51 protein-coding genes and 2 tRNA genes (2 of these 53 only partly in view) are annotated in these 57,026 nt (G+C 61.8%); 34 read left to right on the forward strand and 19 right to left on the reverse strand.

Annotated features, from left to right (window positions below; all coding sequences use genetic code 11):
• Positions 1 to 1,339, reverse strand: the 5' portion of a protein-coding gene (locus tag U9R80_RS25625) for an OFA family MFS transporter (protein WP_301839772.1). Its footprint begins 314 nt before the window's first position; 1,339 of the gene's 1,653 nt are visible here — the first part of the coding sequence; it begins with the start codon at positions 1,337 to 1,339; its stop codon lies off the left edge, out of view.
• A gap of 213 nt (positions 1,340 to 1,552) precedes the next feature.
• Here U9R80_RS25625 and panM point away from each other — a divergent pair, with 213 nt between their 5' ends.
• The 9 genes from panM (at position 1,553) to U9R80_RS25670 (ending at position 10,346) form a co-directional block, all read left to right on the forward strand.
• Positions 1,553 to 1,957, forward strand: coding sequence for an aspartate 1-decarboxylase autocleavage activator PanM (gene panM / locus U9R80_RS25630; protein WP_301839773.1), 405 nt, complete (start codon positions 1,553 to 1,555; stop codon positions 1,955 to 1,957).
• Between the two features lie 97 nt (positions 1,958 to 2,054).
• Positions 2,055 to 4,301 carry an AsmA family protein gene (locus U9R80_RS25635; protein ID WP_301839775.1) on the forward strand — a complete coding sequence of 749 codons (2,247 nt, stop codon included), beginning with the start codon at positions 2,055 to 2,057 and terminating at the stop codon, positions 4,299 to 4,301.
• Positions 4,298 to 5,362 (forward strand): A/G-specific adenine glycosylase, encoded by a 1,065-nt coding sequence (gene mutY / locus U9R80_RS25640; RefSeq protein ID WP_301839776.1) that lies wholly within the window; start codon positions 4,298 to 4,300, stop codon positions 5,360 to 5,362. Before U9R80_RS25635 ends, mutY begins: the two co-directional genes overlap by 4 nt.
• A complete protein-coding gene (locus U9R80_RS25645; RefSeq protein WP_301839777.1) occupies positions 5,362 to 5,634 on the forward strand; it encodes an oxidative damage protection protein in 273 nt (90 codons plus the stop codon). Before mutY ends, U9R80_RS25645 begins: the two co-directional genes overlap by 1 nt.
• 91 nt (positions 5,635 to 5,725) lie before the next feature.
• A tRNA-Phe gene (locus tag U9R80_RS25650) sits at positions 5,726 to 5,801 on the forward strand.
• Between the two features lie 634 nt (positions 5,802 to 6,435).
• Positions 6,436 to 7,560 carry a DNA cytosine methyltransferase gene (locus U9R80_RS25655; protein ID WP_301839778.1) on the forward strand — a complete coding sequence of 375 codons (1,125 nt, stop codon included), beginning with the start codon at positions 6,436 to 6,438 and terminating at the stop codon, positions 7,558 to 7,560.
• Positions 7,557 to 8,624 carry a hypothetical protein gene (locus U9R80_RS25660; RefSeq protein WP_301839779.1) on the forward strand — a complete coding sequence of 356 codons (1,068 nt, stop codon included), beginning with the start codon at positions 7,557 to 7,559 and terminating at the stop codon, positions 8,622 to 8,624. The genes U9R80_RS25655 and U9R80_RS25660 overlap by 4 nt, the downstream gene beginning before the upstream one ends.
• A gap of 167 nt (positions 8,625 to 8,791) precedes the next feature.
• Positions 8,792 to 9,835 carry a polyphosphate kinase 2 gene (gene ppk2, locus U9R80_RS25665; RefSeq protein WP_301839780.1) on the forward strand — a complete coding sequence of 348 codons (1,044 nt, stop codon included), beginning with the start codon at positions 8,792 to 8,794 and terminating at the stop codon, positions 9,833 to 9,835.
• A gap of 70 nt (positions 9,836 to 9,905) precedes the next feature.
• Complete coding sequence (locus tag U9R80_RS25670; protein ID WP_301839782.1) at positions 9,906 to 10,346, forward strand: hypothetical protein; 441 nt, start codon at positions 9,906 to 9,908, stop codon at positions 10,344 to 10,346.
• Positions 10,347 to 10,412: 66 nt separating this feature from the next.
• Here U9R80_RS25670 and gabP read toward each other — a convergent pair whose 3' ends face one another.
• Positions 10,413 to 11,807: a GABA permease gene (gabP, locus tag U9R80_RS25675; protein ID WP_301839784.1), complete on the reverse strand. Its 1,395-nt coding sequence runs from the start codon at positions 11,805 to 11,807 to the stop codon at positions 10,413 to 10,415.
• Positions 11,808 to 12,418: 611 nt separating this feature from the next.
• On the opposite strand from gabP, the gene U9R80_RS25680 reads away from it, so the two are divergent.
• The 5 genes from U9R80_RS25680 to U9R80_RS25700 are packed head-to-tail and all read left to right on the forward strand — an operon-like array spanning position 12,419 to position 16,672.
• Positions 12,419 to 13,192, forward strand: coding sequence for an ABC transporter ATP-binding protein (locus tag U9R80_RS25680; protein WP_301839786.1), 774 nt, complete (start codon positions 12,419 to 12,421; stop codon positions 13,190 to 13,192).
• Positions 13,193 to 13,205: 13 nt separating this feature from the next.
• Positions 13,206 to 13,967 (forward strand): ABC transporter substrate-binding protein, encoded by a 762-nt coding sequence (locus U9R80_RS25685; protein WP_301839788.1) that lies wholly within the window; start codon positions 13,206 to 13,208, stop codon positions 13,965 to 13,967.
• A gap of 57 nt (positions 13,968 to 14,024) precedes the next feature.
• Positions 14,025 to 14,720, forward strand: a complete 696-nt coding sequence (locus U9R80_RS25690; protein WP_301839789.1) for an ABC transporter permease — start codon at positions 14,025 to 14,027, stop codon at positions 14,718 to 14,720.
• Positions 14,717 to 15,406, forward strand: coding sequence for an ABC transporter permease (locus U9R80_RS25695; RefSeq protein WP_301839791.1), 690 nt, complete (start codon positions 14,717 to 14,719; stop codon positions 15,404 to 15,406). The genes U9R80_RS25690 and U9R80_RS25695 overlap by 4 nt, the downstream gene beginning before the upstream one ends.
• Positions 15,407 to 15,451: 45 nt before the next feature.
• Positions 15,452 to 16,672 (forward strand): methyltransferase, encoded by a 1,221-nt coding sequence (locus U9R80_RS25700; RefSeq protein WP_301839792.1) that lies wholly within the window; start codon positions 15,452 to 15,454, stop codon positions 16,670 to 16,672.
• 240 nt (positions 16,673 to 16,912) lie between these two features.
• On the opposite strand, the gene mdtI is transcribed toward U9R80_RS25700, so the two are convergent.
• Positions 16,913 to 17,242: a multidrug/spermidine efflux SMR transporter subunit MdtI gene (gene mdtI / locus U9R80_RS25705; protein WP_301839794.1), complete on the reverse strand. Its 330-nt coding sequence runs from the start codon at positions 17,240 to 17,242 to the stop codon at positions 16,913 to 16,915.
• Positions 17,236 to 17,595, reverse strand: a complete 360-nt coding sequence (locus U9R80_RS25710; protein WP_028942277.1) for a multidrug/spermidine efflux SMR transporter subunit MdtJ — start codon at positions 17,593 to 17,595, stop codon at positions 17,236 to 17,238. The genes mdtI and U9R80_RS25710 overlap by 7 nt, the downstream gene beginning before the upstream one ends.
• Before the next feature lie 362 nt (positions 17,596 to 17,957).
• Between U9R80_RS25710 and U9R80_RS25715 the strand changes: the two genes are divergently transcribed.
• The 3 genes from U9R80_RS25715 to U9R80_RS25725 all read left to right on the forward strand — a co-directional run bounded on the left by U9R80_RS25715 (position 17,958) and on the right by U9R80_RS25725 (position 20,217).
• A complete protein-coding gene (locus tag U9R80_RS25715) occupies positions 17,958 to 18,182 on the forward strand; it encodes a hypothetical protein (protein WP_301839797.1) in 225 nt (74 codons plus the stop codon).
• Positions 18,183 to 18,279: 97 nt separating this feature from the next.
• Positions 18,280 to 18,355 (forward strand) — tRNA-Thr (locus tag U9R80_RS25720).
• Between the two features lie 482 nt (positions 18,356 to 18,837).
• Positions 18,838 to 20,217 carry an NAD(P)-binding domain-containing protein gene (locus U9R80_RS25725; RefSeq protein WP_301839798.1) on the forward strand — a complete coding sequence of 460 codons (1,380 nt, stop codon included), beginning with the start codon at positions 18,838 to 18,840 and terminating at the stop codon, positions 20,215 to 20,217.
• Here U9R80_RS25725 and rfaD read toward each other — a convergent pair.
• Complete coding sequence (gene rfaD, locus U9R80_RS25730; protein ID WP_301839799.1) at positions 20,214 to 21,245, reverse strand: ADP-glyceromanno-heptose 6-epimerase; 1,032 nt, start codon at positions 21,243 to 21,245, stop codon at positions 20,214 to 20,216. The genes U9R80_RS25725 and rfaD overlap by 4 nt on opposite strands.
• A 70-nt stretch (positions 21,246 to 21,315) precedes the next feature.
• On the reverse strand, positions 21,316 to 22,515 hold the full coding sequence (locus U9R80_RS25735) for an MFS transporter (protein ID WP_301839800.1): 1,200 nt from the start codon (positions 22,513 to 22,515) through the stop codon (positions 21,316 to 21,318).
• 217 nt (positions 22,516 to 22,732) lie between these two features.
• On the opposite strand from U9R80_RS25735, the gene U9R80_RS25740 reads away from it, so the two are divergent.
• Positions 22,733 to 24,391 carry an FMN-binding glutamate synthase family protein gene (locus U9R80_RS25740; protein ID WP_301839802.1) on the forward strand — a complete coding sequence of 553 codons (1,659 nt, stop codon included), beginning with the start codon at positions 22,733 to 22,735 and terminating at the stop codon, positions 24,389 to 24,391.
• A gap of 62 nt (positions 24,392 to 24,453) precedes the next feature.
• Here the strand turns inward: U9R80_RS25740 and U9R80_RS25745 are convergent, their stop codons facing one another.
• A complete protein-coding gene (locus U9R80_RS25745; protein ID WP_301839803.1) occupies positions 24,454 to 25,743 on the reverse strand; it encodes an OprD family porin in 1,290 nt (429 codons plus the stop codon).
• Between the two features lie 428 nt (positions 25,744 to 26,171).
• Between U9R80_RS25745 and U9R80_RS25750 the strand changes: the two genes are divergently transcribed.
• Entirely contained in the window at positions 26,172 to 28,274 is a 2,103-nt protein-coding gene (locus U9R80_RS25750) for a TonB-dependent receptor (protein ID WP_301839804.1), read from the forward strand.
• A 442-nt stretch (positions 28,275 to 28,716) separates the two neighbouring features.
• Here U9R80_RS25750 and aguA read toward each other — a convergent pair whose 3' ends face one another.
• From aguA to U9R80_RS25770, 3 genes are all read right to left on the reverse strand, one after another.
• Positions 28,717 to 29,823 (reverse strand): agmatine deiminase, encoded by a 1,107-nt coding sequence (gene aguA / locus U9R80_RS25760; RefSeq protein WP_301839806.1) that lies wholly within the window; start codon positions 29,821 to 29,823, stop codon positions 28,717 to 28,719.
• A gap of 59 nt (positions 29,824 to 29,882) precedes the next feature.
• On the reverse strand, positions 29,883 to 30,761 hold the full coding sequence (gene aguB, locus U9R80_RS25765; RefSeq protein WP_301839807.1) for an N-carbamoylputrescine amidase: 879 nt from the start codon (positions 30,759 to 30,761) through the stop codon (positions 29,883 to 29,885).
• A 184-nt stretch (positions 30,762 to 30,945) separates the two neighbouring features.
• Positions 30,946 to 33,855 (reverse strand): aminotransferase, encoded by a 2,910-nt coding sequence (locus tag U9R80_RS25770; RefSeq protein ID WP_301839810.1) that lies wholly within the window; start codon positions 33,853 to 33,855, stop codon positions 30,946 to 30,948.
• A gap of 258 nt (positions 33,856 to 34,113) precedes the next feature.
• Between U9R80_RS25770 and rfbB the strand changes: the two genes are divergently transcribed.
• From rfbB to U9R80_RS25805, 7 genes are read left to right on the forward strand one after another with little or no spacing between them, the layout of a single operon-like run.
• Positions 34,114 to 35,196: a dTDP-glucose 4,6-dehydratase gene (gene rfbB, locus U9R80_RS25775; protein WP_301839811.1), complete on the forward strand. Its 1,083-nt coding sequence runs from the start codon at positions 34,114 to 34,116 to the stop codon at positions 35,194 to 35,196.
• Complete coding sequence (gene rfbA, locus U9R80_RS25780) at positions 35,193 to 36,068, forward strand: glucose-1-phosphate thymidylyltransferase RfbA (RefSeq protein WP_301839812.1); 876 nt, start codon at positions 35,193 to 35,195, stop codon at positions 36,066 to 36,068. The genes rfbB and rfbA overlap by 4 nt, the downstream gene beginning before the upstream one ends.
• On the forward strand, positions 36,065 to 36,610 hold the full coding sequence (rfbC, locus tag U9R80_RS25785) for a dTDP-4-dehydrorhamnose 3,5-epimerase (RefSeq protein WP_301839813.1): 546 nt from the start codon (positions 36,065 to 36,067) through the stop codon (positions 36,608 to 36,610). The genes rfbA and rfbC overlap by 4 nt, the downstream gene beginning before the upstream one ends.
• A gap of 2 nt (positions 36,611 to 36,612) precedes the next feature.
• A complete protein-coding gene (gene rfbD / locus U9R80_RS25790; protein ID WP_301839859.1) occupies positions 36,613 to 37,473 on the forward strand; it encodes a dTDP-4-dehydrorhamnose reductase in 861 nt (286 codons plus the stop codon).
• A gap of 41 nt (positions 37,474 to 37,514) precedes the next feature.
• On the forward strand, positions 37,515 to 39,323 hold the full coding sequence (locus U9R80_RS25795) for a sensor histidine kinase (protein ID WP_301839814.1): 1,809 nt from the start codon (positions 37,515 to 37,517) through the stop codon (positions 39,321 to 39,323).
• Positions 39,320 to 40,732, forward strand: a complete 1,413-nt coding sequence (locus tag U9R80_RS25800) for a sigma-54-dependent transcriptional regulator (RefSeq protein ID WP_301839815.1) — start codon at positions 39,320 to 39,322, stop codon at positions 40,730 to 40,732. Before U9R80_RS25795 ends, U9R80_RS25800 begins: the two co-directional genes overlap by 4 nt.
• Positions 40,729 to 41,184 carry a YiiD C-terminal domain-containing protein gene (locus tag U9R80_RS25805; RefSeq protein WP_301839816.1) on the forward strand — a complete coding sequence of 152 codons (456 nt, stop codon included), beginning with the start codon at positions 40,729 to 40,731 and terminating at the stop codon, positions 41,182 to 41,184. The genes U9R80_RS25800 and U9R80_RS25805 overlap by 4 nt, the downstream gene beginning before the upstream one ends.
• Here the strand turns inward: U9R80_RS25805 and cysQ are convergent.
• Both cysQ and nudE read right to left on the reverse strand, forming a co-directional pair.
• Positions 41,173 to 42,000 carry a 3'(2'),5'-bisphosphate nucleotidase CysQ gene (cysQ, locus tag U9R80_RS25810; RefSeq protein WP_301839817.1) on the reverse strand — a complete coding sequence of 276 codons (828 nt, stop codon included), beginning with the start codon at positions 41,998 to 42,000 and terminating at the stop codon, positions 41,173 to 41,175. The two genes, U9R80_RS25805 and cysQ, sit on opposite strands and share 12 nt — an antisense overlap.
• Positions 41,997 to 42,563, reverse strand: a complete 567-nt coding sequence (gene nudE / locus U9R80_RS25815) for an ADP compounds hydrolase NudE (protein WP_301839818.1) — start codon at positions 42,561 to 42,563, stop codon at positions 41,997 to 41,999. The genes cysQ and nudE overlap by 4 nt, the downstream gene beginning before the upstream one ends.
• Before the next feature lie 80 nt (positions 42,564 to 42,643).
• Between nudE and yrfG the strand changes: the two genes are divergently transcribed.
• A complete protein-coding gene (gene yrfG / locus U9R80_RS25820; protein WP_301839819.1) occupies positions 42,644 to 43,306 on the forward strand; it encodes a GMP/IMP nucleotidase in 663 nt (220 codons plus the stop codon).
• 3 nt (positions 43,307 to 43,309) lie between these two features.
• Here the strand turns inward: yrfG and lysM are convergent, their stop codons facing one another.
• Positions 43,310 to 43,750: a peptidoglycan-binding protein LysM gene (gene lysM, locus U9R80_RS25825; protein ID WP_301839820.1), complete on the reverse strand. Its 441-nt coding sequence runs from the start codon at positions 43,748 to 43,750 to the stop codon at positions 43,310 to 43,312.
• Between the two features lie 84 nt (positions 43,751 to 43,834).
• Here lysM and U9R80_RS25830 point away from each other — a divergent pair, with 84 nt between their 5' ends.
• The 4 genes from U9R80_RS25830 (at position 43,835) to U9R80_RS25845 (ending at position 48,676) form a co-directional block, all read left to right on the forward strand.
• Complete coding sequence (locus U9R80_RS25830; RefSeq protein ID WP_301839821.1) at positions 43,835 to 44,722, forward strand: LysR family transcriptional regulator; 888 nt, start codon at positions 43,835 to 43,837, stop codon at positions 44,720 to 44,722.
• Between the two features lie 92 nt (positions 44,723 to 44,814).
• Complete coding sequence (gene fdhD, locus U9R80_RS25835; RefSeq protein WP_301839823.1) at positions 44,815 to 45,651, forward strand: formate dehydrogenase accessory sulfurtransferase FdhD; 837 nt, start codon at positions 44,815 to 44,817, stop codon at positions 45,649 to 45,651.
• Positions 45,648 to 47,984 carry an FdhF/YdeP family oxidoreductase gene (locus U9R80_RS25840; protein WP_301839826.1) on the forward strand — a complete coding sequence of 779 codons (2,337 nt, stop codon included), beginning with the start codon at positions 45,648 to 45,650 and terminating at the stop codon, positions 47,982 to 47,984. Before fdhD ends, U9R80_RS25840 begins: the two co-directional genes overlap by 4 nt.
• Positions 47,985 to 48,199: 215 nt before the next feature.
• Entirely contained in the window at positions 48,200 to 48,676 is a 477-nt protein-coding gene (locus U9R80_RS25845) for a glycine zipper domain-containing protein (RefSeq protein WP_301839827.1), read from the forward strand.
• Positions 48,677 to 48,701: 25 nt separating this feature from the next.
• Here the strand turns inward: U9R80_RS25845 and U9R80_RS25850 are convergent, their stop codons facing one another.
• The 4 genes from U9R80_RS25850 to U9R80_RS25865 form a co-directional block, all read right to left on the reverse strand.
• Positions 48,702 to 49,130 (reverse strand): acyl-CoA thioesterase, encoded by a 429-nt coding sequence (locus tag U9R80_RS25850; RefSeq protein WP_301839828.1) that lies wholly within the window; start codon positions 49,128 to 49,130, stop codon positions 48,702 to 48,704.
• A 142-nt stretch (positions 49,131 to 49,272) separates the two neighbouring features.
• Entirely contained in the window at positions 49,273 to 50,814 is a 1,542-nt protein-coding gene (locus tag U9R80_RS25855) for a phosphoenolpyruvate carboxykinase (RefSeq protein ID WP_301839829.1), read from the reverse strand.
• 179 nt (positions 50,815 to 50,993) lie between these two features.
• On the reverse strand, positions 50,994 to 51,887 hold the full coding sequence (hslO, locus tag U9R80_RS25860) for an Hsp33 family molecular chaperone HslO (protein ID WP_301839831.1): 894 nt from the start codon (positions 51,885 to 51,887) through the stop codon (positions 50,994 to 50,996).
• A 115-nt stretch (positions 51,888 to 52,002) separates the two neighbouring features.
• Positions 52,003 to 52,401: an RNA-binding S4 domain-containing protein gene (locus U9R80_RS25865; protein WP_301839832.1), complete on the reverse strand. Its 399-nt coding sequence runs from the start codon at positions 52,399 to 52,401 to the stop codon at positions 52,003 to 52,005.
• 141 nt (positions 52,402 to 52,542) lie between these two features.
• On the opposite strand from U9R80_RS25865, the gene rimB reads away from it, so the two are divergent.
• Positions 52,543 to 53,025: a retropepsin-like aspartic endopeptidase RimB gene (gene rimB / locus U9R80_RS25870; protein WP_301839834.1), complete on the forward strand. Its 483-nt coding sequence runs from the start codon at positions 52,543 to 52,545 to the stop codon at positions 53,023 to 53,025.
• Positions 53,022 to 53,927, forward strand: a complete 906-nt coding sequence (gene rimK / locus U9R80_RS25875) for a 30S ribosomal protein S6--L-glutamate ligase (RefSeq protein WP_301839835.1) — start codon at positions 53,022 to 53,024, stop codon at positions 53,925 to 53,927. The genes rimB and rimK overlap by 4 nt, the downstream gene beginning before the upstream one ends.
• Here rimK and U9R80_RS25880 read toward each other — a convergent pair.
• Together U9R80_RS25880 and ompR are read right to left on the reverse strand one after the other, a co-directional pair.
• Complete coding sequence (locus tag U9R80_RS25880) at positions 53,924 to 55,237, reverse strand: ATP-binding protein (protein WP_028942310.1); 1,314 nt, start codon at positions 55,235 to 55,237, stop codon at positions 53,924 to 53,926. The two genes, rimK and U9R80_RS25880, sit on opposite strands and share 4 nt — an antisense overlap.
• 127 nt (positions 55,238 to 55,364) lie before the next feature.
• Positions 55,365 to 56,105, reverse strand: coding sequence for an osmolarity response regulator transcription factor OmpR (ompR, locus tag U9R80_RS25885; RefSeq protein WP_028942311.1), 741 nt, complete (start codon positions 56,103 to 56,105; stop codon positions 55,365 to 55,367).
• A gap of 242 nt (positions 56,106 to 56,347) precedes the next feature.
• Here ompR and U9R80_RS25890 point away from each other — a divergent pair, with 242 nt between their 5' ends.
• A protein-coding gene (locus U9R80_RS25890; RefSeq protein WP_301839836.1) for a Tex family protein crosses the window boundary here: on the forward strand, positions 56,348 to 57,026 show its beginning. It continues 1,640 nt past the right edge of the window; only the first 679 of its 2,319 coding nucleotides appear in the window; its start codon is at positions 56,348 to 56,350; its stop codon lies off the right edge, out of view.

Consider the following 57,026-nt stretch of genomic DNA (forward strand, 5'->3'; position numbering starts at 1 on the left):
CGCGCAAATAGGTGATCAACACCGGACCAAGCACACCGGCGGCGGCCCAGGCGGTCAGCAGCCGACCGTGAATGGCCCCGACCATCTGCGTGCCGAACAGGTCGGCCAGGTAGGCCGGCACCGTGGCAAAGCCACCGCCATACATCGACAGGATGATGCAGAACGCCGCCACGAACAGGGCGATGTTGCCCACCTGCCCCATGTTCGGCACCAGTGCATACAGGGCGACGCCCAAGGCGAAGAAGGCAAAGTAGGTGTTCTTGCGCCCGATGTAGTCGGAGAACGACGCCCAGAAAAACCGCCCGCCAATGTTGAACAGGCTAAGCAGGCCGGTAAAGCCGGCGGCGATCGCGGCAATCTGCGCCTGTTGTGCGAGGTTGAGCTGGCTGAAGGTCAGGTCATTGCCCAACAATTTGCCGGCAAAAACCTCCTGCAGCAGTGGCGAGGCCATGCCCAAAATACCGATACCCGCCGACACGTTCAGGCACAGTACCAGCCAGATGAGCGCAAACTGCGGGGTTTTCCACGCCACACTGACATGTACATGGCGATGGGTGATCATCGCGTTGCTGGCTTTTTTCAGCGGCGCGGTCCAGCCCTCGGGCTTCCAGCCGGCGGGCGGCACGCGGTAGGCCAGGGCGCCACCGATCATGAAGATGAAGTAGATGATCGCCATGACCACGAAGCTCTGCCATACCCCGACACCTTCAGGGCTGGCGAAATGGTTCATCAAGGCCGCCGCCAGCGGTGCGCCCACCATTGCGCCCCCACCAAAGCCCATGATGGCCATGCCGGTGGCCATGCCGCGCTTGTCCGGGAACCATTTGATCAGCGTCGAAACCGGCGAGATGTACCCCAGGCCCAAGCCGATACCGCCGATCACCCCCGAACCCAGCCACATCAGCCAGAGCTGGTGGGTGTAGATGCCCAGCGCCGAGAGCAGCAACCCACCGCACCAGCAGAGTGCCGACACCACGCCGGCCTTGCGCGGCCCGGCATGCTCCAGCCATCCACCCCAGACCGCCGCCGAGCAGCCCAGGAACACGAAGAACAGGGTGTAGATCCAGCTCAGCATCGAGACCTGCCAGTCGCACTCGGCGCTGAACAGGCGGGCAAGGAAGCTCATGTCGGGTGCACAGGCTACCGGCGCGGTAATACCGATGGCCTGGGACAACGGCAGCCAGAACACCGAAAAGCCGTAGGCCATGCCGATACACAAGTGGATCGCCAGGGCGGCGGGCGGTACCAGCCAACGGTTGAAGCCGGGCGTGGCGGTAATCCGCTCCTTGGACAGGAAACCCGGGGGGCTGGCGTTTGCGCCTGCCGTGATGCTGTTCATTTGTTGTAATCCCTCGTGGAAATGGTCAGCTCACGGCTCACGACCTTGGCCGGCAGGCACTGGTCGTCTTTTTTGGCACAATCGCCCTGCAAACGCGACAAAACGCCACAGCAGGACCCGCGAGCGGCGAAAGAGTAGCATTAGCCGCCCGCACTGAAAGCAAGCTGATCCCGTCTTTTGCTCAACAACTGAACCCGTGTGCAAGGAACTGTCATGCCCATCGTTGTCGAAACCCTGACCAAGCCGAGCCAGCAAGACCTGCAGGACCTGGCCAGGCTCTATGCCGACGCTCCCAGCTGGATGCTCGCCGGCCCCGAACAGGCCCTGGCCCTGGTCAGCGCAGCACTTGAGGACGGCAGCCTGATTGCCGCGCGGTTCAATGATCGCCTGCTCGGCGCTGCCCGCTTGCAGCGTCAGGATGGCGCCTGGCAATTGAGCGACCTGTGCGTACGTTCATTGACCCGGCGCCGAGGCGTCGGCCTGCGCCTGGTCAACGAAGCGCAGCGGCTGGCACGCGAAGCAGGGGCTGGGTTGCGTCTGTTTTCAAAGCAGGACAGCGCTGAAATGCATGCGCTATTGGCACCACTGAACCTGACGCTGGATGTGGCACAGCTGTAGGAAAAATTCCTGGCAGCTCGGCATCAGCCCAGCGTAAATAACCGCAGCGCTATACTCTGCGGCTGAATTTTAGAAATCGGACTACAAGGACTCGCCCATGAAAGCGTTCGGCAAAATCCTGGGGCTGGTGCTTCTCGGGCTGTTGCTGATCATTGTGGCTCTGGGCTTCGCCCTGACCCACCTCTTCGATCCCAACGACTACAAAGACGAGATTCGCCAGCTGGCACGCGACAAGGCCCACATCGAGCTGACGCTCAATGGTGATATCGGCTGGAGCCTGTTCCCCTGGCTGGGGCTGGAGCTGCATGAAGCCAGCATCGCCACCCTGAACAATCCGAAAGTGCCCTTTGCCGATCTGCAGATGCTTGGCCTTTCCGTGCGCGTGCTGCCCCTGCTGCGCCGTGAAGTGCAAATGAGCGATGTACGTGTGGAAGGCCTGAACCTGACCCTGAGCCGCGACGAAAACGGCCACGGCAACTGGGAAGACATCGGCAAGCCGCTGCCGGCCGCTGCGCCGGCACCTGGCGAAGGCACCCCGCCTGCCGGTGATACCCCCGCCCAGGCCGAGAGCAAGAGCGACGCCAGCGACCGCCCTGTGAAACTGGACATCGACAGCCTGACCGTGAACAACGCCCGGGTGCAGTACACCGATGCCCGCAGCGGCCAGACCTTTGGCGCCGAAAGCATCCAGCTGAGCACCGGTGCGGTACACGAAGGCGTGAACATCCCGCTGAAACTGACCGCCTTCCTCAGTGCCGGCCAGCCAGTGATCAAGGCACGCACCGAGCTTAACGGCGAGCTGCGCTTTGACCGCCGCCTCAAGCGCTACCAGTTCGAGGACATGAAGCTCAGCGGTGAGGCTTCCGGCGAGCCGCTGCAGGGCAAGACCATGAGCTTCGCGGCCCAGGGCCAGTTGTTGGTCGATATGGCAGCGAACGTCGCCGAATGGAACGGCTTGAAGCTGTCAGCCAACCAACTGCGCGCCCTCGGCGAGTTGAACGTGCGCGACCTGGACAAGACCCCGCAGTTGACCGGTGGCCTGTCCATCGCCCAGCTCGACCTGCGCAAGTTCCTCGACAGCATCGGTCACCCGCTGCCGGCTTCGGCCGACGCCACCACCCTGAGCAAGTTCGAGATGGTCAGCCGCCTGCAAGGCAGCCCGACGAGCCTTGCCCTGGAAGACCTGGCGGTAAAACTCGACGACAGCACCTTCAGCGGCCGCCTGGCCGTCGAGGACTTCACCAAACAGGCCCTGCGCATCCAGCTCAAAGCCGACAAGTTCGACGCCGATCGCTACATGCCGGCCAAGAGCGAAGCGGCCGCCAGCGCTACGGCGGCGCGCCAGGCCGAGGTCAAGAGCAAGGAAGACAGCGCCCTGGCCACCGCCGGCAACACCCCCTTACCCGACGCCCCTACCCAGGTCGCCTGGAGCAACGACAAGCTGCTGCCAGTGGATCGCCTGCGTAAAGTCGATTTGCAGGCCGACCTGACCTTCGGCCTGCTGTCCCTGGAGAAGCTCCCGATCGAGAACGCCCACCTCAAGGCCCAGGGCCAGGGCGGCCTGATCACCCTCGAAACCCTGAGCGGCGGCCTCTACAACGGCGACTTCAGCACCAAGGGCACCCTCGATGTGCGCCCGGCGGTGCCGCAGATCGGCCTGAACACCAAGATCAACCGGGTACCGGTAGAGCACTTCATCAAGAGCCAGACCGAAACCCCGCCGGTCAAAGGCCTGCTGACCCTCACCAGCGACCTGACCGCCACGGGCAACAGCCAGAAGGCGCTGGTCGACACCCTCAACGGCAACGCCAGCTTTGTCATCAACGACGGCATCCTGGTCAACGCCAACCTTGAACAGCAACTGTGCCAGGCCATCGCCACCCTCAACCGCAAGGCCTTGAGCGGCGAGCCACGGGGCAAGGACACGCCGTTCCAGGAGCTCAAGGGCAGCCTGGTACTGCGCAACGGCGTAGCCAGCAACCCGGACCTCAAGGCGCGCATCCCGGGCCTGAGCGTCAACGGTCGCGGCGACCTGGACCTGCGCGTGCTGGGCATGGACTACCGCATCGGCGTGGTAGTCGAAGGCGACAAGCGCGACATGCCGGACCCTGCCTGCCAGGTGGGCGAGCGCTATGTTGGCCTTGAACTGCCACTGCAGTGCCGCGGCCCACTGGAGCTGGGCGCCAAGGCCTGCCGCCTGGACAAGGACGGCCTGGGCAAGGTTGCCGCCAAACTTGCTGGCGACCGCGTCAGCGAGAAACTGAGCGACAAGATCGATGAGAAACTCGGTGACAAGGTGAGCCCCGAACTCAAAGATGCACTCAAGGGGTTGTTCAAGCGATGAGTCCCGAGCAGTTTTCCAGCGCCGTGCTGGAGTGGTTCGACCGTAACGGCCGTCATGACCTGCCCTGGCAACAGGGCATCAACCCGTATCGGGTGTGGGTCTCGGAGATCATGCTGCAGCAGACCCAGGTCAGCACCGTGCTCAATTACTTCGGCCGCTTCATGGAGGCCCTGCCCACCGTGCAGGCTTTGGCTGAAGCACCTGAAGACGAAGTGCTGCACCTGTGGACGGGCCTGGGTTACTACACCCGGGCGCGTAACCTGCAGAAAACCGCGAAGATCGTCGTCGAGCAGTACGGCGGCGAATTTCCCCGCGATGTCGAGAAGCTCACCGACCTGCCCGGCATCGGCCTGTCTACCGCCGGCGCCATTGCCAGCATCAGCATGGGCCTGCGTGCGCCGATCCTCGACGGCAACGTCAAGCGCGTGCTGGCCCGCTACACCGCCCAGGAGGGCTACCCGGGCGAGCCCAAGGTGGCCAAGGCGCTGTGGGCCAACGCCGAGCGCTACACCCCGCACGCCAGGGTCAATCACTACACCCAGGCGATGATGGACCTGGGCGCCACCTTGTGTACCCGCAGCAAGCCCAGTTGCCTGCTGTGCCCGCTCAAGGTCGGCTGTGAAGCACACATGCTTGGCCGGGAGATCCGCTACCCGGTCCCCAAGCCGCGCAAGGAGCTGCCGCAGCGGCGCACCCTGATGCCGCTGCTGGCCAACGCCGAAGGCGCCATCCTGCTTTACCGGCGCCCCTCCAGCGGCCTGTGGGGCGGCTTGTGGAGCCTGCCGGAGCTCGACAACCTGGAGCAGCTCGACGACCTGGCCGACCAGCATGGCCTGAACCTTGCCGGCAGCCAGGCGCTGGACGGCCTGACCCACACCTTCAGCCACTTCCAGCTGGCCATCGAACCCTGGCTGGTCCGGGTCGATGACACTCGGGCCCACGTGGCCGAGGCCGACTGGCTCTGGTATAACCTCGCCACCCCGCCGCGCCTGGGCCTTGCCGCCCCGGTGAAAAAACTGCTTAAACGCGCGGCCGACGTTTTGATTGCAGGAGAGTCGTGATGACCCGCACCGTAATGTGCCGCAAGTACAAAGAAGAACTGCCAGGCCTCGAGCGCCCACCGTACCCCGGCGCCAAGGGCCAGGACATCTACGAGCACATCTCGCAGAAGGCCTGGGCCGACTGGCAGAAAGAACAGACCATGCTGATCAACGAGAAGCGCCTGAACATGATGAACGCCGAGGACCGCAAATTCCTCCAGGGCGAGATGGACAAGTTCTTCTCCGGCCAGGAATTCGAAAAGGCCGAAGGCTACGTTCCGCCTAGCGAATAACCCCCGAAAATCGTAAGCGACGGAATTAATTTAAAAAATTTTCAAAAAGTCGTTGACGTAAATCCGAAAAACCCTTTTAATGCGCCCCGTTGCCCAGATAGCTCAGTCGGTAGAGCAGGGGATTGAAAATCCCCGTGTCGGCGGTTCGATTCCGTCTCTGGGCACCACTCATTAATTTCGAGTGGTGTCTACACCACCCGAAAGCCTCAAAAAACCCGCCTAGTGCGGGTTTTTTGTTGCCTGTGTTTTTCTGAGGCACCCTGACATGCTCCCGCCCTCAGGACCATCGCTTCTATCCGCTCCCGCCTCAAGCCAGAGGCCGCCAGAAGCGTTCTGAGACGCATGAACGGGTAGTCGACGGAATCCGACCCGGACGCGGCATGAAAGCGACCAGGCAAGCGCAGAGGGCCAATAGCCTGATGAGGCATGAAGATCGTCAGCCGGAGCACTGCTCCCGTCGCTTGCTGCGCACGCCGGAAAATGATCCAGGCCTGCACCGATCCCATCAGCGCCCGATCACCACGCATCAGCCATAGCACCGAACCTCGCCAACGCCGACGCGGCGATACGGCACCGGGTCCACATCATTCCTTTTCTGTGTACGCCGATATCGCCACGCCGGAACAAAGCGCGGGCGAACACCTCGCCCAACACAACCTCAATACCGTAGAAATTCAGATGAGCAACATACAAGTACGGTGCTGATAGCATTGAAAACTGTTAAAGTAACGGCCAAATTTTAGGCACAGACAGTCCTCGTCGGCTGGTCTAGTTAGAGCGAACATCCAGGCCGAAAATATTATGAAAGCAATTGAGCTATTTGCAGGAATTGGTGGTTTCAGAGTCGCCTGTGACTCACTGGGAATTGAAACAGTATGGGCCAACGACATCAGCCCCTCTGCCGCAAAAGTCTATCAAGACAGATTTGGCGAAGAGCATTTCAACTTTGGTGACATAGCGACTTTTCTGGACCAGGTTCCTGATCATGATCTCCTGACAGGCGGATTTCCATGCCAGCCTTTCTCAAGTGCAGGTCGCAAACTTGGACTCGAGGACGCACGAGGAAGTCTGTTTGAAAAAATAGTTCATATCCTCGAGAAAAAGAAACCCAAGTATTTTGTACTGGAAAACGTCAAGCGCCTTCTGTCCATGGATAGCGGCAAGCATTTCGCGACCATCCTGGATGCCCTGTCCGAGATTGGCTACCTGGTTGAATGGCGGCTTCTAAACTCCGTCAACTTTGGCTTGCCTCAGCACCGCGAACGCATTGTCATTATCGGTCACAAAGACCATAACCCAAAATCCTATCTCTGCACTAAATCGGATATTTCAGAGCTCACCCCTCATCAAGCATCCGCGGCTTCAGACACCAGCAAATGGAAGCCCATCGAAGACCATGGCGCAAAATTTCACACGTGGGGGCTGGCCCTCAATGGAAAGTTCTTTCATGCCAAGATCGAAGGCTTTTCCGATGCCGCCAAGCCGGTAAAGCTCAAAGAGATTCTTGAAGAACGACCCGATGACGTTTTCTATTACACGGAGAACACGCTGGAGCGGATCAAAAACAGTGAAGAGGTGAACAGGTTCTTCAATGGTGTCGAGATCCTCTATAACCAGAAAGGCGGCGCAAGAATGGGGTATTCCGTTTTTGGAATCGAGGGCGTTGCCCCGACCCTGACCTGCACAACAAGCCGGCACTATGAGCGCTATAAAATCGGCGATGAGTTCAGACGCTTGACCCCCGTCGAGTATGCTCGCATTCAAGGCTTCCCGGATGACCACTGCGCGTCAGTGAGGGCCTACGATCAGTACCCCCTTTACGGGAATGCCGTGCCGCCTGCACTCGTGGCCTGGGCGATCAAGAGAACCCTCTCCAACAGCTACACAACCTTCCAATCGGCCTCAGCACAAATGGAATTGGTATGACCGAACGTCGCATGCTCCGCGAGCACATAAAAGGTAATTTGCCTGAAATCGTTACACAGTTGAATGAATACCTTCGTGGCGAGCGTGTCGAAGAAATAAAACACATATTGCAACGGGTCGGACGTGGCGGAAAACTTCCGCACTGGTACGAACTTCTTGCAACCGGTCAGTCCATGCCAAACCTGGATGGCAAGACAATTGGCAGTGTCATCGAGATGACACTGCTGGGTGTACTGGAACACCACACGCTTAAACCGTTCAACATTCCTCCGCTTGAGGTGAACCCGGCGAAAGGCGTCGATATACCGTACCTGGACCTTGGCATTAAATCGCCGTCCGAGAACTTCTGCACCAGTGAGCCATTCTTCTCCGCCTATGAACGCGTTCTTGGCAACGAGAGCGATGCAATTATCCTGTTGACGGATTACCAGACAGCAAAAAAGAATCCGCCCCCGGTCAGAATTCAGATCATCAAGGCAGCGTTCCTCAAAGGCAGCGAGATTGCCGACAGAAACCTTTGCATTGTGGCATCGAAAAACAAACAGCGGCTGTTTGAAGAAAGCGAGTCCCTGTGCAAGAAGATGCTTCAGTTCTTGTGTCATATCAACCAAGGTGACTGGCGGGCAAAATCGCTGCTCCGGCTTGTTAACTCGCTGTACGATGATGATGACACTATCAACACGCTGGTAGCCGCCATAGCACGGGACTTCCAAACCAAAGCCGCCGCCGATATCAAGAAAGGAATAGAACCGCTCCCGCTTGACGAGCTGAATAAAATAACTGCGATAAGCAACTCCAACCAGAAAGTGTCGGCGATTATCAATGCGTGCAATGACTGGGTCATTGATACCCACAAGGATTTTGCACGCCTCCCGAACGATAACGAGTGGCAGCGTTTTCTCAGAAGCCCTCTGGATGGCAAGATCGGAATGAGCTTTGCCCTGCAGTGGCGCTACAACTTTGGGAATCTTTTCAACTCCTTGCCTTTTGCGATAGTAGCGCCCGTTATTACTTCAGAGTCCCATGCCGCGCCATTGGTGGCTGATGAAGAAATCATTGATTGATTTTTAGGCAAGCGCTGCGGCACTACTAATACCGCCCCCTGAATCGCACGATCCAGGGGGTTTTCATTGGTGTCGCAGAACCCGAAGCCGTTGACCGCCGTCAATACGCCCCCTGCCCCATCGCCGTAAGCTGCCTGGTGGATACTAGAAAAACCAACAGGCCCCCAATGAGCGAAGATTCCACAGCCCTGCCCCTGCCCTTGCCCGCCACCGAAACGCCCGCGAGCACCAGCACCTCTGCACCACGCAAGACCGCCACTCCCCGCCCACGTCGCCCACGCACCCCGCGTGCACCTGCGACCGCCAGCACAGACACGCCGATCAGCACCATCAGCCAGCAGCCGGCCGCGCTCAAAGTCGCCTCGGCGCCGCGCGGCTCGAATGAAGACAGCACCTCGGCCAAGCTGCCCGCCAGCTACCCCTACCGCACCCGCATGCGCCGCGCCGAGTACGACAAGGCCAAGCACGAGCTGCAAATCGAGCTGCTCAAGGTGCAAAGTTGGGTCAAGGACACTGGCCAGCGCATCGTCGTGCTGTTCGAGGGCCGTGACGCCGCTGGCAAGGGCGGCACGATCAAACGCTTCATGGAGCACCTGAACCCGCGTGGCGCACGCATCGTGGCCCTGGAGAAGCCTTCTGAGCAGGAAAAGGGCCAGTGGTACTTCCAGCGCTATATCCAGCACCTGCCGACCGCAGGCGAAATGGTCTTCTTCGACCGCTCCTGGTACAACCGCGCCGGTGTCGAGCGGGTGATGGATTTCTGCACGCCTTTGCAGTACCTGGAATTCATGCGCCAGGCGCCCGACCTTGAACGCATGCTCTGCAACAGCGGCATCCTGCTGTTCAAGTACTGGTTCTCGGTGAACCGCGAAGAGCAGCTGCGCCGCTTCATCTCCCGCCGCGACGACCCACTCAAGCACTGGAAGCTGTCGCCCATCGACATCAAGTCGCTGGACAAGTGGGACGAATACACCGCGGCCAAGGAAGCGATGTTCTTCCACACCGACACCGCCGATGCGCCGTGGACGGTGGTCAAGTCCGATGACAAGAAGCGCGCGCGGATCAACTGCATCCGTCACTTCCTGCATTCGCTGGACTACCCGGGTAAAGACCTGCGCGTGGCCCACCATCCTGACCCACTACTTGTGGACCGGGCATCGCGGGTGCTGGAGGAAGAAGACCGTATTGAGGGGACGCAGCCCGCCTCCTGATCGAATGCGGCTTGGGTTTCCCTGCCAACTGCGATTCAATACGCGAAATCTTACGACTCAGGATTCACCGATGGCCTCCAACACTAAACAACAGAAACGCGCCAAGCGCGCCGCCGCCAAGGCTCGCGAAAACCGCATGGTGCGTAGCGGCCAGGCCGTCAAGAGCAGTGGCGAAAGCTCCAGCGCAAGCGTTGAGCAGGTGTTCAACAAGGCAATGGATTCGGGCAGCTACAACGCCCTGTTCGAGAAGATGAAGGCTGCTCAGGAAGGTGGGCTGGTGCCCCTGATCTCGGTGTTCCTGGTTGACCCGCTGCTGGCTCTGGTGCTCAAGGGCCACAAGGAAGAACACGCCACCGACTACATCGTCATGGTCTTCACCGCCTACCGCAAATGGCTGGACGGCGCAGACGAAGACACCACCATGGCGTGGCTGGAGAGTGATGAGTTCCAGGAGGCGTACATCTCGGCTTCCGAGGCGGTGGCCAAGACGCAGCAAAAACAGTTCGGTTGAGTCGTCGCGGGGCAAGCCTGCTCCTACCATCCCGGTAGGAGCAGGCTTGCCCCGCGATTCATTCCATCAGTTGTTCAGCACAACCCGCCCAGCCGCCTCGGCCTTGCGCTTGCGCGCCACCAGCAGCCCCGCCGCCACAACCGCAATCGACAGCAACCCGGTCGCCACGATCTCGATGCGATGATCCGGACGGATCAGCATCACCGTCAAAATGCCCACGATGAACACGATGGTTGCCCAGGTCAGGCCCGGGAACAGCCACATCTTGAAGGCAATCTTCTCGCCACGGGCCATGCGCTGACGGCGCATGCGCAGTTGCGACACAGCGATCACCAGATACACCAGCAAGGCAATGGCGCCAGAGCTGGCCAGCAGGAACTCGAACACCTGAGCCGGCGCCAGGTAGTTGGCAATCACGGTGAGGAACGCCGCCGCCGTCGACAGCACCACCGCGCAGTACGGGGTACCGGAGGACGTGGTGCGCTGGGCTACGGCCGGTGCATCACCACGCTTGCTCAGGGAGAAGAGCATGCGCGAAGAGGTGTACAGCGCCGAGTTCAGGCAGCTGGTCACGGCGATCAACACAACGATGTCGACGATCAGCTTGGCGTTGGGGATGCCCATCAGGTTCAGCACAGTCTGATAAGAGCCCACTTCGGCCAGTTCACTGTGGTTCCACGGCACCAGTGCCACGACCACGAAGATCGACACGAGGTAGAACAGGAAGATCCGCCAGATCACCGAGTTGGTGGCCTTGGTGATCTGCTTGCCCGGGTCTTTCGACTCGGCGGCAGCAATAGTGACGATCTCGGTACCCATGAACGAGAACATGGTGGTCAGCATTGCCGCCAGCACCGCGCCCATACCGTTGGGCATGAAGCCCTGGGTGTCGAACAGGTGGCTGACGCCGCTGACCTGGCTGTTGGGCAGCAGGCCGAAAATCGCCGCCACGCCCAGCACGATAAAGCCGATGATTGCCACTACCTTGAGCAATGCGAACCAGAACTCGAACTCGCCGTAGTTCTTCACGCTGAACAGGTTGGTCGCAGTCAGCAGCAAGGTGATGACCAGGGTGAACACCCAGATCCCCACGTCAGGGAACCAGGCATGCAGGATGGTGGCGGCGGCGTTGGCCTCCAGCGGGATCACCAACACCCAGAACCACCAGTACAGCCAGCCAATGGTAAAGCCGGCCCAGTGGCCGATGGCCTTGTCGGCGTAGGTGGAGAAGGAACCGGTATCGGGTGAAGCAATGGCCATTTCGGCCAGCATGCGCATCACCAGCACCACCAGGGTGCCGGCGGCGGCGTAGGCCAGCAACACGGCAGGGCCGGCTTCGGCAATGGCGTGGCCGGAGCCGACGAACAAGCCGGCGCCAATAACGCCAGCAATAGACAGCATGGTGACATGCCGTTGTTTGAGCCCCTGAGCGAGGTCATTGGAATTGTGCGTACCGCTCATAAAACTACCTTTGAAGGAATGGCTTTCTGTCCTGCTACTGCAGATGCGCCCCTATAAAGAAGGGCAGCAACATCCTGTTACCGCTAGGGAAGGCAAATAACGCGCCAGTTCCTTGACCGTTCGTTTGAAATTCCCTACAGCCGCGTGCAACAAGGCTTACAGGCCTTTCTGCCAGATACTGGCCGAATGCCCGCCAAAAAAAAGCGCTGAATCCATTAATTACTGAAATACCCACTTACAAATAGCGAGTCGCACCAAAAACCGTCATCGGTAACACCTCGCGCACATCCCTGGCGCAAAAAGGTACAACCCAATCAGAGCAACCAATCGCCGCAATCCTTGGCCGAAGCTGTACGCAAGGTCAGAAACGGCTTCCCAGCACTGGCCAAAAATGGCACCATCGCGCCTTTTTTCATCAAGGCTCCGGCCCTGGAAACGAGGGCAGGCGGACATCCGCGCGACAGTCAGCTGCAGCGATGCGACACCCGCCCTCCCGGTAACCCGTTGCCCCTCCCGCCGTTGTTGGCTGTCATTCAGCCGCTATGCTAGCTTGGCGCTCGCCAAGAAGGCCGCCAACAGCAGGAGCGCACCAGAACACATGAGGACCGCACATGGCTGAGGCCACGCCCGCGCTGGAAATCCGCAACCTGCACAAACGCTACGGCGACCAGGAGATTCTCAAGGGCATCTCGCTGACCGCACGCGATGGTGATGTGATCTCGATCCTGGGATCCTCCGGCTCCGGCAAGTCCACTCTGCTGCGCTGCATCAACCTGCTGGAAAACCCGCACCAGGGCCAGATCCTGGTAGCCGGTGAAGAGCTGCGGCTCAAAGCTGCAAAAAACGGTGAGCTGGTGGCTGCCGACAACAAGCAGATCAATCGCATGCGCAGCGAGATCGGCTTCGTGTTCCAGAATTTCAATCTGTGGCCGCACATGAGCATCCTCGACAACATCATCGAGGCCCCTCGTCGCGTGCTCGGCCAGAGCAAGGCCGAAGCCATCGAGCATGCCGAGGCACTGCTCAACAAGGTCGGCATCCACAACAAGCGCCACAGCTACCCGGCCGAATTGTCCGGCGGCCAGCAACAACGCGCCGCCATTGCCCGCACCCTGGCCATGAAGCCCAAGGTCATCCTGTTTGACGAGCCGACCTCGGCCCTGGATCCGGAAATGGTCCAGGAAGTGCTTAACGTTATCCGCGCCCTGGCCGAAGAAGGCCGTACCATGCTACTGGTTACGCACGAAATGGGCTTTGCCCGCCAGGTGTCCAGCGAAGTCATCTTCCTGCACCAAGGGCTGGTCGAAGAGCAGGGAACGCCGCAGCAGGTTTTTGAAAACCCGAACTCGGCGCGTTGTAAACAATTCATGTCCAGCAACCGCTAACGGAGCAACACGCATGCAGACCTATAAGAAATTCCTCCTGGCCGCTGCCGCCACGCTGGTGTTCTCGGCCAATGCCATGGCTGCCGAGAAACTGAAGATGGGCATCGAGGCGGCTTACCCGCCGTTCAACAACAAGGACGCCAGTGGCCAGGTAGTGGGCTTTGACAAAGACATCGGCGACGCCCTGTGCGCCAAGATGAAAGTCGAGTGCGAAGTGGTTACCTCCGACTGGGACGGCATCATCCCGGCCCTTAACGCCAAGAAGTTCGACTTCATCGTCTCGTCGCTGTCGATCACCGACGAGCGCAAGCAAGCCGTGGACTTTACCGACCCCTACTACTCGAACAAGCAGCAGTTCATCGCGCCAAAGAACGTCGACTTCAAGACTGACCCCGCTTCGCTGCAAGGCAAAGCACTGGGCACCCAGCGCGCAACGCAGGCCGCGACCTGGCTGGACGATAACGGCGGCATGGACGGCAAGTTCAAAGTCAGCCTCTACGACACTCAGGAAAACGCCTACCTGGACCTGACCTCAGGCCGCGTCGACGCCCTGCTGGCCGACAAATACGCCAACTACGACTGGCTCAAATCCGAAGCCGGTAAAAACTACGAGTTCAAAGGCGAGCCTGTTAACGAAAGCGACAAGGTCGGCATCGCCGTGCGCAAAGGTGACGATGCACTGCGCACCAAACTGAACGCCGCTTTGAAGGAAATCGTTGCCGACGGCACCTACAAGAAGATCAACGACAAGTACTTCCCCTTCAGCATCTATTGATTCGCCCCGACCGGCATCGCCCTGGAGGTGATGCCGGTCCTTTGAACAAACCTGCCCATGAATATTGATCTCTACGGATTCGGTCCGGCCTTGTTGGCCGGGACGCTGATGACCGTCAAACTCGCGTTGTCGGCCCTGTGTCTGGGGCTGGTGCTAGGGCTGCTTGGCGCCCTGGCCAAGACCTCGCCGTACAAACCCCTGCAATGGCTGGGTGGCTTTTATTCCACCCTGGTGCGTGGCGTACCCGAACTGCTCTGGGTATTGCTGATTTACTTTGGCACCGTCAGCCTGATGAACCGGCTTGGCGAAGCCCTGAACATTCCTGGCCTGGAACTCAATGCCTTTGCTGCTGGCGTGATCGCCCTTGGCTTGTGCTTCGGCGCCTATGCCACGGAAGTATTCCGCGGCGCGATCCTGGCCATACCCAAGGGCCACCGTGAAGCCGGCCTGGCCCTGGGCCTTTCCAGAGGGCGGATTTTTTCCAAGCTGGTCCTGCCTCAAATGTGGCGCATCGCCCTTCCCGGCCTGGGCAATCTGTTCATGATCCTGATGAAAGACACTGCGCTGGTATCGGTAATCGGCCTGGAAGAGATCATGCGTCACTCGCAGATCGCCGTGACGGTGAGCAAGCAGCCCTTCACCTTCTATATGGTTGCCGCTGTTATTTACCTCGGGCTGACCGTCCTTGCCATGACTGGCATGCACTTCATGGAAAAACGTGCCGCACGCGGCTTCGCGAGGCCTAACCAATGAACTGGGAAGTCATCATCAAGTGGCTACCACGCCTGGCCCAAGGCGCCACGCTGACACTGGAACTGGTAGCCATCGCGGTCATTGCCGGCCTGATCCTCGCCATCCCGCTGGGTATCGCTCGCTCGTCACGCCATTGGTACGTGCGTGCCTTGCCGTTCAGCTACATCTTCTTCTTCCGTGGCACTCCGCTGCTGGTTCAGCTGTTTCTGGTGTACTACGGCCTTGCCCAGTTCGAGGCCGTCCGTAGCAGCGTCTTGTGGCCATACCTGCGCGATCCGTTCTGGTGCACGGTGCTGACCATGACCCTGCATACCGCCGCCTACATCGCCGAAATCCTGCGCGGCGCCCTGCAGGCCATCCCACGTGGAGAGATCGAAGCAGCGCGGGCTCTGGGCATGTCCCGGGCCAAGGCACTGTTCTACATCATGCTGCCGCGTGCCGCGCGCATAGGTTTGCCGGCCTACAGCAACGAAGTGATCCTGATGCTCAAGGCCAGCGCCCTGGCGAGCACCGTTACCTTGCTGGAACTGACCGGCATGGCGCGGACCATCATCGCGCGTACCTACTTGCCCGTAGAGATCTTCTTCGCTGCCGGCCTGTTTTACCTGGTGATCTCGTTCCTGTTGGTACAAGGCTTCAAGCAACTGGAACGCTGGCTGCGCGTCGACGCCTGCCAAGGCCGCTGAACCTGTATAACGGGGCTGATCACAGCCCCGTTTTCGTATCCGACCATGACCACTGCCCTCCCCCTCGCCGATGACCAACTGCTCAGCCGCTTCCAGGCGCTGGACAGCTTCTTGCGCGACCACCAGCACCTGTGGCGACCACGCCCCTTCACCCAGCTGCAACTGCCCTGGGAAGCCGAGCATCCGACCTTGGCTGCCTGGTTGCGACAGCGCTCGCTGGACGAGGCAGAGGCAGCCCACAACCATCCCGAGCAACTGCACGCACCGGCGCCTTTTCCACAGCTGGCCAGCCTGGCCGCGCGGCTGTCCGAGGTCGGCGAGCTGTCCACAGTCGCCCTGCCTGCGGCGAGCCATCGCCTGAACGTGGATGTACCGGGGCGCAAATGGCAACAGATCGAAGCCTTCGCCAGCCACCTGGGCTTTACCCGGACGCCACGGCACTGGCTCGACTGGTGCTCGGGCAAGGGCCACCTGGGCCGGCGCTTGCTGCAAGGCGACCACCAGCAACTGACCTGCCTGGAATACGACCCGGCGCTGGTCGACGCCGGCCGGCAACTGAGCCAGCATCACGGCTTGAGCGCCGATCACCAGTTGCAGGACGTTCTGGCCGAAGACGCCGCCCGGCACTTGAGCAACGACCACACCGCCGTCGCCCTGCACGCCTGTGGCGACCTGCATGTGCGCCTGATGCAATTGGCCAGCCGCCAGGGTTGCCGTCAGCTGGCGATTGCGCCCTGCTGCTACAACCGCATCCAGGCGGCGCAGTACCAGCCGCTCTCAAGCGCTGCGATCACCTCCGGCCTGCAGCTGTCGATCGACGACCTGGGCCTGCCCCTGAGCGAAACCGTGACCGCCGGCGCACGGGTACGCCGCCAGCGCGATGAGTCGATGGCCAGGCGCCTGGGGTTCGATTTGTTGCAGCGTGAGCTGCGGGGAATGGATGAATACCTGCCGACGCCCTCGTTGCCGGTCAGCTGGCTGCAAAAGCCTTTTGCCGACTACTGCCTTGAACTGATGGCGCTCAAAGGCCTGTCGATCGACCGCGCCCCTGACTGGAACGCGCTGCAGGCTGCCGGCTGGCAACGCCTGGCCGAAGTTCGCAATCTGGAGCTGCTGCGCAACCTGTTCCGCCGCCCGCTGGAGTTGTGGCTGGTGCTTGACCGTGCGCTCTACCTGCGCGAGCAGGGCTACCAAGTGCAGCTAGGGGTGTTCTGTGAGCAGCCCCTCACACCGCGCAACTTGATGCTCCTGGCGCAACGCCAATAACCCTGCCCCAAATGTGCGCAGCCTGTGGATAAGTCTGTGCGCAACCTTTTGAAAAAACCCTCGAAAACCTTGGATCCAAGCGCTTTCGACCGTTGGTCGTTTTTCACTCAGGGGCTTATCGCCAGCAAAAACAGCTATTTGCGCAAAGACCAGCGGCAGGCGCTGGTCCGATGAATGCGTCACAGGTCTGGCACGCACCTTGTGCATAAGCGTTTTAACCAAACGCTCTAAGCAGCAAAATCAGGCCAGTTTCAGCAGGCTCATACCGACCAGCAACAGCGCCAGGCCCAACCAGCCCCGCCCGGCGAGGCGCTGACCAAACAGCGCCCAACCCATGGCCACGGTGGCAAGGATGCCGAAGCCGCCCCAAATGGCATAAGCCAGCGACAGTTCGATATCGCGAACAGCCTGGGCCAGCGCAGTAAAGGCGGCCAGCACACACAGAATCGAGACAATGCCGTAGCCGCGCTTGCGCAAACCGTCGGAATACTTGAGCAGCAGGTTGGCGATCACCTCCAGCACAATCGCCAGGCCCAGCCAGGCGAAGGGAATCCAGTTCATGCTCAGCATGGCAGGGCCTCCATCTCGCGCTTGGCGGGTGCGGCGCGGGTACCGGCCTTGATCAGCAGGATACCGGCGATCATCACACCCAGGCCGGCGGCCTTGAGCAGACCGATGCTCTCCCCGAGCCAGGTCACACTGATCAGGGTAATCAGCACAATGCCGATGCCTTCCCACAGCGCGTAGGCAACGCCCACCGGCACACGTTTGACGGCCAGGGCGAGGAAGAAGTACGACAGGCCGATCATGGCGTACATCAGTCCATGACCCAGGATGGCGGAATGAGTGGCGGCGAATTTCATCGACGCGGTGCCGATCACCTCAGCGATAATGGCGATAAACAAATAAATCCAGGAACGCATGATGCCCTCCCACGGGCGACAACACACCGCGCGCACTAGCGGCGACGGCTACAGACAAAAAGAGAAAAAAGCTGATTGTCGGGGGAGGCGCTACAGACCGCCGGTCCAGTGATTTTCACGGGTGGCCAGACGAGGGATGAGGAGCAGAAACGCTTTAGTGTTCAACATAATGAACAACAAATTAGCTCAAGGCATTGCTTAAGTCAAATTGATAGAGAATATCTAATTAAAAATCGCGTGCTTGATAACCTATACAGGTAAAAGCCCTTAAAGCCTGCTGAAAGCTTCGTAAATTATATTCCCCACCCTGTAGGAACGGGCTTGCCCCGCGAAAGAAACCCCTCTACAACCGGAACCCCCAATTGAACCGCCTCTTCCCCCTCACCCTGCTCGCCGCCCTGATCACCCTCCCCGGCTGCAGCACCCCAAACCACCCCACCCAGTCCGCCTGGGACACCCCATTGCAACCCCTGCCCGTGCAGCCCACCACCCACTGCACCAAGCGCGGCTGCCACGAACACAAACCCATGATTTTCGACCCGACCCAACGCGAACCCGACGCCACGACATTGCACCGCGGCTGGTAAGAAAATCCCCCGCTACACACCCTGAAACCCGGTATCGCAACGAATCTTGCAGAAGTAGTTTACAGACGCAAACTGATCGCTATAATGGCGACCCTGTGCCGGTATAGCTCAGATGGTAGAGCAACTGACTTGTAATCAGTAGGTCCCGGGTTCGATTCCTGGTGCCGGCACCATATGCAGTAAAAGAAAGGCCCACCGAAAGGTGGGCCTTTTTTGTTTCCGTAGAAAAAGCCGGGTTCTCGGTGGGAGTCTGCATTGCCGGCAAAGGCTGCAAAGCAACCCTCCAACCTTGTAATCCAAATCCCCATCCGTTATAGCTAAAAAGGCATCCATAACCAAAAGAGGCAGAATCAGCCCGTCATGAACGAGACCACACGTATCTTTCGCCCCCAAGGCCCGTTTGCCGCGCTGTTCGGCAATACCTACGGGCCCAACGCTGTCACTATGCTTTCGCTGACCAGCTCTCCCCTCTCGACACTGTTCCACGCACTGTCGATTCCGCCCCGCGACGTCTTGCTCGCGCACAAACGCAAACGCCCTGTCCCTCCGCCTGCCAGCTGACGCCTGAATTTTTCGCTTTCCATCGCCCTCGGTTTTGCCGTTCAGGGCTGGAGACGCTTTGCATTTTTTTCAGTGTTTTCTGTCAGGAAGTCTTATGAGTATTCGTGTTGCCATTATCGGCGCGGGCCCGTCTGGCCTGGCGCAGCTGCGTGCCTTTCAATCCGCTCATGCCAAGGGGGCAGCCATGCCCGAGGTGGTCTGTTTCGAGAAGCAGGCTGACTGGGGCGGGATGTGGAACTACACCTGGCGCACCGGGCTGGATGAGCACGGCGAGCCGGTGCACGGGAGTATGTACCGTTACCTGTGGTCGAACGGGCCGAAGGAGTGCCTGGAGTTCGCCGACTACAGTTTTGATGAGCATTTCGGTCGGCCGATTTCGTCTTATCCACCGCGTGAGGTGTTGTGGGACTACATTCAGGGCCGGGTGAAAAAGGCCGGTGTGCGCGATTACATTCGCTTCAATACAGCGGTCAAGGCGGTGCGTTTCGATGAGGCCAGCCGCACCTTCACGGTCAGCGCCTACGACTACGCCCAAGGCGTTGGCATCGAGCAGGTGTTCGATTTTGTGGTAGTGGCCAGCGGGCATTTTTCCACGCCCCATGTGCCGGACTTCACCGGGTTCGAGCGTTTCTCCGGGCGCATTCTGCATGCCCACGATTTTCGCGATGCGCTGGAGTTCAAGGGCAAGGATGTGCTGATTGTCGGCAGCAGCTATTCGGCCGAAGACATCGGCTCACAGTGTTTCAAATACGGCGCGCGCTCCATCACCACGGCCTATCGCACCCAGCCCATGGGCTACAAGTGGCCCAAGGGCTGGGAAGAGCGCTCGCAGTTGCAGCGGGTGGACGGTGAGCTGGCGTTCTTTGCCGACGGCTCCAGCAAGCGGGTGGATGCGATCATTCTGTGCACCGGCTATCAGCATCACTTCCCGTTCCTGCCCGATGAGCTGACGCTCAAAACCGGCAACCGCCTGTGGCCGCTGGGGCTGTACCAAGGCGTGGTGTGGGAGCAGAACCCGCGGTTGATCTACCTGGGCATGCAAGACCTCTGGTACAGCTTCAATCTGTTCGACGCCCAGGCGTGGTTTGCCCGGGACTATATGCTGGGCCTTAAAACGCTGCCATCAACGGCCGAGATGCAGGCCGACAGCGCCCGCTGGCGTGCCGAGGAAGAGGCGCTGGCAACCACCGCGCAGATGTACGAGTTCCAGGGCCGCTACATCAAGCACCTGATCGAGCAAACCGACTATCCAAGCTTCGACATCGACGCGGTAAACCGGATCTTCCTCAAATGGAAGTCGGACAAGAAGCAGGACATCATGGGCTACCGCGACAAGTCCTACCGCTCGGTAATCACCGGCACCGCCGCCGTGCCGCACCACACTCGCTGGATGCAGGCGCTGGATGATTCGCTGGTGGAGTACCTGCGCGAAACCTCAGCCAAGGGCGATGTCAAAACCCTGCGCCAGCACTAAGCCACCGCCGCCTGCCTGTATTGGGCAGGCGTCGCTGTTTCGATGCCTTGCAGCCAGTCGCAATAACGCGCCACGCCCTGCTCGACCGTGAGCATGGGTTGCGTGAAGCCGGCCTCGCGCAAGCGGCTCAGGTCGGCGCAGGTGTAGCACTGGTATTTGCCGCGCAGGTGGTCGGGGAATTCGCTGTATTCCAGGATGCCTTCGAGCAAGGCCATTTCCCGTGACAGCGGGGGTTGGTCTTGCTGCTCGCGCAGGCGGTTGATCACTGCCATGGCGACATCGTTGAACGGCTGGGCGCGCCCACTGCCGACGTTGAACAGGCCGCTGAGCTGCGGCTGATCCAGAAAGTGCAGGTTGACCTTGACCACATCCTCCACCGAGACAAAGTCCCGCAGGTGGCCGCCGCTTGGGTAGTCGCCATAGCTGCCGAACAGGCTGACCTTGCCATGGGCCTGGTACTGGTTGAAGCAATGCAGGGCCACCGAGGCCATGGCACCTTTGTGCTGTTCGTGGGGGCCGTAGACGTTGAAGTAACGCAGGCCGACGATCTGGCTGCGCGCTGCAGGCAACAGCCTGCGCACGTGTTGATCGAAGAGGAATTTGGAGTAGCCGTAGACGTTCAGCGGCCGCTCGCACTCGCGCTGTTCGCGAAAGTCGCGCCCGGCGCCATACACCGCTGCCGACGAGGCATACAGCATCGGCACTTGCAGGGCCTGGGCAGCATCGAGCAGATTGCGGCTGTAGCGGTAGTTGTTGTCCATCATGAAGCGCCCGTCGCCTTCGACGGTGCTGGAGCAGGCGCCCTGGTGCAGCACGGCGCGAACCTTGCCGAACTGGCCGCGGGCAAAGCGGTCGAGAAAGTCGTCCTTGTCGAGATAATCGGCAATCTCGCAGTCGGCGAGGTTGCGGAATTTGTCGCCATCGGTCAGGTCGTCGACGGCAATGATCTCGGTTTCATTGCGTCGGTTGAGGGCCTGGACGAGGTTGCTACCGATGAAACCGGCGGCGCCGGTCACGATGATGGTCATGCCTTGTCCCCCTTTGAGGGTGCAGAGCATTCAGTGTAAAGCTGACCACTTGAACAAAAATTAACCAGGATCAATAAAACGGCGATACCTCGCGAGTACGAGCGCGCCAGCGGCCGACCAGGCGCCCGGCGCTCACCAGCCAGTTCAGCAAAGCGATGCCCAGCAGGCAAAGCATCATGGCCTCGGTGCCGCCACTGACGATCAGGTTGCCCGCCAGCCAGGGGAATCCGAACACGCCAAGAAAATAAGCCAGGCTGAACAGCAGCAACGCTTGCGGGGTGTGCCCGGCCGGCGCCTGGTTGGCCGCCAGGCCGTTGATCACCGAGTAGTTCAGGCCATAGCCGACGCCCAGCAAAGCCGCGGCCAGCAAGTAGCCCAGGTTGTTCTGCACCCACCAGCCCAGCGCCAGCACGGCCAGCACGGTGAAGGCCGAGAGCAGGCAGGAGGCGCGGTAGGCATCGCGCTTGACCACCCACCCGGCGACCAGCAATCGACAGCCGATGGCCGCACTCATAAAACCAACGAAGAACAGCGAATAGTCCAGGCCGCGCGCTGCGGCGTAGGAGGTCTGAAAACTGCCCAGGCCGCCGAAAATCGCTCCACCCAGGCCAACCATGAGAATCGGCCAGCGCGCCGCCGAACCCAGCACTTGAGCGCTGGCCCTGCGGCTGATGCCGACCGGGCTGGCGGCTTGCCTGGGCTGGCGTGCCAGATGATTGAAGATCATCAACCCCACCACCGCAGCCGCCGCCGCAGTGAAGAACGCCGTCTGCACCGGCAGGTGAAACAAGCTGGCCAGCTTGCCCACCAGCGGCCCGGAGCCGATGCCGCTCATCATGCTGCCGGAGAGCAAGGCAAAGCAGTGCGTGCGACGCGCAGGCTCGACCCGTTCGGCGACCAGGATCGGCCCCAGGGTGTAGAACGCACCCCAGCCCAGGCCCAGGGCGAGGCCGCAGAGCATCAGGCCGATACCGGTGCCCGGCATCAGGGCAAAACCCAGGCACGCGGCCACCAGGCACAGCGCCGACAGCGCAATGGCCCGCGCCGAACCCAGGCGGTCAGCCAGGTGTCCGCTGCCGAGCACGGCCACGACCGTACTGAGCATCGCCAGAGAAATGATCCGCCCCGCATCCTGCTCGTTACCGCCACGGGTGCTGACCAGCAACGACAACAAAAAGGTCGAGCCGTACGACAGCGACAACAAGTAACTGGCCAGGCAAAGCAGGCCAAAGCCCTGGTTGGCGGGTGCGGTGCGGGTAGCGGCGGTCACAGGGTTTCACTCGCAAAGAAACGGTACGAGCTTGTAGCACGGTGGTTGCGGGCGGCAGTTATGCAAGTGGCGGAGTTGGGTTCAGTCATGGGCAAACTATCGCGGCAGCTGCGGGGTCAAGCACGCCGGGGATAAAAGTCTTTTACCGAAACCACGGGTTTTCCGCGCAAGGGCTTGCCCTATCCTAGGAAGGATCTCTCACATCAGCGGAAGATCCATGAAAGCTTCGCTTCCCAGCCGTTACGCCTGTCTGGCCGGCTGCTTGCTCTTCACCTGTATCAGCCTGCCCTTCCTTGCGACTCAGCCCTGGCTCTGGCCCTTCACCCTACTCTGCGCCGCGCTCAGCCTGGTCGGCCTGAACGATCTGCGACAACGCCATCACGCCGTGCGACGCAATTACCCGATCCTGGGCAACATCCGTTACCTGATCGAAACCATCCGCCCGGAAATCCGCCAGTACCTGCTCGAAGGCGATGACGACAAGCTGCCCTTCTCCCGCGCCCAGCGCTCGCTGGTGTACGCCCGGGCCAAGAATGAAAGCGCCGAGAAGGCCTTCGGCACCCTCAACGATGTGTATCGCCCGGGCTTCGAGTTCATCAGCCATTCGATGCTGCCCAGCGACACGCCAGACCCGGCCTCGTTTCGCATCGCCATTGGTGGCCCGCAGTGTCGCCAGCCCTACTCGGCCTCGATCTTCAATATCTCCGCCATGAGTTTTGGTGCGCTCAGTGCCAATGCCATTGCAGCGTTGAACCAGGGTGCCAGGCGCGGGCGCTTTGCCCATGACACGGGTGAAGGCAGCATCAGCCCGTACCACCGCGAACACGGTGGCGACCTGATCTGGGAGATCGGCAGCGGCTATTTTGGCTGCCGTACCGCCGAGGGTCGCTTCGACCCCGATCGCTTTGCCGCCCAGGCCAGCGACCCGCAGGTGAAGATGATCGAGATCAAGCTCAGCCAGGGCGCCAAGCCGGGTCATGGCGGGATCTTGCCGGGGCACAAGGTCAGTGCCGAAATCGCTGCCACACGCGGTGTGCCGGTGGGTGAAGACTGTATTTCGCCCGCCGCCCACAGCGCCTTTCGCACGCCACTGGAGTTGCTGCGGTTCATCGCCCGACTGCGTGAGCTGTCGGGCGGCAAGCCGGTGGGCTTCAAGTTCTGCCTGGGTCACCCCTGGGAGTTCATGGGCATCGCCAAGGCCATGCTGAGCACCGGCATCGTCCCGGACTTTATCGTGGTCGATGGCAAGGAAGGCGGTACGGGCGCAGCGCCCAGGGAGTTCAGCGACAACATCGGGGTGCCGATGCGCGAAGGCCTGATGTTCGTGCACAACACCCTGGTTGGCCTGAACCTGCGCGACAAGGTGCGCATTGGTGCCGGGGGCAAGATTGTCAGTGCGTTCGATATCGCCAGCGTGTTGGCCATCGGTGCCGACTGGGTGAACTCGGCGCGTGGCTTCATGTTTGCCATTGGCTGTATCCAGTCGCAAAGCTGCCACACCAACCAGTGCCCCACCGGCGTCGCCACCCAGGACCCGTTGCGCCAACGCGCGCTGGTGGTGCCCGACAAGGCCGACCGGGTCTACAGCTTTCACCGCAATACCCTGCATGCCCTGGCCGAGATGCTGGCGGCAGCGGGCCTTGATCATCCTTCGCAGTTAAAGCCCAAGCACCTGGTGCGGCGCATCAGCGCCAGCGAGATTCGTCTGTTTTCGCAGCTGCACGTATTTCTCAAGCCTGGCGAGTTGCTCAGCGGCGAGATCAACAGCGAGTTCTATGCGCGGATGTGGCAGATGGCTCGCAGTGACAGCTTTGAGCCGCAGATGGGTGAGCCCGTGAAGGTTTCAGTGCGCAGAAAAGAAACAACCCCGGCATAAGCCGGGGTTGTTCGATCGGGAGCAAGCCCCCTGTGGGAGCGGGCTTGCCCCGCGAAACCCAATCAGAAAATGCTGATCGGGTATTCGACGAATACGCGGACTTCGTTGCCGTCGTCGTTGTAGCCGTTCTGACGAACGCTGTCAGAGGTACGCAGGAACGAGCTACGCAGTTTGACGGACAGGTCCTTGGCAGGGCCTTCCTGAACGACGTATTTGATCTGGTTGAAGATCTCGCGCTCTTTGCCTTCGCCGAAGCCGTGGGTGTTGATGTTGTCACCACGCACGTACGCCACGTTGTACTTCAGGCCCGGCACGCCGAAGCTGCTGAAGTCCAGGCCGTAGCCGATCTGCCAGGAACGCTCGTCTTCAGCGTTGAAGTCAGACCAGTAGGAGTTGGCCAGGTAGATGGTCGAGCCACCGTCACCCACGCCACCACGGTTCTGGTACCAGCCGTACTGGTAGCCGGTGTCGCCGGTGCTGCGCTGGTGAGCGATGGTCACCGAGTGCGGACCGAAGGCGTAAGTGGCTGCCAGGCTCCAGATGGTGTTGGAGTCGCCGGTCAGGCCCGCTTCTTTGACGTACTTGTTGTTGATGTCCGACTTGTAGCCGTTGAAGTCCAGGGTCAGGGACTGGTCAGCAGCGATCGGGTGAACGTAGTTCACGCCCAGGTAGTACTTCTGCAGCACGTCTTCAACGTCGGAGCCGTACACCGCAGCCGACAGGTTCTCGGTGAACTTGTAGCTACCGCCGAGCACGTTGATCGACTTCAGGCCACCGCTGTCACGGCCTTCAGCACTCTTGCGCGCTTCCTGGGTGAAACGGCCAGCGTTCAGTTCCAGGCCCTTGATCTCTTTGGAAGTGATCATGGTGCCGGTGAAGCTTTCTGGCAGCAGACGGGCATCGTCGTACTGCAGAACTGGCAGCGCAGGCATCTGGTCGCCGTACTTCAGTACGGTGTTGGAAACGCGCAGTTTTACTGCGGCGCCGCCACGGGCCAGGTTGTGAGGGGAGTTGGCCTGAGCACCATCGCTAGGCTTGAAGAAGTCGACACCGGCGCCGCCGTTGTGACCCTTGCCGCCGTCCAGACGCACGGCGTACAGACCGAATGCATCGACACCCACACCAACGGTGCCCTGGGTGAAGCCGGAGGAGAAGTTGGCGATAACGCCCTGGCCCCATTCGATCTGGTCGTCGGTGCCGTGCTTCTTGTCGCGGTTGATGTAAGCGTTGCGCAGCAGAACGTTCATGCTGCTGTCTTCTACGAAGCCCTTGGCGGCGGCCTGGTCATTGGCCATAGCCTGAGTCGCGGTCAAAAGGCTAAGCGCGATCAGACTGATCCTGGTTTTGAACATTTTATTTTCCTTATTTCTTAGTCAAAGACGCGCTGCGACCTACGCCAAAAACCACGCCCCCTGCGTGGGTTGACGCTCGCGGGTCAGAAAATAAAAAGCCCGCGTGCGAGTGATCGCAGCGGGCCTTTTATTCTGGACTCTTGGCCGGTGGGCCTACAGGCGTTGTCCGAATCCTATCCGTGTGTTCATCAATGTGTCAAAAATTCGTGAAAACACCTTCATATTCGCCGCCGATTGCTACACCAGGTGACGGATCTGCAACGGTGTTTCAGCCTTTTAACACCAGAATCACTAAGCAACATCTTGAAACAAATACTTGTAACAAAACGTTAGAAACAATTAACACTAGTAAATAGCACGCATTATCATTCGCGCCGAATTTAATCACCCCCTCCTTTCGTCTACCTCTACCCTTGCGGATGTCTTTAATGCCTGCCCCTTGCCGCCTGTCACCCTTGAGTCTGGGTGTCTCCCTGTTCCTCAGTTCCAGCATGGCCCTCGCTGCCAGCATGACGCTGCCCGAGATGTCGGTTTCTGCCCAAAGCGAACGTGATGAGGATGATCCACGGGTCAAGGAAGTGACCACCGCAACCCGCACCGCTACCCCGGCCCGCTACGTGCCCCAGGCCATCGACTCGGTGAAGACCAGCAACGTGCTGGACTACGGCAGCGATGACCTGGGCCAGGCCCTGAGTGGTATTCCCAACGTGAGCACTGGCGCCGACACCCGTTTCGACAGCGTGCGCATCCGTGGTTTCGATGCCAGCAACGACTTCTACCTGGACGGCATCCGCGACGACAGCCAGTACGTGCGCGACCTGCACAACATCGAGCGCATCGAAGTGCTCAAAGGCCCGGCTGCCGTGTTGTACGGCCGTGGCAGCCAGGGCGGTATCGTCAACCGCGTGAGCAAAACGCCGGAAGCCGGCCGACGCTCGAGCATCGAAGCCCAGGGCGGCAGCGAAGACCTGCGCAGCCTGTATGCCGACCTCAGTGCCGACCCGACCGACAACATCAGCCTGCGCCTGAACATGGGCAACCAGGACAACAACAGCTTCCGCGATGGCATCGACGGCAACCGCCAGCTGTTCGCCCCCTCGATGAACTGGCAACTGACCCCGGACCTGAACTGGCTGGTGCAGTACGAGTACAGCCGCTACAACCGCACCCCCGACCGTGGCATTCCGAGCGTCAACGGCCGACCGGCCGATGTCGGCCGCGACACCACCTACGGCGACACCCAGCGCGACTACATCGACGACAAGGCCCAATCCCTGCGTTCGCGCCTGAACTACCAGCTCAGCGACACCTGGCAGGTGCGCCATACCCTGGGCCTGTTCAAGCTCAACAGCGATTTCGACAACACCTACCAGACCGGCTACAACGCCACCACCGGCCAGGTCACCCGCCAGCGCTGGCAGCAGGACCTGAACACCCGCAACCTGTTCAACAACGTCGAGCTGGAAGGCAACTTCGACACCTACGGCCTGCAGCACACCCTGTTGACCGGTATCGAGATCGGCAATCAGCGCCGCGACCCGCTGCTCTACACCGCCGCCACCTCCGGCCCGGGTGCGAGCCCGGTGCCGAGCGTCGACCTGTACAACCCCAACCGTAACCTGCAGCACAACGGCACCATGGTTGCCTCGAGCAACAACCACACCGTGGTCGATAGCCGTGGCCTGTATATTCAGGACCAGATCCGCCTGAACGAGCAATGGCAGGTGCTGGCCGGCGTGCGCTTCGACCAGTTCGAGGTGGAGACCACCAACAAACTGCGCGGCATTTCCGAGGATCAGGACAGCGACAGCACCAGCCCGCGCCTGGGCGTGGTGTATTCGCCATGGAAGGAGCACTCCTTCTACGCCTCCTGGAGCAAGACCTTCTCGCCCGTGGGTGGCGGCTTGATCGGCATCACCCCTGGGGCAGCCGGCAACGCCAACGAGACCAGCCCGGAAGAAACCCGGCAGAAGGAAATCGGGGTCAAGAGCGACTGGCTGGATGAACGCCTGAGCACCACCCTGGCCGTGTATGAGCTGGAACTCTACAACCGTCGCACCAGCGACCCGAACAACCCGGGCATCACCCTGCTGACCGGCCTGCAACGCTCGCGCGGGGTGGAACTGACCGCCACCGGCAACATCGTTGGAAACTGGTATGTGCGCGGCGGCATCGGCCTGCAGGACGCCACCATCGTCGAAGACAACAATGGCCAGGAAGGCAACCGCGTGAGCAACGTGGCCAAGCGCAATGGCAGCCTGTTCCTGACCTGGAAACCGGAAATGGGCTGGTATGGCGAGACCGGGCTGACCCTGGTAGGTGAGCGCTATGCCGACAACCAGAACACGGCGGTGCTGCCGGGCTATGGCCGCTGGGATGCGCTGGCCGGTTTCCGCACCAAGGACTGGGACCTGCGGGCGGCGTTGAGCAACATCACCGACAAGACGTACTACAGCTCGGCTACCAGTGCCGCGCAGATCCAGTTCGGCGATCCGCGTAGCCTGGTGGTTACCGGGACGTATAGCTTCTGATTGTTGTTGGGTCGGGCTTGCCCCGCGATAGCGGTGTGTCAGTCACATCGCATCGCGGGGCAAGCCCGCTCCTACTCCAGCAGTGCCTCGAGTTCTGCCTCGGTCAACAGGCCTGCTGGATAACGATCACGCAACACACGTCGTTTATCGGTCTTCCTGACCCGGATTGCTCCATTGCGTTTCAGCCACTGCGCCACACGCTCAAGCGCTTTGTGATTCAAAGCCGATGGGGACGAAGCCGGCTCACTTGCTGCATTCATTCGACACGTACTCCCTGGGGTCGTGAACGGCTAACGTATTCCAACTTTGTGACAGAACGATGGGGTTCTATCTCGTTGAAATACAATGCAAAACAAATACAAGAGCTATGCCAGCGCAGATGCCGGTTGTCGCTTGCCCATAAAAAAACCCGTCAAGCGACGGGTTTTTTTATGGCCGGGTTTCAGCCCTTGGCCGGGGCCGGTTGCTGCTGGGTCAGGCAATGGATGTTGCCGCCACCCAGGAGCATTTCGCGTCCCGGAATCATGACCACTTCGTGATCAGGGAACACCTTGCTCAGAATCGCTCTAGCCTCGGCATCTGCCGGATCGTCGAAGCTCGGGGCGATGATGCCGCCGTTGACGATCAGGAAGTTGACGTAGGAGCCGGCCAGGCGAACCGAGGGGTTACGCTCCTGGCTGCCCGCCACCGGATCGACGCCGTCGCACTCTTCTTCAGTGGCGTACAGCGGGCCGGGGATCGGCATTTTGTGCACGGTAAAGCTGCGGCCTTTGGCGTCACGGCTGTTCTGCAACACCTCAAGGGCCGCATGGCAGCGTGCGTAGTTGGGGTCTTGCGGATCATCTGTCCAGGCCAGTAACACTTCGCCCGGGCGCACGTAACAGCAGAAATTGTCGACGTGGCCATCGGTCTCGTCGTTGAACAGACCATCGGGCAGCCAGATGATGGTGTCCACCGCCAGGTGATCACGCAGTACCGCTTCGATCTGCTCGCGGTTCAGGTGCGGGTTGCGGTTGTGGTTGAGCAGGCATTCTTCGGTGGTGATCAGGGTGCCTTCACCGTCGACGTGGATCGAACCGCCTTCCAGCACAAAGCCTTCGGTGTGGTAGCGCTGGCAGCGTTCCATCTCCAGGACCTTGCTGGCCAGTTGCTCGTCACGGTTCCACGGCGCGTACAGGCCGCCCTCGAAACCACCCCAGGCGTTGAAGCCCCAGTCGACGCCGCGCACTTCGCCGCTGTGGTTGATGACAAAGGTCGGTCCGGTGTCACGCACCCAGGCGTCGTCGTTGCTGATTTCCACAACGCGGATGTTCGGTGCATCCAGGCGGGCGCGGGCGTTGTCGTACTGGGCGGCGGAGACGGCCACGGTGACCGGCTCGAAACGCGCGATGGCCTTGGCCAGGGTCACGTGTGCGGCCTGTACCGGTTTGCCGCCCAGGCGCCAGTTGTCCGGGCGCTCGGGCCAGACCATCCATACCTGGGTTTGCGGCGCCCATTCGGCTGGCATGTAGAAGCCGTCGGCGCGTGGGGTGCTGGTCAGGGTTTTCATGAGTCAACCTTTGCAGTGCCCGACGCGGGATAGAGGCCCGCGTCGAGGTCATTGAATGTTCAGGATTCCAGCGCGCCGTCGAGGGTTTTCACCGGGCCGTACAGGTTTGGACGGCGGTCACGGAAAGTGCCCCAGGCGCTGCGGATGTGCTCCAGTTTATCGAGATCGAAAGTATGCACCAGCACACCCTCTTCGGTCTCATTGAGCTCCTGGACTTTCTCACCGAACTGGTTGGCGATGAACGACGAGCCGTAGAAAGTGATGTCGTAGCCGTCCTGTTCTTCGGTGCCGATGCGGTTGCTGGCGATCAGCGGCATCAGGTTGGCACCGGCATGGCCTTGTTGCACTCGCTGCCAGTGATCACGCGAGGAGATGGTCTTGTCATGCGGCTCGCTGCCGATGGCGGTCGGGTAGAACAGCACTTCGGCACCCAGCAGCGCCATGCTGCGCGCGCACTCCGGGAACCACTGGTCCCAGCAGATGCCCACGCCGATCTTGGCGTAGCGGGTCTGCCAGACCTTGAAGCCGGTGTCGCCCGGGTTGAAATAGTACTTTTCGTGGTAGCCAGGGCCATCCGGGATGTGGGTCTTGCGGTACACGCCCAGGTTGCTGCCGTCGGCGTCGATGATCGCGATGCTGTTGAAGCGGGCGCGGCCGGCCAGCTCGAAGAAGCTGATCGGCAGTACCACTTCCAGCTCCTTGGCGATCTGCTGAAAGTGCTCGATGGCAGCGTTGATCTCGACCGGCGTTGCCAGCTGAAGGTAATCAGGGTTCGGCTTCTGGCAGAAGTACGGGGTCTCGAACAGCTCCTGGATCAGGATGATCTGTGCGCCTTTGGCGGCAGCTTCGCGCACCAGCTTTTCAGCGGTGGCGAGGTTGGCCTGGCGATCCCAGGTACAGGCCATCTGGGTGGCGGCGACGGTGACTGTGCGGCTCATGAAAACCTCCTCGAAGGGTGACTGGGCCGACTGACCGTAGCAGGCGACCGATGACAGATTGCAGCGTTGTGAGCGCATTTATATCCGATAAATATCGGCTTTAAAAGCCACATTCAAAATATTTCAGCCACAAAAAAGCCGGTTAACTCGATAACAATCGAGTTAACCGGCTCTAGGTTGAGGCTTACAGCTCTTCGGACAGGACCTTGTCGATGCTGTCGACAAAAAAGTCGACGCTGGCCCGGGTGGTGCACATCGGTGGCTTGATCTTGAGGATGTTCAGGTAGTCGCCAGTGGGCTGCATGAAGATGCCCAGGTCACGCAGGCGGTTGCACAGTGTGGTGGTTTCTTCGGTCGCCGGCTCCAGGGTGTCGCGGTCACGCACCAGCTCCAGGCCCAGGTAAAAGCCCGACCCGTGCACGGCACCGGCCAGCGGATGTTTATCGACTAATGCTTGCAGGCGCGCCTTGAAGTGCCGGCCGACATCCCGGGCGTTGTCCCACAGGCCTTCTTCGCCCATCACATCGAGCACCGCCATGCCGATCCGGCAACTGACCGGGCTGCCGCCGGCCGACGAGAAGAAGTAACCCTCGGCTTCCAGTGCTTCGGCGATTTCCCGCCGGGTGATCACCGCGCCCAGTGGATGGCCGTTGCCCATGCCCTTGGCCATGGTGATGATGTCGGGCACCACGCCCTGCTCCTGGAAGCCCCAGAAGTACTCGCCCAGGCGGCCATAGCCCACTTGCACCTCGTCGGCGATGCACACCCCGCCCGCTGCCCGGACCTTTGCATAGGCCTGCTGCAGATAACCCGGTGGCAAGGAGATACCGCCCGCATTGCCGTACACCGGTTCGCAAATGAAGCCGGCCAGTTGGCGTTGTTCGGCCGACAGCGCATCGAGTTTGGCATCGACATCGGCCAGGTACTCGGCCGCGCTGTCTTCGCCACGGTAGGCGCCGCGATAGGTGTTCGGGGCAATCACCGGGTGTACCCACTCCGGCCGGGTGCTCAGCGCCTGGGGGTTGTCGGCAATGGACGTGGAGATAGCATCGGTGGCCACCGACCAGCCGTGGTAGGCCTCCAACACGCTGAGCATGTCGCGCCCGCCGCTGTAGGCCCAGGCCAGGCGAATCGCCAGGTCGTTCGCCTCGGTACCGCTGTTGACCAGGAACACCCGGTCCATGCCCTCCGGCGCCAGCGTCAGCAGGCGCTCGGAAAACTCGGCAATGGCCGCGTAGTGGAAGCGCGAGTTGGTGTTGAGCAGCGACCACTGCCGCGCCGCTTCGCTGACCATGCGTGGGTGGCCGTGGCCCAGCACCGCGACGTTGTTGAGCATGTCCAGGTAGGAGCGGCCCTGCATGTCGATCAGGTAGTTGCGCCAGCCGCGCTCGATATGCGGCGGCTGTTGGTAGTAGTGCTTTTGCGAGCGGGCGAAGCTGGCGTCGCGGCGCTCCAGCAACTGGCGCGCATCCACCAGAGGCTCGGCATCACAGGCGAAGCCCAGCAGCGCTTGCGGTGACGGGCACAGGGCCTGCCACGCGGCAGCCCGCGACGGCACCACCAAGGCCGGTGGCTGCAGACCGGCAACGCGGCACAACTGCACGCTCAGCACCCCGTTGGTGTGCCCCAGCGACTGCCCGGCGCTCACCTGCGTGCCGGGTGCCGGTGCATCGCCCAACCCCTGCAACCAGAGGCTGCAGTGTTCACCTTGCAGGCAGCCCTGCCCGTCTACCGCTGGCTGCCAGGTGCCCGCCCACGGCGCTTGCACGGCGGTGCCCGCAGGCACCTGCAACTCGACGTTGAGGGCAAAGGTCGCAGGCTCCTGTGGATTGTCGATATGCGTCTGTGAAAGCCGGTACTGGCCATACAACGAGCACGCCGCGCCCTGCTCGCCCGCGTGCTCGCGCAACAGCTGCCGATCGATACCGGGCTGCTCCCAGTTGCCGGCCTGGAATTGGCTGCTGAGCACACCCAGATCCACCGGCGTGACTGCACCTGCCTCCAGCCCCGGCAGCAGCCGCGCACTGGAGGCAAGGTTCAAGGCAGGCACATCGAGACCGGCCACCTGCAGGATCGCCGCCTCCATCAACTCGAACGGCACGCAGGTGGCGACGTCGAAAATTTCCCATTCGTGGGCCAGGTTATCGCGGCTGTAGGCGTTGCCCGGGTCGACACTCAATTGCTGCTCGCTGCTCAGCACCAGCACCGCCGCGCGGGCCACGATCATTGGCCACAAGGCCTTGAGCTCGGCCTCGGTCAGGGGGTTGAGCGCGTGGTACGCCTGCACGGCGGGCAAGATACGCAGCGGGTCGCCCTCGGCATGGTGCAGCAGCGCCGCGCAAGTCACCGACAAGTCGGCGATCCGCCAGGTGTGCATCAGGTCGCCGAAGTCGATGACCCCTTGCAGCTGCCATTGGCGCTGGTCGTCGCGTTGCCACACCGCGTTGTCATCGGTGATGTCCAGGTGCACGGCCTGCATGGGCAGCTGCTCGAGTAAAGGTTGCAGCCGTTGTTCGGCCTGGCGTGCAGCCTCGAGCACCTGTGCTTTGCGCGGCCCGTCGGCGAGTACCGGCAGCAAATGCGCGATCAGCGCCTGGGCATGACGCGGGTCCCATTGCAGGGTGCGCTCAAGCCCTGGGTGGTTGAAGTCGGCCAGCGCCTGGTCGATTCGGGCGCACAGCCGGCCCAGCTCTGCGATCAGCTGCGGCTCCATGTGTTTGAGACGGGTGAGGGACTGGCCTTCGATATAGTCGAGCAGGCGCACGCGCATCGGCTGGCCCTCGAGGTCCAGCGCCAGCAACTGCTCGCCAGACAGTGCGCTGATCACCGCCGGCACCGGCAGCCCGCGTTCGCGCAGGAAACCCAGGGCCGCATGCTGGGCCTCAAGCTCGGCCACGGCGTAGGTGCCATGGCAGATTTTCAGCACGTAACGCCCGCTTGGCCCATCGACGCGAAAGTTCAGGTCCTGCTGGCTGCCCAGGGACTGCAATGAACCGCTGAGCCCGTAGCGCTCCTGCAGTACAAGCAGGGCCTGCTGCTCGCTGACGTCGGGGCAGGGCTGGCTGGAGCGGTGGATCAGGGTACTGAGCGGCATGACGGGACCTCGTTTTTTTTGCTGCTTATATCGCCACTGCTGCCGTCGATAAGCAAGTACGGCCGGAAAAAAGCGATGGATGTAGGAGCCGGATTGCTGTGGGTGCGGGCTTGCCCTGCGATTGCATAAATTCAGACACATTGCATCGCGGGGCAAGCCCGCTCCTACAGCAAGCCCGCTCCTACTTGTGCGCTGGGCAATACACCGACAAGCTAGTCTTCAACAGATCACCGTCAGAAACGCGAAAGGTCCTTGAACATGCGTATTCTCATTACCGGCGGCGCCGGTTTCATCGGTTCAGCCCTGATTCGCCACCTGATCGACACCACCGAACATGAGGTCCTGAACCTCGACAAACTGACCTACGCCGGCAATCTGGAATCCTTGTCCAGCATCGCCAGCAACACCCGCTACGAGTTCGTCCAGGCCGACATTGCCGACCAGGCCAGGGTCAGCGCGGTGCTGCAGCGCTTCGAGCCCCAGGCGGTCATGCACCTGGCGGCCGAGTCCCATGTCGACCGCTCGATCGACGGCCCGGCGCCGTTCATCCAGACCAACATCGTCGGCACCTACGCCTTGCTCGAGGCCACTCGCGCCTACTGGCAAACGCTGCCTGAAGCGGCACGCGGCAGCTTTCGCTTCCACCACATTTCCACCGACGAAGTGTATGGCGACCTGCACGACACCGAGGCGCTGTTCAGCGAAACCAGCGCCTACGCCCCCAGTTCGCCCTACTCGGCGAGCAAGGCGGCATCCGACCATCTGGTACGCGCCTGGCATCGCACCTACGGGCTGCCGGTGGTCATCAGCAATTGCTCGAACAACTACGGGCCATTCCAGTTCCCGGAAAAGCTCATACCACTGACAATCCTCAACGCCCTGGCGGGCAAGCCGTTGCCGGTGTATGGCAGTGGCCTGCAGGTGCGCGACTGGCTGTTCGTCGATGACCATGCCCGTGCGCTGCTCACTGTCGTGACCTGTGGCGAAGTGGGCCAGACCTACAACATCGGCGGGCATAACGAGCAGCAGAACATCGAGGTGGTGCGTGGCATCTGCGCCCTGCTCGAAGAGCTCGCACCGCAGCGACCGGCAGGCGTGGCGAACTACGCCGACCTCATCAGCTTTGTTGAAGACCGTCCCGGCCACGACCTGCGCTATGCCATCGACGCCGGCAAGATCGAGCGTGAACTGGGCTGGGTGCCGGACGAAACCTTCGCCACCGGGCTGCGCAAGACCGTGCAGTGGTACCTGGAGAACCTGGAGTGGTGCCAGCGGGTCCAGGACGGCAGCTATCAAGGCCAGCGCCTGGGCAACAGTGACTTCAAGGATTTGATTGCATGACCAAGGGCATTGTCCTGGCAGGGGGCACCGGTACCCGCCTGCACCCCATTACTCTTGGCGTTTCCAAACAGCTGCTGCCCATCTACGACAAGCCGATGATCTACTACCCGATCTCGGTGCTGATGCTCGCTGGCATTCGTGAAATCCTGCTGATCTCGACGCCGCAGGACTTGCCGCAGTACCGGCAGCTGTTCGGCGACGGCAGCCAGTTCGGCATCCAGCTCAGCTATGCCGAACAACCGTCTCCCGACGGCCTGGCCCAGGCCTTTCTGATCGGCGAGCAGTTCATTGCAGACGACTCGGTGTGCCTGATTCTGGGCGACAACATTTTCTACGGCCAAGGCTTCAGCGAGCAGCTGCAGCGGGCGATCAACCAACCTCGCGGTGCCACTGTGTTCGGCTACCGGGTCAAGGACCCGGAGCGTTTTGGCGTGGTGGAATTCGATGCCCAGGGCCGGGCTTTGTCCATCGAAGAAAAGCCGCTCAAGCCTCGCTCCAACTACGCCGTCACCGGTTTGTATTTCTACGACAACGACGTGATCGAGATCGCCAAAGGCATCAAGCCCTCGGCCCGTGGCGAGCTGGAAATCACCGACGTCACCAATGCCTACCTGCAACGCGGCGACCTGCGCGTGGAGCGTTTCGGCCGTGGTTTTGCCTGGCTCGACACCGGCACCCACGACAGCCTGCTCGAAGCCTCGCAGTACGTACAGGCCATCGAGCATCGCCAGGGCCTGAAGGTCGCGTGCCTTGAAGAAATCGCCTTCCAGCAGGACTGGATCGACCGCCAGCAGTTGCTGGAACGCGCCCGGATCTTTGGCAAGATCGGCTACGGCCAATACCTCTACCGCCTGGCTGAAGAACACCCATGAACGTTATCCCAACAGCCTTGCCGGGCGTGCTGATTCTCGAACCCAAGGTGTTCGGCGACGCACGCGGTTTTTTCTACGAAAGCTTCAACGCCCGCACCTTCGAGCAGCAGACCGGCGTGGCGACGCAATTTGTGCAGGACAACCACTCCGCCTCGGGGCGCGGCGTACTGCGCGGCCTGCACTACCAACTGGAAAACACCCAAGGCAAGCTGGTGCGGGTAACCCGTGGCGAGGTGCTGGATGTGGCGGTGGACATACGCCGCAGCTCCGCCTGCTTTGGTCAGTGGGTGGCGGTGCGGCTGTCAGCAGACAACCACCGCCAGCTCTGGATACCTGAAGGCTTCGCACACGGCTTTGTGGTGCTGAGCGACAGCGCCGAGTTCCTGTACAAGGCTACCGATTACTACAACCCGAGTGCCGAGCGCTGTATCCGCTGGGACGACCCGGACCTGGCCATCGCCTGGCAGCTCACCGAGCCTCCACTGCTCTCCGCCAAGGACCAGGCCGGTCAATGGCTCAAGGACGCGGACCTGTTTCCATGAGCCTGAATATTCTCATCATCGGCCAGCACGGCCAGGTTGCCCGGGCGCTGCAGCACCGCCTGAATGACCTTGGCCAGCTACAGGTCCTGGGCCGCGACCACGTGGACCTGGCCCACCCGGAACGCCTTCGTGCCCCGATACACAGGATCAAGCCGAACCTGATCATCAACGCCGCCGCCTACACCGCCGTGGACCTGGCCGAAAGCGAGCCGGACCTTGCGTTCGCAATCAACGCCCGGGCACCGGGCGTGCTGGCCGAAGAAGCGGCAGCCCTTGGCATTCCGTTGATCCACTACTCCACCGACTATGTGTTCGACGGCAGCAAGGCCACGCCCTATACCGAAGACGATCTGCCGAACCCGCTGAACGTCTACGGCCTCAGCAAGCTGGCCGGTGAACAGGCTGTCAGGGCCGTAGCCGGCCAGCACCTGATCTTGCGCACGAGCTGGGTGTACTCACGTCATGGCCACAACTTTCTGCTGACCATGCAACGCCTGCTGCAGGAAAAGCCGCAACTGCGCATCGTCGCCGACCAATTCGGCGCCCCTACCTGGGCCGGAACCATCGCCCACAGCACTCGCGCCCTAATAGAACGTTGGCACGCGGGCCAGGCCGGCCCCTGGGGGACCTACCACCTGACAGCCCAGGGCGAGACTTCCTGGTTCGGCTTCGCCCAGGCGATTGCCGAGCACCTGACAGCCCAGGGCCTGCCCTGCAGCGAATTGCTGCCAATTCCCTCCAGCGATTACCCGACACCGGCCAGGCGCCCGCTGAACTCACGGCTCGATTGCAGTCGCCTGCAGCGTGAATGGCAGGTCGGCCAGCCACATTGGCAGCAGGCGCTGATCGACTGCCTGAAGTAGCGCATAATGCGCCAGATCACCCTGGCGCAATTGCGATGACCATGACTCCACCTCCTACCCGCCGCCCTCGCTGGCGCAGCCTGGCCCTGCTGGCGATTTGCCTGGCGCCGTTGCTCTGGCCCCTGCAACACCTTGCCGAACGCTACTACCAGGAGGAACTGGCCAGCCAGAACCGCCAGACCCTGGACCTGTACGTGGCCAACCTGCTCGGTACCCTGCACCGCTATGAAACCCTGCCGCAGATCCTTGGCGACCTGCCTGCCCTGCGGGCAGTGCTGGCCGACCCGCTGCGGCTCGAGACCCTGACCAACGCCAATCGCCTGCTCAAGGACATCACCACCCAGACCGGCGCCGAAGTCATGTACCTGCTGGACGCCAATGGCAATACCCTGGCGGCCTCTAACTGGGACAAGCGCGACAGTTTCATCGCCCGCAACTTCACGTTCCGGCCTTACTACAGCGAAGCCATTGCCGGGCGCCTGGGGCGGTTTTTCGGCCAGGGCACGACCTCCGCCAAGCGCGGTTATTACTTTGCCGCTGCGGTCCGTGACGGGGAAAAGATCATCGGCGCGCTGGTGGTCAAGGTCGACCTGGACCACACCGAAAACCTATGGGGCAAGACGCCTGAGCAACTGCTGGTCACCGACCACAATGGCGTGGTCATCCTGACCTCGCGCCCCGACTGGCGCTTCCGCGCCACCCGGCCGCTGACCGATGCCGAACGCGAAGCGATCGTTGCGATCAAGCCCTACCCGACCCAGGCGCCGCAGCCACTGAACCTCGACCGAGCTGCCTGGCTGATCCAGACCGAAGCCATCGAAGAAACCGGTTGGCAGGCCAGCATCCTGGCGCCACGGTCCATCGTCGACCGCTCGGTGAGCACAGTGCTGGCCATTGGTGCCGCAGCCTTGCTGGTGCTGATGTTGCTGCTGGGCCTGATGATGCAGCGTCGACGCCACTACATGGACCGCATCGACTTCGAGGCCCATGGGCGCCAGGAGCTGGAAAAGCGTGTCATCGAGCGTACCGCCGACCTTGAAGGCCTCAACAGCCGCCTGAAAGGCGAGGTACTGGAACGCGAACACGCCCAGCAGGAGCTGGTGCGCGCCCAGGATGAACTGGTCCAGGCTGGCAAGTTGTCGGTGCTGGGGACCATGTCGGCGAGTATCAGCCACGAACTCAACCAGCCGCTGGCGGCGATCCGCAGCTACGCAGAAAACGCCGAGATTCTGCTCGACCACCAGCGCACCGACGATGCCCGTAGCAACCTCAAACTGATCAGTGAACTGACCGGGCGCATGGCCTCGATCATTGCCCACCTGCGCGCCTTCGCCCGCCGCGACCGCCATGCACCCGAGAGTGTGGCGTTGCAGCCTGCGCTGGACGATGCCCTGGCCCTGCTGGCCAAGCGCCGCCGGGCCATGGCGGTCGAGCTGGTACGTGACCTGCCGGACGCCACGCTGTGGGTCCAGGCCGGCGAAACCCGCCTGCGCCAGGTGCTGGGTAACCTGCTGGCCAACGCCCTGGACGCCCTGACCGAAAAGGCCAACCCGCGCAAACTCTGGCTAAGTGCCGAACAACGCGACGGCAACGTCTACCTGTACATTCGCGACAACGGCCCGGGGTTTTCCAGTGAAGCCCTGGCCCGCGCCCGCGAGCCGTTTTTCACCACCAAGACACGCACCCAGGGCCTTGGCCTGGGCCTGGCGATCTGCGATACCTTGATGCGGGCGCTGGGCGGCGAACTTGTGCTCGGCAACCACCCCGAAGGTGGTGCCCTGCTTACCCTGCAACTGCGCGTGGCCAAGTCCGGCGCCAACCTGCAACCCTCGGAGGACCCATCGGCATGACGACCGAGCCGCTCATCGACAGCCGCGTTCAGGTGATTCTGGTCGACGACGACCCGCACCTGCGCCAGGCCCTGAGCCAGACCCTGGACCTTGCCGGCCTCAAGGTCTTGTCGCTGAGCGACGCCCAGGGCCTGGCCGGGCGTATTGAGCAGGACTGGCCCGGGGTGCTGGTCAGCGATATCCGCATGCCCGGTATCGACGGCCTGCAATTGTTGGAGCAGGTACAGGCCCAGGACCCGGAACTGCCGGTGCTGTTGATTACCGGCCACGGCGACGTGCCCCTGGCGGTGCAAGCCATGCGCGCCGGGGCCTACGACTTTCTTGAAAAGCCCTTCGCCAGCGATGCCCTGCTCGACAGTGTGCGCCGCGCCCTGGCCCTGCGCCGCCTGGTGCTGGACAACCGCAGCCTGCGCCTGGCCCTGAGTGACCGCCAGCAGTTAAGCACCCGCCTGGTGGGCCAGTCTGCACCAATGCTGCGCCTGCGCGAGCAGATCGGTGCGTTGGCCGGCACCCGTGCCGACGTGCTGATCCTCGGCGAAACCGGCGCCGGTAAAGAAGTGGTCGCGCGCGCCCTGCATGATTTGTCGAGCCGACGCGACGGCCCGTTTGTAGCCATCAACGCCGGCGCCCTGGCGGAGTCGGTGGTCGAAAGCGAGCTGTTCGGCCACGAGCCCGGCGCCTTTACCGGCGCCCAGAAGCGCCGGATCGGCAAGTTCGAGTTCGCCAACGGCGGCACGCTGTTCCTCGATGAAATCGAAAGCATGAGCCTGGATGTACAGGTCAAGCTGCTGCGCCTCTTGCAGGAGCGAGTGGTCGAGCGACTCGGTGGCAATCAGCAGATCCCCCTGGACATCCGCATCATCGCTGCCACCAAGGAAGACCTGCGCCAGGCCGCCGATCAGGGGCGCTTCCGTGCCGACCTGTATTACCGCCTGAACGTTGCACCGCTGCGCATCCCGCCGCTGCGCGAGCGCGGCGACGACGTCCTGGTGCTGTTCCAGCATTTTGCCGACGCCGCCAGCGAGCGTCACGGCCTGCCACCTCACACCTTGCAGCCCGCACAGCGTGCATTGCTGTTGCGCCATAACTGGCCGGGCAATGTCCGAGAGCTGCAGAATGTCGCGGAGCGCTTCGCTCTGGGCCTTGAGCTGGCCCTGGATGGCGAGGCGCCACCGCCCGCTCATGCCCAGGCCTCGCCGGTGAACAGCGGCAACCTCAGCGATCAGGTCGAACAGTTCGAGCGCTCGTTGATCGCCGCAGAGCTGGCTCAGCCGCACAGCTCCATGCGCAGCCTGGCCGAGGCCCTGGGCATTCCCCGCAAAACCCTGCACGACAAGCTGCGCAAGCATGGCCTGAGCTTCGCCGACAGCAACGCCAGCACTGACGAAATGGAGGACAACCGCCCATGACCACGGACAGCCGCTACCTTGAATCGGTGCTGCACGGTGACATTCCCCTGACCCGCGAAATGGGCCTGCAGGTGCTCGACTGGGAACAGCAGCGCCTGCGCCTGCAGTTGCCGCTGGAGGCCAACGTCAATCACAAGAGCACCATGTTCGGCGGCAGCCTGTATTGCGCTGCCGTACTGGTCGGTTGGGGCTGGTTGCACCTGCGCCTGCGCGAGGCGGGGATCGACGATGGGCACATCGTCATTCAGGAAGGCCAGATCAGCTATCCGCTGCCGGTCACCGGCGCAGCCATCGCCGTGTGCGAGGCACCGGAGGAGAAAGTCTGGGAGCGCTTCGTCGCCACCTACCAGCGCCGTGGCCGGGCACGTCTGAACCTGCACACCCAGGTCAGCAACGCCGATAGCGATGAGGCCGCTGTCATGTTCAGCGGCCAGTACGTGCTACATCGTTGAAGCCAATTGCAGCAGCCGCTCACGCCAGGGGGCGGCGGCAGGCAGGGCCAGGAAGAAGGGATTGAGCAACGACTCGCGCGGCGGATAGACGAACACCTGGCCATCCAGACCCAGCACTTCGCCGCCCGCACCTTCCAGCACACCCTGGGCGGCGGCGGTGTCCCACTGCGACGTTGGCGCCAGGCGTGGATAGCAGTCGGCAGCCCCTTCGGCCAACAGGCAAAACTTCAGCGAGCTGCCGATATTGGCCAGCTCCAGCTCGCCCACCGCCGAACTCAGTCCAGCCAGCAAGGCTTCCTGCTGCGGGCTGGAATGGCGACGGCTGGCCACCACGGTAAAGCCTTGCCCCGCAGGCGGTGCCAGACGGACTTGAATAGCGTGCGGTGCGCCATCGGCCTCGGCGCACCAGGCGCCGATCCCCTGGCCACCGTAGTAGCAGCGGCCAGTGGTAGGAATCGCCACGACCCCAAACACCACACGGCCTTGCTCGATCAGGGCGATATTGACGGTGAATTCCTCGGTGCCGGCGATGAACTCCTTGGTACCGTCCAGCGGATCAACCAGCCACCAGCGCTGCCATTGCTGGCGCTCGCCGAGGGGGATCTCGCAGTCTTCTTCAGACAACACCGGGATCTGCGGGGCCAGTGCGCGCAAGCCTTTGGCGATCACCTCATGGGCGGCCAGGTCGGCTGCGGTAACCGGGGAATCATCGGCTTTGGACGTCACGGCAACATCCGCACGCCAGAACGGCAGGATGGCCTTGCCCGCCTGGCGAGCCAGCTCAACCACTGCCTGCATCAGTTGCACATCGGTCATGCGCCGAACACTCCACGCTGGGTCAGCAGGTCACGCACCAGGTACAACGCCGCCAGGGCGCGGCCTTCGGAAAACTGCGGGTGCTGGGCCAGGGCCGAGAGCTCGCGCAGGCTGACCTTGTCGACACGCATCGGCTCGGGCTCATCGCCTTCCAGACGCTCTTCATACAGGTCGGAGGCCAGTACCACCTGGATCTTCTGGCTCATGTAGCCCGGCGACAGGGAAAGCTCCGTCAGGTGCTCCAGTTGGCGGGCGCCAAAACCGGCTTCTTCCTTGAGCTCGCGGTCGGCGGCAGCCAGTACATCCTCACCCGGCTCGATCAGGCCCTTGGGCAGTGACAGCTCGTACTCGTCGGTCCCGCCGCAGTACTCTTCGACCAGCACCGCATGTTCACTGTCGAGCATCGCCACGATCATCACTGCACCATACCCGTTACCGCGCCCCACCAGCCGCTCATAGGTGCGCTCGTTGCCATTGGCAAAGCGCAATTGCACAGCCTCGACCCGGAACAGGCGGCTGCTGGCGACAATCTCGCGAGAGAGAACGGTGGGTTTCTGGCGCATGGGGCGGCTCCTTGGCGTGAACGGGTTACTATACCGTGGCTTGCCCGGCCACCGCTGCCCTGACTGTCCGAGAATTTCATATGCCCGTTTTAGCCTGGTCCACCATCGACACCGTACTGCTGGACATGGACGGCACCCTGCTGGACCTGCATTTCGACAACCACTTCTGGCTCGAACACCTGCCCCAGCGCTACGCCGACCTGCACGGCATCAGCCGAGCCATGGCCGAGCTTGAAATGCAGCCGTTGTTCGAGCAGCACGCGGGCTCCCTGAACTGGTACTGCCTGGACTTCTGGAGCCGCGAGCTGAACCTGTCGGTGCGGGACCTGAAGCTGGAAACCGCTCATCTGATCGCCTTGCGCCCGGACGCCGACACCTTTTTGCAGGCGATCAAACAGGCCGGCAAGCGGGTGATCCTGATCACCAATGCGCACCGCGATTCGTTGTCGTTGAAATTGGAGAGGGTTGAGCTGGCGCCCTACTTCGAGCGCCTGATCAGCTCCCACGATTACGGGTACCCCAAGGAAAACCCGCAGTTCTGGGACGCCTTGCAAGCGGATATCGACTTTGAGCCGAGCCGCAGTCTGTTTATCGACGACACCCTGTCGATTCTGCGCAGTGCCCGCGACTTCGGCGTGGCGCACCTGCTTGCGGTGCGCCAGCCAGACAGCCGCAAAGGGCCGCGTGATACCGAAGAGTTCGCCGCCGTGGAGGACTACCGGACGCTGCTCGAGGGGCTTTGATACTTACTCGGGAATACGCAGGCTCTGGCCCGGGTAGATCTTGTCCGGGTGCTTGAGCATCGGTTTGTTGGCTTCAAAGATCTTGTTGTACAGGTTGGCATTGCCATACACGGCCAGTGAAATCGCGCTCAGGGTGTCGCCTTTCTTGACTACCACAAAGCGCGCTGCGGCCACGACCGGGCCGGTCACGGTGATCTGGTCGTCGACTTCAGCGACACCGGCAATGTTGCCCAGCGCCAGGAGGATCTTTTCTTTCTCTTCCTGGCTGGCCACCTCGCCGGTCACCGTCACCTTGTCGCCATCGACCGTGGCCTTGATGTTCGGATTCCCGAGGCCAACCGCTTCCACATGCTTTTGCAATTGCTCACTGGCATTGGCATTACCCGGTGTCAGCAGGTCGATGATTTTCTCACCGGCCTCTTTGATGAAACTGAAAATGCTCATACCGCTCTCCTTGGTGATGAATCTCGGAGCCTGCAGTCTAGGACAGGTTAGAATGCTTCGCCTGCTTTGCGCCGTGGACCGACGATGGACATCAAACAGCTCAAATTCCTCATCGCGCTTGATGAAACCCGACACTTCGGCCAGGCCGCAGCCCGTTGCCACGTGACCCAACCGACGCTGTCGATGCGCCTGCGCAACCTGGAACAGGAACTCGACCTGGCCCTGGTCAACCGTGGCCAGCGCTTTGAAGGCTTTACCGCCCAGGGCGAGCGTGTGCTGGCCTGGGCCCGCTCGGTGATGGCGGCCTACGACGGCCTGCACGCCGAAGCCGCTGCCTGCCGCGGCCACCTGGTCGGCAACCTGCGAATGGGCGTGGTGCCGTTGTCGAGCTTTGATCCGCTGCCGTTGCTGCAACGCCTGCATGAGCGTCATCCGGAGCTGAACTTCGAGCTCAGCGCCCTGAGCTCCGAGCAGATCCTGGAGCAGCTCACCAGCAATCGACTGGACCTGGGCGTGTCTTACCTGGAGCGCCTGGACAACGAGCGTTTCCTGTCCCTGCCCCTTGGCGAGACACGCATGGGCCTGCTGTATGACCCAGATCACTTTCAGTTCGACGATCAGCCCTTAAGCTGGCAAGCACTGACCGAACTGCCGCTGGGCCTGCTCACCGCCGGCATGCACTTTCGCCAGTCGATCGACCACAACTTCAACAGCCGGGGCCTGGAACCACGGCTGTTGCTGCAGACCGACGCCGTCCATCAGTTGGTGCAGTCGGTAAAAGGCGGCCTGTGCTGCGCGATCATGCCGCTGGCTGCAGGCCTTGAAGTGCTGACCGAACGGCTGCGCCTGCAACCCATCGAACAGGCCAGCACCCTCGCGCCACTGGGCCTGATCATGCGCCGCACGGCGCCGCGCTCGGCATTGGCCGAAGCATGCCTGGCCGAATTCCAGGCCCTGCACAGCGGTGCGTGATCGACGCCATCTATCAAGGCATCAGCATTAGCGATTAGACGATACCCGAGCGCAAGCCTAGGCTTAAACCAGACCTGCCGCCGGTATCTCCAATGACCACAAAACCTCCGGCCTGCGCCGCGTCCGCCTCCCTGACTGCGCCCGCGGCCAGCAACCGCTACGACTATATCCACCTGACCGATGACAGCCAGGCCAGCACCGCGCTGGCCGAAGAAGTCGCCCTGGCCATTGCCTATAACGGCATCAACCAGGCGGTGATGCTGGTCAGCCCGACCGACCTTGAAGACTTCATCGTCGGCTTCAGCATCGGCAGCGGCATCATTGCCTCCCCCGACGACATTTATGACGTGAAGCTCAGCGGCCGGGGTTCGGCCATAAGCGCAGAGGTGGAAATCGCCAGTCGCGCGTTCTGGAACCTGAAGAACCAGCGCCGCCAATTGGCCGGTACCAGTGGCTGCGGCCTGTGCGGGGTGGAAGCCCTTGAGCAGGCCTTGCCGGAGTTGAATGTCTTGCCCGGGGCGCCGCTGCCCCCGGCACACTGGCTCGACGGCCTGCGCCAGCGCATCGACGCTTTCACGCCCCTTGGCCAGCACTGCGGTGCGGTGCATGCGGCGCTGTTCATGAACGATCAGGGCGAATTGCTGATGGGCCGCGAAGACATCGGCCGGCACAACGCCCTGGACAAGCTGATCGGCGCCCTGCTGCGCCAGCACCTGCGCCTGGACGGCGGCCTTGCCATCGTCACCAGCCGCTGCAGCCTGGAGCTCATCCAGAAAGTCCTGCGTGCCGGCATCCAGACCCTGGTCAGCCTCTCATCGCCCACCGGCCTTGCCCTGCAATGGGCCCGCCGGCACAACCTCAACCTGATCCATCTGCCTAAACACAGTGCGCCACGGGTGTTCAGTCCCGTGCGGGAGAACCGATCTTGAGCCTGCATCACCAAGCCGACCAGAAGCCTGTCCCGCGCTACAAACCCTACAACGGTGCCGCCGGCGGCTGGGGTGCCCTGCGCAGCGTCGCCCAGGCCTGGATCGGTAGCGACAACGCGCTCAAGAACATCCGCGCCCTGCTCAAGACCAACCAGAACGGCGGCTTCGACTGCCCGGGCTGCGCCTGGGGCGACTCGCCGGAAAGCGGCATGGTCAAGTTCTGCGAGAACGGCGCCAAGGCGGTGAACTGGGAAGCCACCAAGCGCCGTGTCGACGCGGCATTCTTCGCCCGCCACAGCGTGACCTCGCTGCTGGCCCAGAGCGACTACTGGCTCGAATACCAGGGGCGGCTGACCGAACCGATGGTCTATGACGCCGACACCGACCGCTATCGGCCCATCGACTGGGATGGGGCCTTCGCCCTGATCGCCAAGCACCTGCACAACCTTGCCAGCCCCGACCAGGCGGAGTTCTACACCTCCGGTCGCGCCAGCAATGAGGCGGCGTACCTGTACCAGTTGTTCGTCCGCGCCTTTGGCACCAACAACTTCCCCGACTGCTCGAACATGTGCCACGAGGCCAGCGGCGTTGCCTTGGGCCAGAGTGTCGGGGTCGGCAAAGGCACCGTGACGTTCGATGACTTTGAACACGCCGAGGCCATTTTCGTCTGGGGCCAGAACCCTGGCACCAACCACCCGCGCATGCTCGAACCACTGCGCGAGGCGGTAAAACGTGGCGCCCAGGTGGTGTGTATCAACCCGCTCAAGGAGCGTGGCCTGGAGCGCTTCCAGCATCCTCAACACCCGCTGGAGATGCTCACCAACGGCGACCGCCCCACCAACACCGCGTACTTCCGCCCGGCCCTGGGTGGCGACATGGCGGTGCTGCGCGGCATGGCCAAGTTCCTCTTGCAGTGGGAGCGCGAAGCCCAGGCCAGCAACGCGCCGGCGGTCTTTGATCACGACTTCCTCAACCAGCACACCCAGGGTGTGGACGCCTACCTGGCGGCCGTTGACGCAACGCCGTGGGATCAGATCGAAAGCCAGTCGGGCCTCAGCCTTGCCGAGATCGAGCAGGCTGCGCGCATGTACTGCAAGGCCAGCAAAGTCATCATGTGCTGGGCCATGGGCATCACCCAGCACCGGCATTCGGTAGCGACCATCCAGGAAATCGCCAACCTGATGCTGCTGCGCGGCAACCTTGGCGCACCCGGCGCCGGCCTGTGCCCCGTGCGTGGCCACAGCAACGTCCAGGGCGACCGGACCATGGGCATCAACGAACGCCCGCCAGTGGCCCTGCTCGATGCCCTGGAGCGCCGCTTCGACTTCAAGGTGCCACGCCACAATGGCCACAACACCGTGGAAGCCATCGGCGCCATGCTCGCCGGCCAGGCCAAGGTATTCATCGGCCTGGGCGGCAACTTCGCCCAGGCGACACCCGACACCGAACGTACCGCCCAGGCCTTGCGCAGCTGTGAGCTGACCGTGCAGATCAGCACCAAGCTCAACCGCAGTCATCTGGTTCACGGTAAACAGGCATTGATCCTGCCGTGCCTGGGCCGCACCGACATCGACCAACAGAGTGAAGGGCCACAGGCCGTCACGGTGGAAGACTCGTTCAGCATGGTCCACGCCTCCAACGGCCAGTTGCAGCCGCTTTCGCGGCAGATGCGCTCGGAGCCTGCGGTGATCGCTGGCATCGCCTCCGCGACGCTTGGCACCGCACCGGTGGACTGGAACTGGCTGGTGGCTGACTACGGGCGTATCCGCGACCTGATCAGCGATACCATTCCCGGCTTCGACAATTTCAACCAGCGCCTGGAGCACCCGGGAGGCTTTTACCTGGGCAACAGCGCCGGCCAGCGCCAGTGGAAGACCGCCAGCGGCCTGGCCAACTTCAAGGCCAACGGCCTGCCAGACGATCTGCTCCATGAGCGGGTGCGCGCCACCGGCCAGATACCGGACCTGATCATGCAGTCGATGCGCTCCCATGATCAGTACAACACCACCATCTATGGCCTGGATGACCGCTACCGCGGGGTCAAGGGCCAGCGCAATGTGCTGTTCGCCAACGAAGCCGACATCATCCGCCTGGGCTTTCACCCGGGGCAGAAGGCCGATATCGTTTCGTTGTGGAGCGATGGCCGCGAGCGTCGGGTCAAGGGCTTCACCCTGCTGGCGTTCGATATCCCGGCGGGCCAGGCAGCGGCGTATTATCCAGAGGTGAATCCGCTGGTGCCGCTGGAGAGTGTCGGCGATGGCAGCCACACCCCGACCTCGAAATTCGTGGCGATCAAACTGGAAGCGGCCAGCGACAACGCCCGCATCCTCTGACAGACTGGCTGTACTTCAGACACAAAAAAAGGCCCTGGCAGCGATGCCGGGGCCTTGTCTCAAGTAAGCTCAGACAGCCAAAAACCAAGAAAGTTTCATAGTCAAAACAGTAACTTAGCGAATTGTGTACAACTCGTGTTACTCGTCGGATTTCCGTTGCCAGCCCCCCCTCGCCAGCCTCAGGATCGCCTCGTCATCCCTATGAGGCTCTCTTGATGAAGTACTCCTCGATACTGTTGTTGTCTCTCGGCCTGCTCAGTGGCGTTGCCTCGGCAGGTGGCACCACCGAAGCCGGTATTGGCGGCGCATTGGGTGGGGTACTGGGTTCGGTGGTCGGTCAGTCGATCGGCGGCAGCACCGGCTCGGCGATCGGTGCGGGTCTGGGCGGCGCGGCAGGCAGTGCCGTCGGCGCCGACAAACGCAGCCGTGGTGAAGCCGCCATCGGTGGCGCCCTGGGCGCAGCCGGCGGCAACGTGGTGGGCCGCAGCGTAGGCGGCACCTCCGGTAGCTACATCGGTGCAGCCGCAGGTGGTGGTGCCGGTGGTGCCCTGGGTAACTACATGGGCAACAAGGCGGACGAAGAAGACGATCGCCGCTACCGCAACCGTGGCTATGACGACCGTCGTCACTACCACGACCGTGGCCACCACTACGGCCACCGCAAGCACAAGAAGCACTGGCGCCACCGCTAAGGGCGCCTTCGGCTGAATATGTGCCTTAGCCTTGAAGACGTACCAGCGCTGCCTGAAGCCCTTCAGGTAGCGCTACAGGGCGTCCCGAGGCGCGTTCGACGAACACCTGCACCACCTTCCCCGCCGCACAGGCCTGCACCTCTCCTGCCTTGAACAACGCCACCTGATACTCCACCGAACTGCCGGCAAGACGCGCAACGCGCAGGCCCACTTCGAGGGTGTCGGGAAACGCTGGCAACGCAAAAAAATCCGCTGCCGAGCTGACCACGAACCCCATCACCTCACCGTCCTGAAGATCCAGGCCGGCGTGCTGCTGCAAGAACCCCTGAATCGTCGTATCGAAATAGGCATACACCGTGGCGCCGGCGATAAAGCCGTTGAGGTCGCTGTCTTGCCAGCGCGTGAGGATGGGTTGCAGATGGGGGTAGTCGTGGCGTTGGGGGGATTCGGACATGACGGCTCCTCGTCATTGAGATCAGCGGGCTTGCCCCGCGATAGCGGTGCGTCTGAGATACCGCTATCGCGGGGCAAGCCCGCTCCTGCAAAGCAAAAAGCCGCCCCTGGGGGCGGCTTTTTCGTTTCACGCGGGCTTCAGCTTACAGCTGTGGGCCAGCAGCCTTGATGGCGTCGGAAACGTCGAACTTCTTGAAGTTCTCGATGAACAGGTTGGCCAGGCCCTTGGCTGCTTCATCGTAGGCGGCTTGGTCAGCCCAGGTGTTGCGTGGGTTGAGCAGGACAGTTTCAACACCGGCAACGGCTTTTGGCACGTCCAGGTTGATGATGTCCAGGTGCTCGGTCTCGGCACCGACCAGAGCGCCGCTCTGGATGGCTGCGATAACGGCACGGGTGGTCGGGATGTTGAAGCGCTTGCCGACGCCGTAGCCACCGCCGGTCCAGCCGGTGTTGACCAGGTAGACCTTGGAGCCGAAACCACGGATACGCTTGATCAGCAGTTCAGCGTACTCGCCAGCCGGACGCGGGAAGAACGGTGCGCCGAAGCAGGTGGAGAAGGTCGACTTGATGCCGCTGCCCGAACCCATTTCGGTGGAACCGACCAGAGCGGTGTAACCCGACAGGAAGTGGTAGGCCGCTTGTTCTTCGCTGAGGATCGAGACTGGCGGCAATACGCCGGTCAGGTCGCAGGTCAGGAAGATGACAGCGTTAGGCTCGCCACCGAGGTTCTTCTCGGAACGCTTCTCGACGTGCTCCAGCGGGTAGGCGGCACGGCTGTTCTGGGTCAGGCTGCCATCGGCGTAGTCAGCTTTCTTGTCACCGTCCAGAACGACGTTTTCAAGAACAGCACCGTGCTTGATGGCTTTCCAGATGACTGGCTCGTTCTTCTCGGACAGGTCGATGCACTTGGCATAGCAACCGCCTTCGATGTTGAACACGACGCCTTCGCCCCAACCGTGCTCGTCGTCACCGATCAGGTAACGGCTTTCATCGGCCGACAGGGTGGTTTTACCGGTGCCCGACAGACCGAAGAACAGGGTCACGTCGCCTTCTTCGCCGATGTTGGCAGCGCAGTGCATTGGCAGCACGTCGGCAGCTGGCAGCAGGAAGTTCTGCACCGAGAACATGGCTTTCTTCATTTCACCGGCGTAACGCATGCCAGCGATCAGTACTTTCTTCTGGGCGAAGTTGATGATCACGCAACCGTCGGAGTTGGTGCCGTCACGCTCAGGCACGCACTCGAAGTTGGCAACGTTCAGCACTTGCCACTCATCACGGCCAGCAGGGTTGTACTGCTGAGGGTTGATGAACAGGCAACGGCCGAACAGGTTCTGCCAGGCAGTCTGGGTGGTCATCTTCACTGGCAGGTAGTGCTCGGTGGCCGCACCTACGTGAACATGGGAGACGAAATGCTCTTGGGCGTTGTTGAACGCCTGGACGCGGTCCCACAGGGCATCGAACTTGTCGGCCGGGAACTTGCGGTTGATCGGGCCCCAGGCGATGGCGTCCTGAGTGGACGGCTCTTCGACGATGAAACGGTCGACCGGCGAACGACCGGTACGGTGACCGGTTTTCACGACCAGGGCGCCAGTATCGGCCAGCTCGCCTTCACCGCGGTTCAGCGCTTCTTTTACCAGCTCATCGACGCTCAGGTCGGTGTAGACGGTGTTGTTGGCTTGCGTCATGAGATTCCCCATCCGGCCTGAGGCCGAGTGCTCCAAACGTTTTGTAGTAGAGCTTTGAAAACTACTACAGCGAAAAAAGTGGCCGGATTATGCCAGAAACGCCCAAAAAAAGTAGGGCCCTCCTGTCAGAACACCCGGTTTACGGCGTTCGACAGGAGATTTACCTGTGATGAAACGTTTTAGTGCCGAGTATCTGAGGGCGTGTCTACACCGCCACCCGCGAACAATTGCTCGATGTCCGCCGCGTCGAACTTGTAGCTCTGGTTACAGAACTGGCAATCGACTTCAACGCTGCCGCCATGCTCTGCCGCCAGTTGCTTGGCGTCTTCCAGGCCGAGGCTGACCAGGGCATTGCCGGAGCGCTCTCGCGAGCAACTGCAACGGAAACGCAGTGGCTGGATATCGAACAGGCGCACAGCCTCTTCATGGTAAAGGCGATGAAGAACAGTCTCGTTGTTCAGGCCCAACAGCTCTTCGGCTGTCAGGGTGCTGGCCAGGGCCGTGACGTGTTGCCAGCTGGCGGCGCGCTCTTCCTCGTCTTTCTCGCGGTCGGTGGGCAGTTGTTGCAGCAACAGGCCACGCGCGTGCTGACCATCGGCGTTCAGCCAGAACTTGGTGTTTACCTGCTGGGACATGACGAAGTAGTTGGTGAAACACTCCGAAAGCGTTTCGCCGTCCAGGTCGACGATGCCCTGATAGCGCTGGCCCTGGGTCGGGTCAACGGTCATGGCCAGCACACCGCTTGGCATCAGGTCAGCCAGGGTCGCGCCCTCGCTGATGTCTTCGGCGTTGTAGCGGGCCAGGCCGCGAATATCACGCTCGCTGGAGCACTCGATCATCAGCAGCGGCACCGGGCCTTCGGAACGGGCCTGCAGGATCAGCAAGCCATCGAACTTCAAGGTGCCGACCAACAGCGCTGCCGCCGCCATGAACTCGCCCAGCAGTTGCTGGACCGGCAGCGGGTAGTCGTGCTTGGCCAGGACTTCGGCGTAGCTGTGCTCCAGTGCAACGAGCTCACCGCGCACGTCGCGCTCGTCGAAGATGAAGCGTTGGGTGTAATCGGTATCAGACATGAATGCTGGCTTTCTGAAGAGAAGGATGGGCGTATTTTATGGGCAATTGCCCCCTGTTCCAAGCAAGGACACCGTTTGCTCCCCCCCGGTTGCCCGCGTGCGACGAATGGCGCCCCTACTGGCTGTCGTGAAACTGGTGAAACTGACGCCGCTGTTTCTTGGTCGGCCGGCCGTCGGTGCTCACGCCCAGGGCCCCGGCTTTGCGCTGCGCAGCCGCCTGTTCGCGCTTGTCGATACTCTGCTGGGTCTCTTCATAGAGTGCCTGTGCCTCGGGCGCACCGCGGCGCACGATGGACAGCGCCTTGACCACCACCGTGCGCTCATCGAAGCCGGTACGCAGCACGAACTCGTCGCCCACCCGCGGCTCCTTGCCCGGCTTGCAACGCTCCCCGCGACAGTGCACCTTGCCACTCTCGATGGCCGCCTTGGCCAGCGCGCGGGTCTTGTAGAAACGCGCTGCCCATAACCACTTGTCCAGGCGGACCTTGTCGTCCTCTTCCGGCTTTTGTGCCATGACATTTCCCCATTGATTTTCCTTAACGGAACTGTACTACCGTAACTGGCGGATGCAAAAAAACCGCCGCGTGCTTACAGTTCACCGAACTGTCGCACACGCCGGTTCCGGCCTGACGATTTCCTACGCTGGTTGAGCATTTTGAAGACATTTGATCATTTGACTGTGATTGGCCTGCGCGAGTGGGTAGCCTTGCCCGACCTCGGTTTGGCGGGCCTGCGCGCCAAGATCGACACCGGGGCCAGCACCTCGAGCCTGCACGCCACCGAAGTCGAACCTTTCGAGCGCAATGGCGAGCAGTGGGTGCGTTTCAACGCTCACCTGGGCTCGGTCGTGCAGTTGCGCCACCGTCGCTGCGAAGCACCACTGGTAACCATGAAGACCATCAAAAGCTCCAACGGCCACGCCCAGACCCGCTATGTGATCCGCACGCCCCTGGCGCTGGGTGACCGGGTCTGGGAGGTCGAGTTCACCCTGGCCTGCCGCAAAGCCATGCGCTATCGCCTGCTGCTCGGTTCCAAAGCCCTGATCCATGGCCAGTTGGTGGTCAATCCGGGTCTCAAATACGTTCAGGACAAGCCGGCATTCCCGGCCACTATTTCCCCCTCCACAGGTGTTGCATGAAGATCGCCGTGCTGTCGCGAAACCCGCGTCTGTATTCCACTCGTCGCCTGGTAGAAGCCGGTACCGAACGAGGCCATGAGATGGTTGTGATCGATACCCTGCGCGCCTACATGAACATCGCCAGCCACAAGCCGCAGATCCACTACCGCGGCAAGCCGCTGGAGGGTTTCGACGCGGTGATCCCGCGCATTGGTGCCTCGGTGACCTTCTACGGCTGCGCGGTATTGCGCCAGTTCGAGATGATGGGCGTGTTCCCGCTGAACGAGTCGGTGGCCATTGCCCGCTCCCGCGACAAGCTGCGCTCGCTGCAGCTGCTGTCACGACGCGGTATTGGCCTGCCGGTGACGGGCTTCGCCCATTCCCCGGACGACATCCCCGACCTGATCCAGATGGTCAATGGTGCCCCCCTGGTGATCAAGGTGCTCGAAGGCACCCAGGGCATCGGCGTGGTGCTGTGCGAAACCACCAAGGCTGCCGAATCGGTGATCGAGGCGTTCATGGGCCTGAAGCAGAACATCATGGTTCAGGAATACATCAAGGAAGCCGGTGGCGCCGATATCCGCTGCTTTGTGGTCGGCGACAAGGTCATTGCCTCGATGAAGCGCCAGGCCAAGCCCGGCGAGTTCCGCTCCAACCTGCATCGTGGCGGCAGCGCCAGCCTGATCAAGATCACCCCGGAAGAGCGCATGACCGCCATTCGCGCGGCGAAGGTCATGGGCTTGAGTGTGGCCGGGGTGGATATCCTGCGCTCCAATCACGGCCCGCTGGTGATGGAGGTGAACTCTTCACCAGGTCTTGAAGGCATCGAAGTGACCACCGGCAAGGACGTTGCCGGGATGATCATCGAACACCTGGAAAAGAACGGCGGGCCAAACCTGACCCGCACCAAGGGCAAGGGCTAGACCGCGTCGCGCGGCAGCAGCAGGCCCAGCGGCAAGCGCACCCGGGCCTCAAGCCCGCCGCCGGAACGATTACGCAACTCGACATTGCCGCCATGCTGGGCGGCAATGCGTTTGACGATCGCCAGGCCCAGGCCGGTGCCCTTGCCGCTGCGGGCACGGTCACCACGAATGAACGGGTTGAAGATGCCCTCCAGCTCGTTCGGGTCGATGCCCGCCCCCCTGTCCAGCACACTGAGCACGACGTAGGGCGCACTGCTGTCGCCCGACACGTAGGCCGCCACCTCGACCCCCTTGCCAGCGTGATACAGCGCATTGCCGATCAGGTTGTTCAGCAACCGCTTGAGTGACACCCGCCGCAGCGGAAAGGGTGGAATCGGCTCAAGGCACAGCCGTACCCGTTCTTCAGGCTGATTGAACGGTGCTACCACCTCGCGTACCAAGTCGCTCAGGTCGACCTGCTCCACCGGTTCGTCTCGTCCGTCGCGGATGAAGGCCAGGAACTGATCGAGGATGGCGTCCATGTCTTCGATATCGCGCACCATGTCGTCAGTCAGGTCGCTCTCGTTGGCCAGCAGTGACAACGACAGGCGCAATCGGGTCAACGGTGTGCGCAGGTCATGGGAAACCCCCGCCAGCATCAGCTCCCGTTCACGCCCGGCTTGCTCGACATCTTCGGCCATCTGGTTGAAGGCGCGGTAAACCTCGGTCATCTCGCTCGGGGTGTCACTGATCGGCAGCCTGACACTACGCCCCTGCCCCAGTTGCCGGGCGGCGAACACCAGGCGTTTGAGGGGCTGATTGAGCTGGCGCACGAAGATCCAGGCCGAGGCCGTGGACAACAAGCCAATGGCCAGGAACCAGCCCAGCACGCTCCAGATCTTCTGGCCGCGCAGCGGGTGGGGGTACAGCGGAACCTTCAACCAGCCATCACCCAGACTTGGCGCCCTGACCCACAGCGCCGGTGGCGCATGGATGCGCAGGCGCACTTCAGTGTCGGCGCCCAGTTCGGCCTGCATCTGACGCTGATAGATCTCGCTGTAAGGCCAATGCTGCTCGCCCTCGGGCACGCCAGAACCAACCACCCTGATCAAGCCGGCCGCTTCGGCAATCTTGTCCCGGTCAGACTCGTCGGCCGCCCAATAGGCGCGCAGGGTCAAGGCGACGCCGTGGCTGTACTGTCGATCGACCAGCACGTCCTCGTTCATCAGCAGGTAGACCAGGGTCAGGGCCTTGGAAAACAGCACGACGATAAGCACCAGCCAGAGGGTGCGGGCGAAGAAGCTTTGCGGGAACCAGAGAGGCGTTTTCATCGACAGCGACTACACACTTTGCGGAAACGAGCAGGGCTCGCAGGCTTTGCAGGCTTCAGCACACACAAAAACAGGGCAACCCAAAGGACTACCCTGTTCGTCATGACTGATGCCTACAAACGAAACATCACTTGCTGGCATTGCCATCCGGTACGAAGACGTAACCGACACCCCATACCGTCTGAATATAGCGTGGCTTCGATGGATCGGGCTCGATCATGCGGCGCAGGCGGGAAATCTGCACGTCGATGGAGCGCTCCAGGGCGTCCCATTCGCGGCCACGGGCCAGGTTCATCAGCTTGTCGCGGGTCAGCGGCTCGCGGGCATGCATCACCAGGGCCTTGAGCACGGCGAACTCGCCGGTGGTGAGCATGTGTACTTCTTCGCCACGCTTGAGCTCGCGGGTGGCCAGCGACAGCTCGTAATCACCGAAGGTCACGGTTTCGTCTTCGCTGCCCGGTGCTCCCGGCACGGTCGGTGCCTGGCGGCGCAAGACGGCCTTGACCCGAGCCATCAGCTCGTCGGGGTTGAACGGCTTGGCCAGGTAGTCGTCAGCGCCCAGCTCCAGGCCCTTGATGCGGCTCAGCTCGTCGCCCTTGGCGGTGAGCATGATGATCGGGATCTGGTTGTTGGCGGCGCGCAACCGGCGGCAGGCGGTCAGGCCGTCTTCGCCTGGCAGCATCAGGTCGAGTACCACCAGGTTGAAGACCTCACGGGCCAGCAGGCGGTCCATCTGTTCGGTATTGGGTACTGCGCGAGCGCGGTAGCCCTTGCTGGTAAAGAAACGCTCCAGCAGGCTGCTCAAGCCCGGGTCGTCGTCGACGATGAGGATTTTTTCGCCTTCAGCGGTTTGTGCAGTGCTGCTCATGGGGTAGCTCCTTTAATCTCGGCACGCATTATGGCTTAGCCGCCATTGGCCGTGCCGTGTGCATTGTTAGCAGATTTTTCCCCTTGTGCCAGTTTTGCCCGGCCGGCAACTGGCGCCCTGCCATCACCGCAACCCCGGCGCACTGGGTATAATGCGCCGCTTTCGGACAGCGCCGCATTGACTTTCAGCGCCCTCAGGCGCCCGCCCGCGGCCTTTGTATTCACAATATGTCAGGTGGTTTTATGGACAGCATCAACAGCCGCATCGCCGAGGAACTCGGTGTCCGCCCGCAACAGGTCGAAGCGGCCGTGGCCCTGCTTGATGAAGGCTCGACAGTGCCTTTTATCGCCCGTTACCGTAAAGAAGTGACCGGCAGCCTGGACGACACCCAACTGCGCCATCTGGAAGAACGCCTGCGTTACCTGCGCGAACTGGACGATCGCCGCGCCAGCATCCTGGCCAGCATCGAAGAGCAAGGCAAGCTGACCCCTGAACTGGCTCGCGAAATCAAGCTGGCCGACACCAAGACCCGCCTCGAAGACCTCTACCTGCCCTACAAGCAAAAGCGCCGCACCAAGGGCCAGATCGCCCTGGAAGCCGGCCTGGGCGAGCTGGCCGACGGCCTGTTGAACGACCCGCATCTGAGCCCTGAAGCCGAAGCCACCCGCTTTGTCGATGCCGACAAAGGCGTGGCCGACGTCAAGGCTGCCCTCGAAGGCGCCAAGTACATCCTCATGGAGCGCTTCGCCGAAGACGCCAGTCTGCTCGACAAACTGCGCAGCTTCCTCAAGCAGGAAGCGGTACTCAGCGCCCGCCTGGTCGCCGGCAAAGAGGAAGAAGGCGCCAAGTTCCGCGACTACTTCGAGCACGACGAACTGCTCAAGAGCGTACCGTCGCACCGCGCACTGGCCATTTTCCGTG

This window comes from Pseudomonas sp. JQ170C (assembly GCF_035581345.1).
In the GTDB taxonomy this organism is placed as follows: Bacteria; Pseudomonadota; Gammaproteobacteria; order Pseudomonadales; family Pseudomonadaceae; genus Aquipseudomonas.

Bases quoted from the DNA above. Each gene is read 5' to 3' on its own strand.
- U9R80_RS25655 (WP_301839778.1), top strand. From the start codon at position 6,436: ATGAAAGCAATTGAGCTATTTGCAGGAATTGGTGGTTTCAGAGTCGCC.
- rimK (WP_301839835.1), top strand. From the start codon at position 53,022: ATGAAGATCGCCGTGCTGTCGCGAAACCCGCGTCTGTATTCCACTCGT.
- lysM (WP_301839820.1), bottom strand. From the start codon at position 43,750: ATGAGCATTTTCAGTTTCATCAAAGAGGCCGGTGAGAAAATCATCGAC.
- U9R80_RS25700 (WP_301839792.1), top strand. From the start codon at position 15,452: ATGACCACTGCCCTCCCCCTCGCCGATGACCAACTGCTCAGCCGCTTC.
- panM (WP_301839773.1), top strand. From the start codon at position 1,553: ATGCCCATCGTTGTCGAAACCCTGACCAAGCCGAGCCAGCAAGACCTG.
- U9R80_RS25855 (WP_301839829.1), bottom strand. From the start codon at position 50,814: ATGACGCAAGCCAACAACACCGTCTACACCGACCTGAGCGTCGATGAG.
- rfbB (WP_301839811.1), top strand. From the start codon at position 34,114: ATGCGTATTCTCATTACCGGCGGCGCCGGTTTCATCGGTTCAGCCCTG.
- U9R80_RS25745 (WP_301839803.1), bottom strand. From the start codon at position 25,743: ATGTTCAAAACCAGGATCAGTCTGATCGCGCTTAGCCTTTTGACCGCG.
- U9R80_RS25800 (WP_301839815.1), top strand. From the start codon at position 39,320: ATGACGACCGAGCCGCTCATCGACAGCCGCGTTCAGGTGATTCTGGTC.
- mdtI (WP_301839794.1), bottom strand. From the start codon at position 17,242: ATGCTGAGCATGAACTGGATTCCCTTCGCCTGGCTGGGCCTGGCGATT.
- aguB (WP_301839807.1), bottom strand. From the start codon at position 30,761: ATGAGCCGCACAGTCACCGTCGCCGCCACCCAGATGGCCTGTACCTGG.
- U9R80_RS25685 (WP_301839788.1), top strand. From the start codon at position 13,206: ATGCAGACCTATAAGAAATTCCTCCTGGCCGCTGCCGCCACGCTGGTG.
- U9R80_RS25635 (WP_301839775.1), top strand. From the start codon at position 2,055: ATGAAAGCGTTCGGCAAAATCCTGGGGCTGGTGCTTCTCGGGCTGTTG.
- U9R80_RS25865 (WP_301839832.1), bottom strand. From the start codon at position 52,401: ATGGCACAAAAGCCGGAAGAGGACGACAAGGTCCGCCTGGACAAGTGG.
- U9R80_RS25805 (WP_301839816.1), top strand. From the start codon at position 40,729: ATGACCACGGACAGCCGCTACCTTGAATCGGTGCTGCACGGTGACATT.
- U9R80_RS25660 (WP_301839779.1), top strand. From the start codon at position 7,557: ATGACCGAACGTCGCATGCTCCGCGAGCACATAAAAGGTAATTTGCCT.
- mutY (WP_301839776.1), top strand. From the start codon at position 4,298: ATGAGTCCCGAGCAGTTTTCCAGCGCCGTGCTGGAGTGGTTCGACCGT.
- gabP (WP_301839784.1), bottom strand. From the start codon at position 11,807: ATGAGCGGTACGCACAATTCCAATGACCTCGCTCAGGGGCTCAAACAA.
- aguA (WP_301839806.1), bottom strand. From the start codon at position 29,823: ATGAAAACCCTGACCAGCACCCCACGCGCCGACGGCTTCTACATGCCA.
- ppk2 (WP_301839780.1), top strand. From the start codon at position 8,792: ATGAGCGAAGATTCCACAGCCCTGCCCCTGCCCTTGCCCGCCACCGAA.
- U9R80_RS25725 (WP_301839798.1), top strand. From the start codon at position 18,838: ATGAGTATTCGTGTTGCCATTATCGGCGCGGGCCCGTCTGGCCTGGCG.
- U9R80_RS25680 (WP_301839786.1), top strand. From the start codon at position 12,419: ATGGCTGAGGCCACGCCCGCGCTGGAAATCCGCAACCTGCACAAACGC.
- U9R80_RS25740 (WP_301839802.1), top strand. From the start codon at position 22,733: ATGAAAGCTTCGCTTCCCAGCCGTTACGCCTGTCTGGCCGGCTGCTTG.
- U9R80_RS25645 (WP_301839777.1), top strand. From the start codon at position 5,362: ATGACCCGCACCGTAATGTGCCGCAAGTACAAAGAAGAACTGCCAGGC.
- cysQ (WP_301839817.1), bottom strand. From the start codon at position 42,000: ATGACCGATGTGCAACTGATGCAGGCAGTGGTTGAGCTGGCTCGCCAG.
- U9R80_RS25880 (WP_028942310.1), bottom strand. From the start codon at position 55,237: ATGAAAACGCCTCTCTGGTTCCCGCAAAGCTTCTTCGCCCGCACCCTC.
- rfbC (WP_301839813.1), top strand. From the start codon at position 36,065: ATGAACGTTATCCCAACAGCCTTGCCGGGCGTGCTGATTCTCGAACCC.
- ompR (WP_028942311.1), bottom strand. From the start codon at position 56,105: ATGAGCAGCACTGCACAAACCGCTGAAGGCGAAAAAATCCTCATCGTC.
- U9R80_RS25710 (WP_028942277.1), bottom strand. From the start codon at position 17,595: ATGCGTTCCTGGATTTATTTGTTTATCGCCATTATCGCTGAGGTGATC.
- U9R80_RS25670 (WP_301839782.1), top strand. From the start codon at position 9,906: ATGGCCTCCAACACTAAACAACAGAAACGCGCCAAGCGCGCCGCCGCC.
- U9R80_RS25750 (WP_301839804.1), top strand. From the start codon at position 26,172: ATGCCTGCCCCTTGCCGCCTGTCACCCTTGAGTCTGGGTGTCTCCCTG.
- U9R80_RS25845 (WP_301839827.1), top strand. From the start codon at position 48,200: ATGAAGTACTCCTCGATACTGTTGTTGTCTCTCGGCCTGCTCAGTGGC.
- U9R80_RS25770 (WP_301839810.1), bottom strand. From the start codon at position 33,855: ATGCCGCTCAGTACCCTGATCCACCGCTCCAGCCAGCCCTGCCCCGAC.
- yrfG (WP_301839819.1), top strand. From the start codon at position 42,644: ATGCCCGTTTTAGCCTGGTCCACCATCGACACCGTACTGCTGGACATG.
- nudE (WP_301839818.1), bottom strand. From the start codon at position 42,563: ATGCGCCAGAAACCCACCGTTCTCTCTCGCGAGATTGTCGCCAGCAGC.
- rfbA (WP_301839812.1), top strand. From the start codon at position 35,193: ATGACCAAGGGCATTGTCCTGGCAGGGGGCACCGGTACCCGCCTGCAC.
- U9R80_RS25695 (WP_301839791.1), top strand. From the start codon at position 14,717: ATGAACTGGGAAGTCATCATCAAGTGGCTACCACGCCTGGCCCAAGGC.
- fdhD (WP_301839823.1), top strand. From the start codon at position 44,815: ATGACCACAAAACCTCCGGCCTGCGCCGCGTCCGCCTCCCTGACTGCG.
- rfaD (WP_301839799.1), bottom strand. From the start codon at position 21,245: ATGACCATCATCGTGACCGGCGCCGCCGGTTTCATCGGTAGCAACCTC.
- U9R80_RS25830 (WP_301839821.1), top strand. From the start codon at position 43,835: ATGGACATCAAACAGCTCAAATTCCTCATCGCGCTTGATGAAACCCGA.
- U9R80_RS25690 (WP_301839789.1), top strand. From the start codon at position 14,025: ATGAATATTGATCTCTACGGATTCGGTCCGGCCTTGTTGGCCGGGACG.
- U9R80_RS25850 (WP_301839828.1), bottom strand. From the start codon at position 49,130: ATGTCCGAATCCCCCCAACGCCACGACTACCCCCATCTGCAACCCATC.
- hslO (WP_301839831.1), bottom strand. From the start codon at position 51,887: ATGTCTGATACCGATTACACCCAACGCTTCATCTTCGACGAGCGCGAC.
- U9R80_RS25795 (WP_301839814.1), top strand. From the start codon at position 37,515: ATGACTCCACCTCCTACCCGCCGCCCTCGCTGGCGCAGCCTGGCCCTG.